57 protein-coding genes and 1 pseudogene (1 of these 58 running past the window's edge) are annotated in these 56162 nt (G+C 61.9%); 18 read left to right on the top strand and 40 right to left on the bottom strand.

Annotation, left to right across the window (positions count from 1 at the left end; genetic code table 11):
• Positions 1-420, top strand: the 3' portion of a protein-coding gene (locus tag ACZYOF_RS08180) for a P-loop nucleotide/nucleoside kinase family protein (RefSeq protein ID WP_463715422.1). 99 nt of this gene lie to the left of the window's left edge; only the last 420 of its 519 coding nucleotides appear in the window; its start codon lies beyond the left edge, outside the window; the stop codon is at positions 418-420.
• A gap of 398 nt (positions 421-818) precedes the next feature.
• On the opposite strand, the gene ACZYOF_RS08175 is transcribed toward ACZYOF_RS08180, so the two are convergent.
• Positions 819-1553, bottom strand: a complete 735-nt coding sequence (locus tag ACZYOF_RS08175; protein WP_463715421.1) for a class I SAM-dependent methyltransferase — start codon at positions 1551-1553, stop codon at positions 819-821.
• Positions 1554-1970: 417 nt separating this feature from the next.
• Here ACZYOF_RS08175 and ACZYOF_RS08170 point away from each other — a divergent pair, with 417 nt between their 5' ends.
• On the top strand, positions 1971-2852 hold the full coding sequence (locus ACZYOF_RS08170; protein ID WP_463715420.1) for an FkbM family methyltransferase: 882 nt from the start codon (positions 1971-1973) through the stop codon (positions 2850-2852).
• Between the two features lie 76 nt (positions 2853-2928).
• Here the strand turns inward: ACZYOF_RS08170 and ACZYOF_RS08165 are convergent, their stop codons facing one another.
• The 9 genes from ACZYOF_RS08165 to ACZYOF_RS08125 all read right to left on the bottom strand — a co-directional run bounded on the left by ACZYOF_RS08165 (position 2929) and on the right by ACZYOF_RS08125 (position 10322).
• Positions 2929-3420, bottom strand: a complete 492-nt coding sequence (locus ACZYOF_RS08165; protein ID WP_282529917.1) for a cupin domain-containing protein — start codon at positions 3418-3420, stop codon at positions 2929-2931.
• 308 nt (positions 3421-3728) lie between these two features.
• Entirely contained in the window at positions 3729-5492 is a 1764-nt protein-coding gene (locus tag ACZYOF_RS08160; RefSeq protein ID WP_463715419.1) for an MOSC domain-containing protein, read from the bottom strand.
• Positions 5493-5527: 35 nt separating this feature from the next.
• Entirely contained in the window at positions 5528-6445 is a 918-nt protein-coding gene (locus tag ACZYOF_RS08155; protein ID WP_463715418.1) for a DUF427 domain-containing protein, read from the bottom strand.
• Between the two features lie 102 nt (positions 6446-6547).
• Positions 6548-6880 (bottom strand): cupredoxin domain-containing protein, encoded by a 333-nt coding sequence (locus ACZYOF_RS08150; protein WP_463715417.1) that lies wholly within the window; start codon positions 6878-6880, stop codon positions 6548-6550.
• A 22-nt stretch (positions 6881-6902) separates the two neighbouring features.
• Entirely contained in the window at positions 6903-7421 is a 519-nt protein-coding gene (locus tag ACZYOF_RS08145) for a DUF4142 domain-containing protein (protein ID WP_463715416.1), read from the bottom strand.
• A gap of 95 nt (positions 7422-7516) precedes the next feature.
• Entirely contained in the window at positions 7517-8206 is a 690-nt protein-coding gene (locus ACZYOF_RS08140) for an RNA polymerase sigma factor (RefSeq protein WP_463715415.1), read from the bottom strand.
• 78 nt (positions 8207-8284) lie between these two features.
• Positions 8285-8650 carry an ArsC family reductase gene (locus ACZYOF_RS08135; RefSeq protein WP_463715414.1) on the bottom strand — a complete coding sequence of 122 codons (366 nt, stop codon included), beginning with the start codon at positions 8648-8650 and terminating at the stop codon, positions 8285-8287.
• 95 nt (positions 8651-8745) lie between these two features.
• Positions 8746-9249 carry a cytochrome P460 family protein gene (locus ACZYOF_RS08130; RefSeq protein WP_463715413.1) on the bottom strand — a complete coding sequence of 168 codons (504 nt, stop codon included), beginning with the start codon at positions 9247-9249 and terminating at the stop codon, positions 8746-8748.
• A 26-nt stretch (positions 9250-9275) separates the two neighbouring features.
• Positions 9276-10322 carry an alpha/beta fold hydrolase gene (locus ACZYOF_RS08125; protein ID WP_130581327.1) on the bottom strand — a complete coding sequence of 349 codons (1047 nt, stop codon included), beginning with the start codon at positions 10320-10322 and terminating at the stop codon, positions 9276-9278.
• A gap of 158 nt (positions 10323-10480) precedes the next feature.
• Between ACZYOF_RS08125 and ACZYOF_RS08120 the strand changes: the two genes are divergently transcribed.
• Positions 10481-12022: a winged helix-turn-helix domain-containing protein gene (locus ACZYOF_RS08120; RefSeq protein ID WP_463715412.1), complete on the top strand. Its 1542-nt coding sequence runs from the start codon at positions 10481-10483 to the stop codon at positions 12020-12022.
• Between the two features lie 18 nt (positions 12023-12040).
• On the opposite strand, the gene ACZYOF_RS08115 is transcribed toward ACZYOF_RS08120, so the two are convergent.
• The 4 genes from ACZYOF_RS08115 to ACZYOF_RS08100 all read right to left on the bottom strand — a co-directional run bounded on the left by ACZYOF_RS08115 (position 12041) and on the right by ACZYOF_RS08100 (position 14783).
• On the bottom strand, positions 12041-12451 hold the full coding sequence (locus ACZYOF_RS08115) for a DUF1801 domain-containing protein (RefSeq protein ID WP_282529940.1): 411 nt from the start codon (positions 12449-12451) through the stop codon (positions 12041-12043).
• Between the two features lie 58 nt (positions 12452-12509).
• The gene (locus ACZYOF_RS08110) at positions 12510-12941 is read right to left on the bottom strand and encodes an SRPBCC family protein (RefSeq protein WP_282529910.1); all 432 of its coding nucleotides are present in this window, start codon (positions 12939-12941) and stop codon (positions 12510-12512) included.
• The gene (locus tag ACZYOF_RS08105) at positions 12938-13261 is read right to left on the bottom strand and encodes an ArsR/SmtB family transcription factor (protein WP_282529909.1); all 324 of its coding nucleotides are present in this window, start codon (positions 13259-13261) and stop codon (positions 12938-12940) included. The genes ACZYOF_RS08110 and ACZYOF_RS08105 overlap by 4 nt, the downstream gene beginning before the upstream one ends.
• A gap of 199 nt (positions 13262-13460) precedes the next feature.
• Positions 13461-14783 (bottom strand): dicarboxylate/amino acid:cation symporter, encoded by a 1323-nt coding sequence (locus ACZYOF_RS08100; protein ID WP_130581330.1) that lies wholly within the window; start codon positions 14781-14783, stop codon positions 13461-13463.
• Between the two features lie 572 nt (positions 14784-15355).
• Here ACZYOF_RS08100 and ACZYOF_RS08095 point away from each other — a divergent pair.
• On the top strand, positions 15356-16030 hold the full coding sequence (locus ACZYOF_RS08095; protein ID WP_463715411.1) for a GntR family transcriptional regulator: 675 nt from the start codon (positions 15356-15358) through the stop codon (positions 16028-16030).
• 60 nt (positions 16031-16090) lie between these two features.
• On the opposite strand, the gene ACZYOF_RS08090 is transcribed toward ACZYOF_RS08095, so the two are convergent.
• Together ACZYOF_RS08090 and ACZYOF_RS08085 are read right to left on the bottom strand one after the other, a co-directional pair.
• Entirely contained in the window at positions 16091-17200 is a 1110-nt protein-coding gene (locus ACZYOF_RS08090; RefSeq protein WP_463715410.1) for a Zn-dependent alcohol dehydrogenase, read from the bottom strand.
• A gap of 26 nt (positions 17201-17226) precedes the next feature.
• Positions 17227-17550 (bottom strand): DUF6166 domain-containing protein, encoded by a 324-nt coding sequence (locus tag ACZYOF_RS08085; protein ID WP_463715436.1) that lies wholly within the window; start codon positions 17548-17550, stop codon positions 17227-17229.
• Positions 17551-17714: 164 nt separating this feature from the next.
• On the opposite strand from ACZYOF_RS08085, the gene ACZYOF_RS08080 reads away from it, so the two are divergent.
• The 3 genes from ACZYOF_RS08080 to ACZYOF_RS08070 are packed head-to-tail and all read left to right on the top strand — an operon-like array spanning position 17715 to position 19087.
• Entirely contained in the window at positions 17715-18506 is a 792-nt protein-coding gene (locus ACZYOF_RS08080; protein WP_463715409.1) for a sterol desaturase family protein, read from the top strand.
• Between the two features lie 5 nt (positions 18507-18511).
• The gene (locus ACZYOF_RS08075) at positions 18512-18904 is read left to right on the top strand and encodes a hypothetical protein (protein ID WP_282529904.1); all 393 of its coding nucleotides are present in this window, start codon (positions 18512-18514) and stop codon (positions 18902-18904) included.
• Positions 18905-18916: 12 nt separating this feature from the next.
• On the top strand, positions 18917-19087 hold the full coding sequence (locus tag ACZYOF_RS08070) for a hypothetical protein (RefSeq protein WP_165421325.1): 171 nt from the start codon (positions 18917-18919) through the stop codon (positions 19085-19087).
• Positions 19088-19112: 25 nt separating this feature from the next.
• Here the strand turns inward: ACZYOF_RS08070 and ACZYOF_RS08065 are convergent, their stop codons facing one another.
• Positions 19113-19778, bottom strand: coding sequence for a DUF429 domain-containing protein (locus ACZYOF_RS08065; RefSeq protein WP_463715408.1), 666 nt, complete (start codon positions 19776-19778; stop codon positions 19113-19115).
• 146 nt (positions 19779-19924) lie between these two features.
• Here ACZYOF_RS08065 and ACZYOF_RS08060 point away from each other — a divergent pair, with 146 nt between their 5' ends.
• The 3 genes from ACZYOF_RS08060 (at position 19925) to ACZYOF_RS08050 (ending at position 22873) form a co-directional block, all read left to right on the top strand.
• Positions 19925-20305: a tautomerase family protein gene (locus tag ACZYOF_RS08060; RefSeq protein ID WP_130581336.1), complete on the top strand. Its 381-nt coding sequence runs from the start codon at positions 19925-19927 to the stop codon at positions 20303-20305.
• A 97-nt stretch (positions 20306-20402) separates the two neighbouring features.
• The gene (locus tag ACZYOF_RS08055) at positions 20403-21290 is read left to right on the top strand and encodes a LysR family transcriptional regulator (protein ID WP_463715407.1); all 888 of its coding nucleotides are present in this window, start codon (positions 20403-20405) and stop codon (positions 21288-21290) included.
• Between the two features lie 137 nt (positions 21291-21427).
• Complete coding sequence (locus ACZYOF_RS08050; RefSeq protein ID WP_463715406.1) at positions 21428-22873, top strand: FAD-binding protein; 1446 nt, start codon at positions 21428-21430, stop codon at positions 22871-22873.
• A gap of 21 nt (positions 22874-22894) precedes the next feature.
• On the opposite strand, the gene ACZYOF_RS08045 is transcribed toward ACZYOF_RS08050, so the two are convergent.
• From ACZYOF_RS08045 to ACZYOF_RS08015, 7 genes are all read right to left on the bottom strand, one after another.
• Positions 22895-26221, bottom strand: a complete 3327-nt coding sequence (locus ACZYOF_RS08045; RefSeq protein ID WP_463715405.1) for a DEAD/DEAH box helicase — start codon at positions 26219-26221, stop codon at positions 22895-22897.
• Positions 26222-26474: 253 nt separating this feature from the next.
• Complete coding sequence (locus ACZYOF_RS08040) at positions 26475-27152, bottom strand: hypothetical protein (RefSeq protein WP_130581756.1); 678 nt, start codon at positions 27150-27152, stop codon at positions 26475-26477.
• A gap of 354 nt (positions 27153-27506) precedes the next feature.
• Positions 27507-28067 (bottom strand): MOSC domain-containing protein, encoded by a 561-nt coding sequence (locus tag ACZYOF_RS08035; protein ID WP_130581755.1) that lies wholly within the window; start codon positions 28065-28067, stop codon positions 27507-27509.
• Between the two features lie 135 nt (positions 28068-28202).
• Entirely contained in the window at positions 28203-28553 is a 351-nt protein-coding gene (locus tag ACZYOF_RS08030) for a Lin0512 family protein (protein ID WP_130581754.1), read from the bottom strand.
• A gap of 159 nt (positions 28554-28712) precedes the next feature.
• Positions 28713-31199, bottom strand: coding sequence for a DEAD/DEAH box helicase (locus tag ACZYOF_RS08025; protein ID WP_463715404.1), 2487 nt, complete (start codon positions 31197-31199; stop codon positions 28713-28715).
• A 331-nt stretch (positions 31200-31530) separates the two neighbouring features.
• Positions 31531-32199: a methyltransferase family protein gene (locus ACZYOF_RS08020; protein ID WP_463715403.1), complete on the bottom strand. Its 669-nt coding sequence runs from the start codon at positions 32197-32199 to the stop codon at positions 31531-31533.
• A gap of 28 nt (positions 32200-32227) precedes the next feature.
• Positions 32228-32668, bottom strand: coding sequence for a hypothetical protein (locus tag ACZYOF_RS08015; protein WP_394568829.1), 441 nt, complete (start codon positions 32666-32668; stop codon positions 32228-32230).
• Between the two features lie 72 nt (positions 32669-32740).
• Here ACZYOF_RS08015 and ACZYOF_RS08010 point away from each other — a divergent pair, with 72 nt between their 5' ends.
• Positions 32741-33202: a GbsR/MarR family transcriptional regulator gene (locus ACZYOF_RS08010; RefSeq protein WP_463715402.1), complete on the top strand. Its 462-nt coding sequence runs from the start codon at positions 32741-32743 to the stop codon at positions 33200-33202.
• Positions 33203-33230: 28 nt separating this feature from the next.
• Here the strand turns inward: ACZYOF_RS08010 and ACZYOF_RS08005 are convergent, their stop codons facing one another.
• Together ACZYOF_RS08005 and ACZYOF_RS08000 are read right to left on the bottom strand one after the other, a co-directional pair.
• Positions 33231-34451: an MFS transporter gene (locus tag ACZYOF_RS08005; protein ID WP_463715401.1), complete on the bottom strand. Its 1221-nt coding sequence runs from the start codon at positions 34449-34451 to the stop codon at positions 33231-33233.
• Positions 34452-34547: 96 nt separating this feature from the next.
• Complete coding sequence (locus ACZYOF_RS08000) at positions 34548-35396, bottom strand: helix-turn-helix transcriptional regulator (RefSeq protein ID WP_463715400.1); 849 nt, start codon at positions 35394-35396, stop codon at positions 34548-34550.
• 93 nt (positions 35397-35489) lie between these two features.
• Here ACZYOF_RS08000 and ACZYOF_RS07995 point away from each other — a divergent pair, with 93 nt between their 5' ends.
• A complete protein-coding gene (locus ACZYOF_RS07995; protein ID WP_463715399.1) occupies positions 35490-36374 on the top strand; it encodes an SDR family oxidoreductase in 885 nt (294 codons plus the stop codon).
• A 110-nt stretch (positions 36375-36484) separates the two neighbouring features.
• On the opposite strand, the gene ACZYOF_RS07990 is transcribed toward ACZYOF_RS07995, so the two are convergent.
• Positions 36485-36949 carry an RrF2 family transcriptional regulator gene (locus ACZYOF_RS07990; RefSeq protein WP_463715398.1) on the bottom strand — a complete coding sequence of 155 codons (465 nt, stop codon included), beginning with the start codon at positions 36947-36949 and terminating at the stop codon, positions 36485-36487.
• A gap of 48 nt (positions 36950-36997) precedes the next feature.
• Positions 36998-37573: a TetR/AcrR family transcriptional regulator gene (locus tag ACZYOF_RS07985; protein WP_463715397.1), complete on the bottom strand. Its 576-nt coding sequence runs from the start codon at positions 37571-37573 to the stop codon at positions 36998-37000.
• Positions 37574-37746: 173 nt separating this feature from the next.
• On the opposite strand from ACZYOF_RS07985, the gene ACZYOF_RS07980 reads away from it, so the two are divergent.
• Positions 37747-38511: a DUF3313 domain-containing protein gene (locus ACZYOF_RS07980; RefSeq protein ID WP_463715396.1), complete on the top strand. Its 765-nt coding sequence runs from the start codon at positions 37747-37749 to the stop codon at positions 38509-38511.
• Positions 38512-39322: 811 nt separating this feature from the next.
• On the opposite strand, the gene ACZYOF_RS07975 is transcribed toward ACZYOF_RS07980, so the two are convergent.
• Genes ACZYOF_RS07975 through ACZYOF_RS07965 form a run of 3 tightly spaced genes read right to left on the bottom strand, consistent with a single transcriptional unit; the run spans position 39323 to position 42043 of the window.
• Positions 39323-40687, bottom strand: coding sequence for an MFS transporter (locus ACZYOF_RS07975; RefSeq protein WP_463715395.1), 1365 nt, complete (start codon positions 40685-40687; stop codon positions 39323-39325).
• On the bottom strand, positions 40677-41201 hold the full coding sequence (locus tag ACZYOF_RS07970) for a hypothetical protein (protein WP_130582016.1): 525 nt from the start codon (positions 41199-41201) through the stop codon (positions 40677-40679). Before ACZYOF_RS07970 ends, ACZYOF_RS07975 begins: the two co-directional genes overlap by 11 nt.
• 11 nt (positions 41202-41212) lie before the next feature.
• Positions 41213-42043 carry a class I SAM-dependent methyltransferase gene (locus ACZYOF_RS07965; protein ID WP_463715394.1) on the bottom strand — a complete coding sequence of 277 codons (831 nt, stop codon included), beginning with the start codon at positions 42041-42043 and terminating at the stop codon, positions 41213-41215.
• A gap of 86 nt (positions 42044-42129) precedes the next feature.
• Here ACZYOF_RS07965 and ACZYOF_RS07960 point away from each other — a divergent pair, with 86 nt between their 5' ends.
• Entirely contained in the window at positions 42130-43104 is a 975-nt protein-coding gene (locus ACZYOF_RS07960) for a LysR family transcriptional regulator (protein ID WP_463715393.1), read from the top strand.
• Between the two features lie 237 nt (positions 43105-43341).
• On the opposite strand, the gene ACZYOF_RS07955 is transcribed toward ACZYOF_RS07960, so the two are convergent.
• From ACZYOF_RS07955 to ACZYOF_RS07945, 3 genes are all read right to left on the bottom strand, one after another.
• Positions 43342-43785: a YciI family protein gene (locus ACZYOF_RS07955; protein ID WP_463715392.1), complete on the bottom strand. Its 444-nt coding sequence runs from the start codon at positions 43783-43785 to the stop codon at positions 43342-43344.
• A gap of 503 nt (positions 43786-44288) precedes the next feature.
• Positions 44289-45161: an NmrA family NAD(P)-binding protein gene (locus ACZYOF_RS07950; protein WP_463715391.1), complete on the bottom strand. Its 873-nt coding sequence runs from the start codon at positions 45159-45161 to the stop codon at positions 44289-44291.
• A 40-nt stretch (positions 45162-45201) separates the two neighbouring features.
• On the bottom strand, positions 45202-45624 hold the full coding sequence (locus tag ACZYOF_RS07945; protein ID WP_463715390.1) for a DoxX family protein: 423 nt from the start codon (positions 45622-45624) through the stop codon (positions 45202-45204).
• A gap of 126 nt (positions 45625-45750) precedes the next feature.
• Between ACZYOF_RS07945 and ACZYOF_RS07940 the strand changes: the two genes are divergently transcribed.
• Positions 45751-46656, top strand: coding sequence for a LysR family transcriptional regulator (locus ACZYOF_RS07940; protein ID WP_463715389.1), 906 nt, complete (start codon positions 45751-45753; stop codon positions 46654-46656).
• 297 nt (positions 46657-46953) lie between these two features.
• On the opposite strand, the gene ACZYOF_RS07935 is transcribed toward ACZYOF_RS07940, so the two are convergent.
• Positions 46954-47850: a LysR family transcriptional regulator gene (locus ACZYOF_RS07935; protein ID WP_463715388.1), complete on the bottom strand. Its 897-nt coding sequence runs from the start codon at positions 47848-47850 to the stop codon at positions 46954-46956.
• A 287-nt stretch (positions 47851-48137) separates the two neighbouring features.
• Between ACZYOF_RS07935 and ACZYOF_RS07930 the strand changes: the two genes are divergently transcribed.
• From ACZYOF_RS07930 to ACZYOF_RS07920, 3 genes are all read left to right on the top strand, one after another.
• Positions 48138-48872: an SDR family NAD(P)-dependent oxidoreductase gene (locus tag ACZYOF_RS07930; RefSeq protein WP_463715387.1), complete on the top strand. Its 735-nt coding sequence runs from the start codon at positions 48138-48140 to the stop codon at positions 48870-48872.
• A gap of 40 nt (positions 48873-48912) precedes the next feature.
• Positions 48913-49512, top strand: a complete 600-nt coding sequence (locus ACZYOF_RS07925; RefSeq protein WP_463715386.1) for an NADPH-dependent F420 reductase — start codon at positions 48913-48915, stop codon at positions 49510-49512.
• Between the two features lie 586 nt (positions 49513-50098).
• Positions 50099-51256, top strand: coding sequence for a DUF6551 family protein (locus ACZYOF_RS07920; protein WP_463715385.1), 1158 nt, complete (start codon positions 50099-50101; stop codon positions 51254-51256).
• Between the two features lie 188 nt (positions 51257-51444).
• Here the strand turns inward: ACZYOF_RS07920 and ACZYOF_RS07915 are convergent, their stop codons facing one another.
• From ACZYOF_RS07915 to guaA, 5 genes and pseudogenes are all read right to left on the bottom strand, one after another.
• Positions 51445-51690: a hypothetical protein gene (locus ACZYOF_RS07915; protein WP_463715384.1), complete on the bottom strand. Its 246-nt coding sequence runs from the start codon at positions 51688-51690 to the stop codon at positions 51445-51447.
• A complete protein-coding gene (locus ACZYOF_RS07910; RefSeq protein WP_463715383.1) occupies positions 51674-52750 on the bottom strand; it encodes a hypothetical protein in 1077 nt (358 codons plus the stop codon). The genes ACZYOF_RS07915 and ACZYOF_RS07910 overlap by 17 nt, the downstream gene beginning before the upstream one ends.
• Before the next feature lie 44 nt (positions 52751-52794).
• Positions 52795-53052 (bottom strand): annotated as a pseudogene (locus ACZYOF_RS07905) (GMP synthase (glutamine-hydrolyzing)); the annotation flags it as partial.
• A gap of 19 nt (positions 53053-53071) precedes the next feature.
• Positions 53072-54340 carry an Hsp70 family protein gene (locus ACZYOF_RS07900; RefSeq protein ID WP_282532731.1) on the bottom strand — a complete coding sequence of 423 codons (1269 nt, stop codon included), beginning with the start codon at positions 54338-54340 and terminating at the stop codon, positions 53072-53074.
• Positions 54340-55938, bottom strand: coding sequence for a glutamine-hydrolyzing GMP synthase (gene guaA, locus ACZYOF_RS07895; protein WP_463715435.1), 1599 nt, complete (start codon positions 55936-55938; stop codon positions 54340-54342). The genes ACZYOF_RS07900 and guaA overlap by 1 nt, the downstream gene beginning before the upstream one ends.
• Positions 55939-56162 lie beyond the last annotated feature (224 nt).

Below are 56162 nucleotides of genomic sequence, written 5' to 3'. Positions count from 1 at the left end.
TATCTTCGTATCGACGCTATCGAGCAGACCTTGCAGGAGGCAGGCCAAACGGTCGGCACGATGGGTTATGTCGTAGCCAACGCACTGGCGGCTGAAAATCTTGAGCTCGGCCGCATCGTTATAGCAGACTGCGTAAATCCAGTCCTCGCAAGCCGCGTCGGATGGCGACAGACCGCCTTGCAAAGATCGGCACCCATCGCTGAGATCGAAGTAGTTTGCAGCGACTTGGTTTTGTACCGGCAACGGGTGGAAGGCCGCACCTCAGACATCAGTGGCCTCAGGTTGCCAACGTGGGACGAAATAGTGAACCGGCACTATGAACCGTGGGATCGAGACCATCTGGTGCTCGATACCGCCGATGGTTCATTCGATCATTTGCTCGAACGGGCGGAGTCGTATGTTCGCGCCAAGATCGGCTAGTCCGCTTGTGGCACAACGCAGCGGTCCCGGATTGTCCGCTTCCGCGCCGCTGCCGGGAGCTAAGCAGATGTGAGCCCGAGAGGTCTCGTTGCTTTTTGAGTACACGCCCTACTGCCCGCCGGCCGATTGCCCCAGGTGCCCGTCTACGCGGCGCAGGAACAGTTTCACCATCAGTACTTGTCATTGCCCCGAGGACTTATCTGGCTCACTTCTGTGAAGCCGATCTGCCTTGGTCGCCATAGCATTTCCTTGTTGGTCGTAATACTTCGGCATCTCGTTAGGATCGATCGCGTCCTCACTTCTCTGTCCGAGAAAGTAGAATCCGCTCGCCGCGTCGGCGACGGTGCGTCCCCGGCTAACGTTGTCGAGAAATCGAATCCAGAAGAATGGCAGCGAGATCAATCGAGACAACTTATCTCCTGCACCGAGCGCACGGGAGAAGTACCGGATCGACCAGACGAGTGCACACCCGCACCGCTGGTCGGTCCGGCGCTGATCTCCGAAAACCGCCTGAACAGCCAACGATGTCCGCTCTGCGTAAACCGTGAAAAATCGTAGGCGCGTTCGTGCACTTGCTGCATGAATGGTGTTTCCGCGTAGACTAAGCCGTCAGGCCGAAGCACGCGATGAATTTCAGCAACGACCGTTGCGGGCTCCAGGACATGCTCGAGCACTGCCTGAATCCAAACGCCGTCGAATACCCCATCATCGAAGGGCAGCTTATGGGCATCGGCAACCAAGCTGGTGTAAGGAGATGCGAAGACATCAGTTCCGAGCAGCTCGATGGAAGTGGCGTTGTAGAGCTCGTCTGCACCCGAGCCGATCGTTCCGCCGCCGACGACCAGGACGTTGGCCCGGTCGCGACGTTGCTTCAGAAGTTCCACGAACTTTGCGCAATTTGACGCGGCGACTGGGTTCTTGCCAAAGCCGAACCGATGAAGCCGCGAGCCAAGCGAGCGGCGGGTCAGGTCGCGAGCGAGCGCAGATCCGTTCTCGGCGCGATACATCTTGCGATCGAAAATACTCGTCGCAAAATCGATTAAGACCGGCTGCCCTCCTGCGACCGGAAAACCTGCCGCGCTGTATTCGCAGGCTGCGTTCGAGCACGCTGGGTCAGTGTCCAGATTTCGCAATTTCGACGAGCACCGAGGACAGCGAACGTGGTGTTTCCAGCGCGCAGTGTCTGTAGGCTCCCTGGCACCTTCGGTTATAGTGGAATGCAACGAAACCCTCTCGAGTTTAGCCAAACGTCAGCATGTAGCTCAGTTGCTTCGACCTATCTGCTAACACCTGAGCTCAATTTCGGCAAAACGAGTATTGCTGTTTATCGCGGCCATGTCCGGCACGCGACAAATTCTTCGGCCGGAAAGTGCTGAAGCCTCAAAACATGTTCCATGACGAAGGCCGATCGCGTTCTGGTGCAAGTTGCTCGGACGAGCTACGACCGCAATCTTGCCCAACAACAGGACCTTGTTTAGGCATATTCTTGGCGGAGATTTGCCATCTGGAATAGCGATTTTTAAATGGGGGCATTAAATGGGTCGACGATTATGATTGCTCCGAAGAGTTTTCGCTTCTTCCTGAAATACGCATTAACTGATCCGTCGCGGCTGACCGACATGATCCGGCGTAGGGCGCTCGAGCAGATCAAAGCAGCGCCAACTGGTATCGCAAGAACGCATTTTAATGGCGTGCAGTATGAAATAGACATGTCGCTGCATCGCTTGATGGCGAAGTATTTTTTTCAGACCCATGAGATGTTTCTTGAACGGATCTTCAGGCACTTCTTGAGTCCTGGAACGACCTTCATTGATATCGGCGCTAACTGCGGTTACTGGTCTGCTTATGCACTGTCGCTAGTGGGTCAGACCGGGGAAGTGCACGCATTTGAGCCGGTACCTCAGTATTTCGCCTTTATCCAACGTCTCGCCGAACTCAATCCGGACTATCAGATTATCGCCAATCAGACCGCTTGCGGCGCTCTCCGCGGAAACTCCATGATGGCCGTCGTTGCGCCGCGCCCGGAGAATTTCGACAACTATGATACGAACATCGGATCGAGTTCACTTGCCGCCGGTTTTCTCGATCACGCGCAGGAGCTCACCGAGAACATCAGCGTCGGTGTCATCGCTCTGGATGATTATGTGCGCGAACGGAAGATTGATCTCGATCGAGTAAGTCTGATCAAGATCGACGTCGAAGGGTTTGAATCGGCGGTATTTGACGGGATGCAGGCGGTCCTGGCAAAGGACGGCCGCAAAGTCCCGCTTCTCTGTGAAATTCTCACAGACCTAAACCGTTCCCAGCCGCTCGATGGTAGGCTGATCATCGAGCGGCTCGAAGATTACGGATACCGCTGCCTTGATGCGACGCATTTGCGGCGGATCAACCGTCACGCCCTCGGCTTTGAAGAGAACATTCTTTGTGTGTAATGCTCACCATGGAGAATGTGCCGCAGCTAGACTGCGCTGTAGAGCCGCCCCCGCTGTACTGCGGTGATTGATCCCGCTACTGCGTCTTCTGACGCGGATCGTCCTTTGGATTGATGTAGTTGATGCTCCACGGACCGGTGCTGTTGAGCTGAATGACCGTGTCTTCGTCGGCGAAGAAAGAGTGCGCCGAACCAGGGGACAGCGCAAAGAAACTGCCCGCGGGAAGAACCTGAGCCTTGTCGTGATCGGCCGCGGTTCCCATCCCCAAGCGCGCTGTCCCTGAGACCACGGTAACGATCTCCGGCTTGGGATGGGTGTGCGGAGCAACATGATAACCCCTCGGCACCTTCAGCCGAAACGCAAACAGGCCTTCCTTGCTCGGGTCGCCGTAAAGCACCGCCGCCTGCGCTCCGGCTGGAACGGAGGGAGGCGCCGGTCCCCACTTGATGTCCTGGGGCGAGACCACATTGTGCTCGCCCGTCTCCTGACCAACGGCGCTGCCAGCCACCAGCGCTCCTAGTCCGATCGCCGTCATCGCTGCAATGTTGAGAAGGATATGCCTGCTCATTGTGACTCCTCCATTAGCTTGATCACCTCCGCGCGCGAATCCGCGCGTTATGGATGGTAGAAATCAGCGGCAAGATGGTTTGCTGAGATGGCGGTGCGCGCTTACGGCAGTGTCCCTGCCCATTCGCCCCAAACAGAATTTCGGCGCGGTCCGTCTCCAGCGCAGCCGCTTACAATCTACTCTATCTTGCGGCCGTGAGAGAGAGCTTTTGTTGACGCAGGCCAAGCGAACGACAATGTCGGGTTCGGGTCATTTTCGACCGTTTCAGCGAACTCGCGGATTATGACTGGGCCGCGATCGGCCGGGATTCACAAATCGACAACGACATCACCAAGCGGCCGTGAGCAGCAAACCAGAACGTTGCCGTCGGCAGGCTGATCGAGTGGCTCCGGTCCATAGGCGACCGCGCCCGAAACCAAACCGCTTTCACAGTTATGACAAACACCGGTCCGACACGACCAACGAACCGGCACATCGCACGCCTCGGCCAGCTCCAAAATGCTCTGATAGGCTGACGCTTTCCAGTGTGCGGCGACGCCGCTTCGCGCGAACGATACCAGCGGACCGGTGTTGGCATCGTCTCCCGGCGGATGAGGCGCTCGCGTTGCTGCGCCGACGATACCGGGAGTCATCGACTCGCTGCCGTTGAAAATTTCGACATGAACCCGCTCCCGCGGCACGCCAAATGCCGCGAGCGCGGCTTTCATGTCCGCCATGAAGCGGGTCGGCCCACAGAGATAGACATCCGCCTCTCGCGGGATGCCGACCTCGTCGAAGACCGATTGCGACAGATGACCGGTCGCGTCGAAGTCCTCGCCGATCTTATCGCCCGAGCCCGGCCTGCTATAGCAAACATAGCTGCGGCCGCGGGTGAGCCCGAGCATGAGGCGGCGGACCTCGGCGGCAAATGGATGATGCTGCCGGTCGCGAGCCGTATGCAGCCACAAGACCTGCCGTGTCGAGCGGGCCTCGGCCAGCGCCTGCAGCATCGCCAGGACAGGCGTCGCTCCGATTCCCGCGCTGAGCAGCACCACCGGCCGCTCCCCGGACTGCAGAATGAAGCTTCCACGCGGCGAGCTGACGTCGAGAACATCGCCCACCTGGAGATGCTCCCGCAGGTAGGTTCCGGCCGTCCCGTTTGGCTCGATCTTCACGCTGATCCGATAGCGCTCCGTCGAGGGGGGACCCGAGAGGGAGTAGCTGCGAAACAGCGGCGGGCCGCCGCCGGTCGGTCGAAGACGCAAGACTATGTACTGACCTGGCAAAGACGGCCGCAGCGGCTGACCATCCGGATCCTGCATCGACAGGGAGAGGACGTCCGCGGACTCCTGATCAATCGCCGCGACCACGAGCGGCTGAAATCCCGGTGCAACCGGGTGCGCGGCTGCTGTCGGCGCGAGCCCCGCGTTGCCACTCCCCGCGGCAGTCGTCTGGCTCTGCAGCAACGCCTCAAACGACGAGCGCCATCCAGGCGAAAGCGCCTCGATCCGCAAGGCGCGCTCCAATCGGTCACGCGGATGATTTGGCGAATAGAGAAGCGCGTTGATCTCTGCGACGGTCATTCGCTCATTCGCCTCTCCGACCTTTACGATTTCATCGCCGGCGCCCACCTCGCCTTCCCTTAGGACGCGGAAGTAAAACCCCGGCCGTCCGCTGGATGTCAGCAATGCCGGCATCCGTGGCTCGTTCATCCGAATGCCAACGCGATAACAGGTCACGCGAGGCTGAGTGACCTCGAACAGCGCAGTGCCGATTTGATAATGGTCGCCGATGCACACGGCATCATCGGACAATCCTTCGATCGTGAAATTTTCGCCGAACTGTCCGTGGACGAAGTCGGTCCTGTTTAGCTGATCCTGCCAATGACGATACGATTCGATCTGGTAGACGAAGACGGCTCGCTGCTCACCTCCGTGGCCGCCCAGGTCCCCTTGACCGTCTCCGTCGAGATTCAGCCGCCCTGCCCGACAGCGGCCACGCACCGGACTTTTCCAGATCCCGGTGTGTACAGTGCGCCCCTTCCACTCGATATCGCGCGGAAGCCCGACGTTGACCGACAGTAATCGCGCCATGTCCCGCTCCGCTTTGATGGGGACCGGAAGTTTTCCTAGCCACTCGCAGCCGCTGGGGGACCGCCATCGGATGACCGCTCATGCCCGTTTGCAGGGCGGTCCACCTCGGCGACGTCGAGGTTGCGATCGGGACCATGCGGGACCACCGTCTGACCAGGCTCAAGATGGAGCTGAGTGCCATCGAGAAGGACCGTGACGATATCAGGTTCGAACGACACCAGGTTGGAGATGCGGCGCACCTCGGGATAGGCATCAGGATAGGACCAGGCCGCCTGGCGTGCGTCACCGATACTGTAGTAGCTGCACAGTCCTTTGTACGGGCAGAAGGTCTGGAGTTTCACGGGAGTGAGGGCCGACTCATCGATGTCAGCGCGTGGAACGTACCAGCGCGGCGCGAAGCCGGACTCGTAGAGGACCAACGGCCGCTTGGTGTCGGCGATGATCCGATCACCATGGCGGACCACGAGGCTACGAGACGCCTGGCGAATGTCGATGCGGTGGTAGGGGTCAGCGGCATGGCCCAGGATTCGCTCGTCTTCTTCGTAGAAAGCATCCATGGCACGCCAGGCGAACGCGACGCGTGCCTGCAATGCGCTGGCATGGGCGGGCAGACCGGTGTGCTGCCACGCCCCGCGCGGCGCGATGTGTTGCTCGTCCGCCCGGACGCTGTACCAGGACGTGAGTCCGAGATCGGGGTGCTGCGTAGTATGCTCGGTGCGTTCCAGGACGTGTGGAGAGACATCGGTCTCCGGGAAGTAGGCTACCGGATAACGCCCTGGTTCGAAGAGCAGGAGGACATGCTCGCTATCGGCGATCCAGATTTCCCCGAAACGCACGCGCATGCGCCGGCGCAAACGCTCTACGTATAACAATCGCTTGGGCAGCGGTTCGGGCACGAGGAACCGGCCAAATGCTCCCGTTGAGAGCGGGCCTTGTTGCCAGGACAGTCCCACTGCTCTCTCCCTCTAGGTTGATGATCGAGGCCGGCAGACGTCCGGAAGTATATCTACCCTGGAACGGAGACCAGCAGCAAGGTTCCATGAGCCTCCTGCCGATCAAGGCGACGCCTCGCTGTCGATCTTGAGCATCGCCTTCATGTTGGGATGGAAGCGGCAGTAGTAGTCGACGGTGCCCGCTTTCTTCAGGACGTAAGTCACGGTCTTCTTAGGCGGTATCATCACGTCGAAATTGCCGTTCTTGGCGGTCGCGGTGTGCGCGACCACGTCCTTGTTCACCCACTCGATGGTATCGCCGGCCTTGGCCGTCGCCTCGGCCGGCGAGACCACCAGATTTTCCATCACGATCGTGATCGTCGCCGCATGTGCCGGGACCGCCATCGCCGCAAGGGAAAGCACGCCGGCAATCAGAGGAAGGCGTCCGGGCTGCATGGGGAGCCCCTCTCCTTCAAGGTTACTTCAGCTCTGCGGCGACATGCTCGGCATGCTGCTCGTGGCCTTGAAAGATCTTCAGGCCGGTCTGCAGCAAGCCCTTCAGTTCGGCGTTGCTGGCCGACGGGATCAACTTCGTTTCCAGCGCGCTGTCGACGGTCTTGTGATAGGCGACCTCGTTGGCGATGTAGGCCTTGTCGAAGGCGGCGCCGTGGAGCTCGCCGAGCTCGGCGAGCTTGTCGGCCGCCTGCTTCGAGAGTGCCTTGCTGGTGTCGTTATCCTCGGGCGTGACATTGAGTTTCTTGACGAGGTCAAGCGCCTGCTTGTTTACGGCCTCATGGTCGCGCACCATGTCTTCCGCGAACGCCTTGACGTCCTTGTTGCTGGCCTTCGTCAGCGCCTGCTTGGCCGCCGCGATATCGATACTGCCGGCGGTGTATGCGATGTGGGCGATCTGTGGATCGGTGAGCTTGCTTTCGGCAAGCGCTGGGCTGCTCAGCAACACCACCGCGGCGATCACCGCTCCCAATTGAGCGAACATATCTGGTCCTCCTGTGGCGCCGCGGGGTTCCCGACGGCGCATTTCGTTTGCACAGGAGTTGGATGGCGATGGGCCCTCGAGGTTCCCAAAATTCTTCAGATATAGCCGAGCCGTTTCAGCACGGCTTCGGTCAGGCGGTCGCAGCGGCGGCCGGCAAACGGGAACACCTCCATGATCACGGGACCGATCTTCTTCTCGACATTGTCGCGCAGCATGGCGCGGGCGCGGTGCAGCCGCGTCTTCACCGTCTCGGGCTTGAGGTCGAGAAGTTCCGCGGTCTCCTCGACATTCATGCCCTCGACCACGCGCGTGATGAAGACGAGGCGAAATGCCTCCGGCAGTTCGTCGATGGCGGCCTCGACAACTCTGTGGATTTCGCGCTGGGCCATGGATTTTTCGGGATCGGCTGCAGTGGACATCAGAGGGAACTGAATGATCTGGGCGTCCAGCGCGCCTTGCGGCAGTGACGAAATCTCGACACCGCGTCGCTCGCGACGCAGCCGTCCCAGCGCCTCGTTCATCGCGATCCGCGACAACCAGGTTGAAAGGCTGGACTCGCCGCGAAAATCGGCAAGATGCGTGAAGGCCCGGACATAGGTTTCCTGGACGACATCCTCGGCCTCGCTGTCGTTGCGCAGGATGCCGCGCGCCAGCCGATAGAGCCTGCGGTTGTTGGCTTTAAGGATGGCGCGAACGGCGGCCTCGTCGCGGATCAATGCGCGCTTGACGAGTTCGATGTCGCCGGCCGCAGCCAGCGCAGACTTGGGTGTGGTGGCCGATTGCATGGCGTTCTCGCCTCTATTCCAGCGGATACCGGATTAGATGCGGCCGAGGCGCAGAGGTTCCCGGAAATCGTCCCCGCCCTACCCTTTGCGGCCGCGCGATTTCACCTCCTTGGCGTAGACCTCGTCCTTGAAGCCGACCAGCAGTTTGCCGCCGAGATCGAGCACCGGCCGCTTGATCATCGACGGCTGCGCCGCCATCAGTGCCAGGGCCTTGCGCTCGTTCAGGCCTTCCTTGTCGGCATCAGGCAATTTCTTGAACGTGGTGCCGGCCCGGTTGAGCAGCGTTTCCCAGCCGACCTCGTCGCTCCATTGCTTCAGCTTGTCCTTGGCGATGCCGGCCGTCTTGTAGTCGTGGAAATCATAGGCGACGCCATGGCCGTCGAGCCAGGCGCGCGCCTTCTTCATGGTGTCGCAGTTCTTGATGCCGTAGATGGTGATGCTCAAAGCCGTTCCTCGCGTGCGTTGCCACGCGAAAGTAGCTTCGCAACGGCTGTTGCGCCAGATTGGGCACCACGCCTCCTGTGAATTCCCCGGAGTTCTCAGCGTCCGTAGCGCGTGAAGACGAAATCGTGATCTTTCGCGTGGGCTTCATGGCATGCGAAGCAGGTCCGGTGCTGGGCCTCGTCCACGGGCTTGCCGTCGATGAACCGGCCAAAACCCCAGCCGCCGGTGGAGGCGTATCTGGCGGAATCCTTGACCATGATCTGGACGGTGGTGGGCGAGCCCGTGATGAAGGCGCCGTCGAGGCCTTCGACCGGGACATGCTTCCAGGCGAGCTTGACGAAAGTGGTGCCGTCCGGAAACGGCAGCGCGCCGTCCTGACTGGCCTTGACCGCCGCGGCATTGCCGAGGACGCCCCGGAGTTCATCGAGGCCGACCTCCTGCCCGACAGCGATCAGCTTCCAGTCGCGATAGCCATCGGGAATCCTGACGCCGAAGATCGGCGACGCCCCATCATCGGCAAGGCTCGCGGCGAAGGGCGCTGCCGTCGCGGCGCAGGTCACCATGAGGGCAGCCAAGGCCCATTTCAGATTCTGTCGCATATCTCGAGACCCGTGCTGCTTTTCGATCAGGCGTTATCGACATCGATGACGGCCTGCGCAAAGGCCTGCGGGGCCTCCTGCGGCAGATTGTGGCCGATGCCGCCGGTGATGAGGCGGTGCTCGTACTTGCCGGAGAATTTCTTGGCGTAGGCGCTCGGTTCCGGATGCGGCGCGCCGTTGGCGTCGCCTTCCATGGTGATGGTCGGCACCGTGATGACAGGGAATGTCGCGAGCTTCTTCTCTAGATCATCGTATTTCGCTTCGCCCTCGGCGAGGTCGAGCCGCCAGCGGTAGTTATGGATGACGATGCGGACGTGATCGGAGTTGTCGAAGGCGCTCGCACTGCGCTCGAAGGTGGCGTCGTCGAAATGCCACTTCGGCGAAGCGAGTTGCCAGATCAGCCTGGCGAAGTCGTGCCGGTACTTGTCATAGCCTTGCTGCCCGCGCTCGGTGGCGAAATAGAACTGGTACCACCATTGCAGTTCGGCCTTCGGCGGCAGCGGCATCTTGCCGGCCTCCTGGCTGCCGATCAGGTAACCGCTGACGGAGACCATCGACTTGCAGCGCTCCGGCCAGAGCGCGGCGATGATGTTGGCCGTGCGCGCGCCCCAGTCGTAGCCGGCAAGCGTCGCCTTCTCGATCTTGAGCGCATCCATCAGCGCGACGATGTCGACGGCGAGCGCGGCCGGCTGGCCGTTCCGGAACGTCGCATCGGAAAGGAAACGCGTGGGGCCGTAGCCGCGCAGGTAAGGGATGATCACGCGATAGCCGGCGGATGCCAACAGCGGAGCGACGTCGACATAGCTGTAGATGTCGTAGGGCCAGCCGTGCAGCAGGATCACCACCGGACCATCAGCGGGTCCCGCCGCGGCATAGCTGACATTGAGAAGGCCGGCGTCGATCTGCTTCAACGGTCCGAACGAGGTATTCGTGCCCGACCGTGCCGCGGGCAGCGTGGCCTTCTTGGCGCCCTGCGCATGGCTGTGCCCGATCAGGCCGAACTGGGCGGCGGCGAAGGTTCCGGCGGCTACGCCGAAGAAGCGGCGACGGCTCTGGTTGATATTCTGGGACATGGCGATCTCCATTTCGAACTGGCGACCTTTTGCCCCCTCCCGCCTATCAGCGCTTGGAGACTATCTGGATTTATCCTTCAGATGGCTTTGATTTTTGCGACAGGCGCCTTGTGCTAGGTTCGCTGCGACTCCCGTCACAGCCGGCAGGCCATAGAAATTTGCTCTATCATTTCAATAACTTCGTTCTGGATCCCGACCGCCGCGAGCTGCGCCGCGGCGACAGCCTCGTTGCCGTCGAGCCGCAGGTGTTCGATCTCCTGGAATTCCTGATCCGCTCGCGCGACCATGTTGTCAGCCGCGACGACCTGTTGGCCGCCGTCTGGCGCGGGCGCATCGTGTCGGAAGCGACGCTGAGCAGTCGGCTGAATGCCGCACGCGCGGCCATCGGCGACAATGGCGACGAGCAGCGGCTGATCCGCACGCTCCCGCGCAAGGGCATTCGTTTCGTCGGCGAGGTCCGCGAGCAAGCGGCCGATGAGAGCGCAGGGCCGCCCGTTGCCGCCTTCGAAGGCCCATCAATCGCGGTGCTGCCGTTCACCAATATGAGCGGCGATCCCGAGCAGGAGTATTTTGCCGACGGGGTTGCCGAGGACATCATCACGGCGCTGTCGCGCTGCAGCGGACTGTCCGTGATCGCGCGAAACTCCTCCTTCACCTACAAGGGCAAGGCGGTCGATATCCGCCAGGTCGGCCGCGAGCTCGGCGTCGGCTATGTGCTGGAAGGCAGCGTTCGCCGCGGCGGCGATCGGTTGCGGATCACTGGCCAGCTCATCGACGCAAGCTCGGCCGTCCATCTCTGGGCCGACCGCTTCGACGGCGATGCGAGCGAGGTGTTCGACCTGCAGGACCGCATCACCGAAAGCGTGGTGGCCGCAATCGAGCCGACGCTGCACCTTGCCGAAGCCGAGCGCCGCCGGTCTTCTCCGCCGAGCCAGCTCGACGCCTACGACCTGCTGCTGCGCGCCTACGGTCTGCGTTACGAGTTCACCACTGAGAGCATTGCGGCGGCGATCGACTGCCTCGACCAGGCGCTGGCGATCGATCACGCCTACGCGCCGGCCATGGCAGCATCCGCCTATTGCCATGCGCTGCGCCATTTCCAAGGGTGGATCGGGCCGGACGAGGACTATCGCGGCAAGGCCGTCGCGCAGGCCTGGCGCGCGGTCGAGCTCGCGCCGAACGATGCGCAGGTGTTGTGGATGGCGGCATTCGCGATCTGGAACATGGCCGACGAAATCGAGCCGGCGCGCGAATTGTTCAGCCGCTCGCTCGCGATCAATCCGAATTCCGCGATGGCGTTGACGCTTGGCGGCTGGATCGAGGCGATGCGCGGCAATCAGGGCGCCGGCCGCGCCATGATCGAGCGAGCGCAGCGGCTCAATCCCCGCGACCCGCGCGGCTGGTTCGCCTCCGGCGCGCTCGCGATCTGCGCCATCCTGGACGAGAATTTCCCCGAAGCGATCGTTTGGGCGGAGAAGGCGCTGGCGCAGAACCGCCGCTTCGCGGTGGCGCTGCGCGTCCTCACCGTGGCGCTGGTGAAAACCGGCGAGCGCGACCGCGCAGTACAGGTTGCGCGAGAATTGCTGAAGGTCGAGCCGGAATTTTCGATCGCAGGCTTCCTGTCGCGAATCCCCTTCCCGGTCGAGCCCATGGCGCGGACCTATGCCGAAGCGCTGCGGGCCGCCGGCGTGCCGGAATGAGTCGTCTTCGCTGACTCCTCAAGCGCTCTTTGGTTTCTTAGAGAGGTTCAGTGCCACGGCCTCGCGAATGAGCGCCTTCAACGCCGCTTCATCGATCTTGCCGCCCTCATGGAAATCGATCGCACGCCTGGTGTTGCCTTCGAGGCTGGAGTTGAAGAGGCCTGAAGGGTCCTCCAAGGAGGCGCCCTTAGCGAAAGTCATCTTCACGACGTTCTTGTACGTCTCACCGGTGCAGATAATTCCGGCGTGCTCCCACACCGGAACGCCCCTCCACTTCCACTCCTCGACCACTTCGGGGTCGGCCTGCTTGATGAGATCGCGGACTCGAGCGAGCGTCTCGCCCCGCCAATCACCGAGTTCCTCGATTCTCGCATCGATCAGTTGAGAGGGCGCGCCTACTTCCTTCGAGCCACTCTTGCTCTTGACCATGATGGTTGTCGCTTTCTTTACGGAAGTTTTGCTCGCCATTGCATTCACCCGCAGATGCTCAATCTGTCCGCCCCAGCACCTGTTCGAGATTCGCAAAGAACTGCTGCCACCCGGCGTGGGCGCCGCCGTAGGCCTGCTTCTGATCCGGCCGGAAGCCCGACTGCTCCATGCGCAAATGGGTTCCCGTGCTCGTTGGCGTGAGCGTAAAGGTCACTACGCTCTTCAGGTTGAAGGCGGCATCGTCGTGCGCAAAATTCCAGGTGTAGGACAGCGCCTTGTTCGGCTCGATCGCGAGGACCTCGCAGTCCAGCACGCCGCCCCATTCGCCGCGAAGGTTGAAACGGTGACCTACGACGGGCTTGAAGTCGCTCTTCATGAGCCATTCCTCGATCAGGTGTGGTTGCGTGAGCGCACGCCAGATCTTTTCCGGCGGATAGGGTATCTCACGTTCGACAATGACGGAGCGCGTTTCGGTCGCAATGGTGGTCATTGGTCCATCCTTTTGAGCAGATCTTCGAGGTGGTCGAACCGGCTTTGCCAGAAGCCGGCCATTTGGCTGGTCCAGTCGATCAGCGGGGCCAAGGCGCCGAGCTGCGCGCTGTAGTGCGTCTGGCGACCTTCGTGGCGGTCGCGCACGAGTCCCGCCTGTTTCAGAACACCAAGGTGCTTCGAGACGGCCGGCTGCGAGACCCCGGCCAGAGCCGTCAGAGCCCCGACCGTCTGCTCTCCTTCGCGACACAATCGCTCGAAGATGGCCCGCCGGGTCGGATCGGCGAGCGCCCTGAAGAGGTCATCGTGTGCGTTCGGCATTTGAGATCGATAACCCGCTGGCTATTGATTGACGTATAACCGGACAGATATATGTCAGTCAAGGGGCACGTGGAGCGGCATAATTGCTGTCAGCTTAGCCGCAAGCCATATGGAGGGCGCCTCGCACCGCTGCCTGAAATATCCCGTTGGTTATGCATCATGAATTGTCGTTATCGACCAGACGTGGCCGCGGCGTCGCCTAGGAGCCCCCGCCCGGCTCGAGCGCCTCGCCGAGTTCGAGCGGGTTTGCCATGGTCTCGTGCAGCTTTGCCTTGTCGAGCTCGCCCTCTGAAAGACTGATGACGACGCAGGCGACGCCGTTGCCGATCAGGTTGGTCAGCGCGCGGCATTCGCTCATGAACTTGTCGATGCCGACGAGGATGGCGAGCGACTGGATCGGGATGTCAGGCACGATGGACAACGTTGCGGCCAGCGTGATGAAGCCGGCCCCAGTAACGCCGGACGCCCCCTTCGAGGTGATCATGGCGATGCCCAGAATGCCAAGCTCCTGCCAGATCGTCAGAGGCGTGTTGGTCGCCTGTGCCAGGAACAGCGTGGCCAGCGTCATGTAGATGTTGGTGCCGTCGAGATTGAAGCTGTAGCCGGTCGGGATGACGAGGCCGACCACCGAGCGCGAGGCGCCGAGATGCTCCATCTTCTGGATCATCTGCGGCAGCACCGTCTCCGACGACGAGGTGCCGAGCACGATCAACAATTCGTCCTTGATGTAGCCGATGAAGCGGATGATCGAGAATCCCGAGAGCCGCGCGATAGAGCCAAGCACGATCAGGACGAACAGCGCGCTGGTCAAATAGAAGGTGCCGATCAGCGCCACGAGATTCCACAGCGAACCCAGCCCGTAAGCGCCGACGGTGAACGCCATCGCACCGAAGGCGCCGAGCGGCGCGACACGCACGATGATGCGGATCACGCCAAAGAACACTTTGGCCGCCTGGTCGATCGCATATGCAATCGGCTCGCCCGCCTTGCCCATGAAGGCGATGGCAAAGCCTGATAGAATCGAGATCAAGAGCACCTGCAGAAGGTCGCCGCGCGCCAGTGCGCCGAAGAAGCTGTCGGGGATGATCGCCATCAAATGGGCGATGATCCCCTCCTCTTTCGCCTTGGTCACGTAGGTCGCGACCGAACTGGGATCGATTGACGTCGGATCGATGTTGAAGCCCCGCCCCGGCTGCAGCGTCCTGCCGACGATCAGGCCGACCGCCAGCGCCACCGTCGACACGACCTCGAAATAGATCAACGCCTTCAGGCCGACGCGGCCGACGCGCTTGAGGTCGCCCATCGAGGAGATGCCATGTACGACAGTGCAGAAGATCACCGGCGCGATCATCATCTTGATCAGCGCGATGAAGCCGTCGCCGAGCGGCTTCATCTCCTTGCCGAGACCGGGATAGAAATGGCCGAGCAGGATGCCAAGCGCGATCGCGATCAGGACCTGGATGTAGAGGACCTTGTACCAGGGGTGGTGATGGGCGGCGGGGCGGATCGCTTCTGCTGTCATGGAGGCTCCGCGGATGGAGGGATCAGGATGGCGCCATCATGGAATGAGGTAGCGCCGCGAACAATGCACGTTCCCGTTCATGGTGCTTTGCGGAATAGTCGACCCTAACGCTGCAACCGTAGCACGTCGTCCGAGCATAATCTTTCGAGAAAACCCGACCCTCATCCTGAGGAGCTTGCATAGCAAGCGTCTCGAAGGAATGTGGCCCCGCCTGTGGCCCCGGCCTTCGAGACGGCCGCGGAGCGGCCTCCTCAGGCCGAGGGGAAAGATCTGAGTGCGCCGCTCCTCCCTGAGGCCGCGACATCGACCGCACAGACATCCGCGCGCCCTTGTCGTGCTCACAATGGGTGAGGAAACCAAAGGTCGAACGCTCGAAAGCATCTCGCATTGATCGAGAGCATTGCGGCTACGCAGGCCGCACCGACGCCCGATTGACCCTCCTCGTCACGCGTGAAATATCGTCGTGACGAGCAAAGGGAGAATCACGGCAGATGGCCGCGGACAGGCGAACCCCACGAGCCCGCACCAGCAAGACTGCCAGGTCCAGGAAAAGCCAGCCGGGCTCGCGCGACGTGCCGCGCAGCGTCGACCTCGAACGCGACGAGCGCGATCAGGAGACGTTGACGGACCGCGCCTATCGGCAACTGGAGGAACTGATCGTCACCCTCGCCTTGCCGCCTGAAACCATCCTGTCGGAACAGTCGCTGGCGGCGAAACTGGGCATCGGCCGCACCCCGATCCGCGAGGCGCTGCAGCGTCTGGCCCGCGACGGCCTCGTCGTCATCCTGCCGCGACGGGGCATCCTGGTGTCGCAGATCAACCTCAGGACACAGATGCGCCTGCTCGAAGTGCGCCGCGAGCTCGAGCGGCTGATGGCGCGCGGCGCGGCCGAGCGCGCGACGCCGGAGGAAATCGCTCAATTTACGACCATCGCCCGGGAGATGCGCCGCGCCTCCGATGAATCCGACGACATGACCTTCATGCGGCTCGATCGCGCCTTCAACGAACTGGTCAGCCAGGCCGCGAGAAACGAGTTCGCCTCCCGCGCGATGGGCCTGATGCACGGCCTGTCCCGACGCTTCTGGTACCAGCACTACCGGGAAGTCGGCGACCTGCCGCTGTCGGCGCGCCTGCACGCCGACGTCGCCGAGCGGATCGCCGCGCGCGATCCGGAAGCCGCGGCGAAAGCGTCCGATCGCCTGCTCGACTACATCGAAAGCTTCACCCGCAAGACCATCGAGACGTGATCCAGAGCGTTTTCGAGCGAAGTGGGTACCGGTTCGCGTGAAGAAAACGCGTCAAAGAATCTAGAGCACCACGACGCTGCGGATGGCCGTACCGCGCCTCAATGCCTCGAACCCCTCGTTGACTTGTTCGAGCGAGATACGCGCGGTGATCAACTGATCCAGCTTGAGCCGGCCGTCGAGCGCGGCCCGCGCCAGCATCGGAAAGTCGCGCAGCGGCCGCGCGCCGCCATAGCTGGAGCGTCGGATGCGCTTTTCCTGCATCAGCGAACCCCATCGAAACGCGACGTCCTGCGCGACATCGACCTTGCCGAGCCAGATGACCTCGCCGCCCGGCCGCACCGCCTCGCTCGTCATCCGAAACGCACGCGCGCTGCCCGCCGACTCCAGAACGACGTCGACGCCGCGGCCATCGGTCAATTGACGCGAAAGATCGATCACATCCTCCTTGGCGGCGTTGATCGCGTGCGTCGCCCCAAGCTGCTTGGCCAGATCGAGCTTGTTGTCATCGAGATCGACGGCGATGACAACGCCAGCGCCGGCCATGCGCGCGCCCTGCATCGCCGCAAGACCCACCGCGCCGCATCCGATCACCATCACGCTGTCGCCGTAGTGGATGGACGCGACGTTGAGCGCGGCACCCACGCCGGTCATGACGCCGCAACCGATCAGGCAGGCTTGATCGAAGGCAAGCTCCTTCGGCACCACGATCGCCTGCTGCGCCGGCACGATGCAGTATTCGGCGAGCGTGCCGAGATACATCAGATGCTTGAGCTCGCGCCCGTCGCTCAATCGGGCGCGGCTGCGACCGTCGAATTGCACCGCGAGCGGCGCCTGTCCCAGATAGGATTCGCAGAGGATCGGCAGGTCGCGATCGCAATAGAAGCAATGCCCGCAATGCGGATTCCAGGAGAGGACGACGTGGTCGCCGACCGCGACGCTACGGGCGTTCGGCCCGACCTGCTCGACGATGCCGGACGCTTCATGACCGAGCAGGATCGGCATCGGATTGCGCAGGCTGCCTTCGATCACCTCGAGGTCGGTATGGCAAAGCCCCACCGCCTTGATGCGGACGAGCACGTCGTCGGCCGCGAGTTCGCCCGCCTCGACCGTCTCGATGACGAGCGGCGATTTCGGCGCGTGCAGTACCGCCGCCTTGTATTTGAGCCCCACTTCGAGATCTCCCGCCCTGCCCTGTTTCAGGATGCGGCCCGAACAGCACCACTGTCTTTCCGCAGCGCCGCCAGCGCCGCGTCGATGTCGGCGGAACTCATTTCCCACTCATTGCCGAAATTGGCAACCACCGCCTTCATGAACAGCTCGACCAGCGCCTTTGCCGCGGCGGCATCGTTCAGGTGCTCGGCTAGGATCGCCAGCGACAGTTGTCGCGGCTCCTCCCCCTCATAGCTCCATTCAAAACCGTTCGCGGTGTAGCGGTGCAAGTCCGGCCTCTGATCGAGCGGCCGGCCATCCACCGTGACCACGACTCCGTCGATGGTGCGGTCTCCGCAAAACCTTTTCATGCGTGGTTCCTCCCGACACCTTAGAAATTTGAGCATGAAAAACCGGTTTCCACTTTTCCGGATCATGCTCCAGGCGTTAGCCGCCATCTTGCCGCGTTGATAGATTAGTGATATATCACACGCGAATTCGAATGTCATCCAAGTTCGACGTCGGGAGGTCGGCCATGGAACTCACATCAACCGCCATGTCGGATCGGCAGCGCCGTTACCGCGAAACCTATCGGGAGCGGGTCGCCGGCTGGTACAATGGCTGGCTGCACGTCTTCATCATCTACGTGATCGGCTTCACCGCGCTCTACATCTATCTCGCCAATGTTCGCGACCTGCGCGCATGGGAATTGCTGATCGTCCCCGTGACTTTTCTGGGTGCGAATTTCTTCGAGTGGTGGATCCACCGCTACGTGATGCACCGCCCCTCGCAGATCAAGGCGTTCCGCGCGATCTATAACCGTCACACCTTGATGCATCACCAGTTCTTCACCGATCATGAGATGCGCTTCGCCGATCATCACGACTGGCGCGTGACTTTCTTCCCGCCTTACGCGCTCGCCACCTTCACCCTGATGTCGATCCCGCTTGCGATCGTGGCCGGCACTATCATCTCGGCCAATGTCGGATGGCTCCTGATCGCGACGACGACGTCGATGTACCTGATCTACGAGTTCATGCATTTCTGCTGCCATGTCGAGGAGAACTGGTTCGTCCGCAACGTGCCGATGGTGAATACGATCCGCCGTCACCACACCGCCCATCACGATCAATCGATCATGATGGAGCGGAACATGAACCTCACCTTCCCGATCATGGACTGGCTGCTCGGTACGTCGGATCTCGACCGCGGCCTGCTCGGTCATCTCTTCAACGGCTACGATACACGCTTCGTCAAGCGCAACATGCGCAAGACCGCGCGCACCCCGCGGATCGATCCGGCTGTAAGCTCCGTGCCGGCGGAGTGACAGCCATGGCCGGCATCGAGCCGAACGGCCTCGCGCTGGCGCTGTTCGCAGCAGCCTTCGCAGCCTGCTGCCTGAGCTTCTTCACGCTGGTCGGCATGTTTCCGCGAAGCGCAAGGCCGCAATCGATCGCGGGCGCGTCCGGCGGGGTGCTCGTGCTCGCCAATCTCGCGTTACTCATGATTCTGCTCGCGGGTGTGGCCTCGTTTGCGCACCAGACGCTGCGCTGGACCTCCGTCGTGGTGTTCGGCGGCCTGATCTTCCTGTTCATTCCCGCGGTGTTTCAGGTCATTCCGGGCGCGTGGCGCGACAGCCGCAGCGGGCTCGCCGTCCTTGGCCTTGTCCAGCTCGCAGCGCTCGCGCTGATGCTCTCCCCGCTGCAGGGATTTACCGCCTCATAGAGGAGTGTGCCGATGCCCTTCCCGATCAAGACAGCTCTATCGATCATCGTGCTGCTCGTCGCTTGTGCGGCCTATTTCTACCAGGACTCGATCGGGCAGCACGGTCCGAAGATCGCGATCATGGTGCTCGCTCCGTTCATGGTGATCGCGATGTGGATATTCCCGGAGGTTACGCGGAAGTGAGAGGGTGACGCCTCCCGTTGGTCTCTCAGTAATTGATCTCCATCCGCAAGCCGCGAACGTCGACCTCCTCGCCGCCGAGACGCGCATTGCTGTCCCGCGCGGCCACCGCGCAGGCGCAGGCATCGATCAAATCGTCGCGTCCGATCCCGGTGCCGTAACGTTGCGCCAGCCAGCGTGAAAGTTTGACAAAGCCGCGCTCGGCCAACAGTCTCAAGCGCTGCTCGCGGCCTCGCTCCGACTTCTTGCCTTCCAGGCGGATCTGCTTGCCGAGATTTCGGAAGATCAGTTCCGGATGCGCCTCGCCGATGGTTGCCTGACGCTCCGGCGTGATGAAATCGTCGACCTCCCTGATCTTGTCCCTGATATTCCAGAGCTGGCAGGACACGCCCATGCCCGGCCCCTCGTGATGCCAATAGTAACGATTCGCCGAAGCCTGGTCCGCGAACTCCCAAAGATTGCGCCGCGCGCCGAGAAACACGGAAGCGCCGACCCATTCGCGGGCACGCAGATCGCACGTCCGGTGCCCCTTCATCGTCAGGCCGATCGGCATATCGATCATGGCGCGCTTGTGCGCAGCCGCGAGAAGCCGATCCAGGTGCGGCGAATAGTCGAAGCCGTGGTTACCCTGATCGTCGATCCAGGCCACTACCCAGCCGCCGCGAAAGCCGTCGAGACCGAGATAGCAGGACACATCCGCTCCTTGTTTGTTACGGTTACATTCTACGATGCAACTCTTGACCTTCAATACCAGCATATGCAGCTAGTGTAATTGCGAGCATCTGCAGACGATCGCCGCGGCGGGCGCGACGAAGTCGCATCGGACAACAGGAGACGGACATGCCCCTCGTTCGCATCGATCTTCGCAAGGGTAAGGACGCGGCCTTCCGGCAGGAGATTGGCCGCATCGTGTATGACGCACTCATCAGTGTGGGCGTGCCTGAGAAGGACCGGTTCCAGCTCATCAGCGAGCACGAGGCCGATGGCTTCCTGTTCGATGCCGACTATCTCGGCATCCACCGCACCAACGATCTCGTGATCATCCAGATCACCTGGAACGAGGGCCGCACCTCCGCGCAGAAGCAGGCGCTCTACAAGGCGATCGCCGACGGCCTGCACACCGCGCTCGGGCTACGCCGCGAGGACATCTTCATCAACCTCGTCGAGGTCAAGAAGGAGAACTGGTCGTTCGGCAACGGCATCGCCCAGTACGCGAGCTAACCGGGCCCGTTCTCAGGGCGCTCCGCCTGCCCTTGCCATCATCCATCGACTTCAGCACTATCCTCTCGCATTTCGAGAAAATGCGGAGGCGGGTTCGATGGAGGAAATCGAGGCCTTTCTGGCTGTTATCGAAACCGGCAGCCAGACGGCGGCGGCGCGCCGGCTCGGCCGGTCCGTGCAGGCCGTCAATCGCTCACTGCTGGCGCTGGAGCATAGTGTCGGCGTCGAACTCATCAGGCGCACCACGCGAAAATCCTTCGCCACCGAAGCTGGCCTTGCGTTCTATCGGCGCGTCAAGCCGGCGTTCTCCGAAATCAGCGAGGCGCGCCTGGAAGCGGCGCGCCGGCGCGCCGAGCCATCGGGACTGCTCCGCGTTACCGCGCCGGTCCTGTTCGGCTCGACTTTTGTCGCGCCCGCGCTTGCGGACTTCATCGCGCGCTATCCGCGCATCAAGGCCGACCTGCAAGGATCAGACCGCCCGATCGATGTCGTCGGCGGCGGTTTCGATCTTGCTATCAGAATAAGAGACCTGCCGGACTCCTCGCTGAAAGCACGCCGTCTCGGCGAGCTTCGCACCGTCGTCTACGCCGCGCCCGGCTATCTCGATCGCCATGGCCATCCACGCCATCCCGACGACCTCGTCCGCCACCAATGCATCCTGCACGGCACAGCCGAAGCCGAGACGCAAGCGTGGCGGTTCCAGGTGCGCGGCCGCCTCAGGAATGTGCGTGCGAGCGGTTGCTTCCGCACCGACAATGTCGCTGCGGCGCACGCCGCCGCCTGCCATGGCCTTGGCATCGGATATGGTCCGTTCTGGCAGATCGCCGAACTGTTCGATCGCGGTGCGCTGGAGATCCTGCTCGAAGAGTTCGAGGCTCCGCGGATTCCGATCCAGGCGGTGTTCCCGCCGAGCGGCATGCCACCGGCGAAGACGCGGCTGTTCGCCGACCTGCTCGCGGAACGCCTGAAGCGCGCGCGCCTCTAACGCGGTCTGATTTTCCCGATTTTCGGAAAGGTCAATTCTGCGCAGCGTTGATTGTCTCTCAGGCTCCGCAAACTCAACTTAGACGCGGCTCAGCGCGGAATTCGCCCTTGCCAGGCTTTTCAAATCGAGGAGCAGGCATGTCTCCCGACAGACGCACCCTGCTGCGTGCAGGCCTTGGCCTTACCGCAGCATTCGCTTCCGGTACTCAGATGAACACGCTAGCACAAGCCAATTCGAACGACCGATCGCAGCTCAAGGGCGAACTCAGTCATGACGAGGCTGTTCGCGCCGCGGCGGCAAATGATTTCGGCCGGATCATTCGCAAAGAGCCGCGCGCGGTCTTGAAGCCAGCCGAGAGCGAAGACATCGCGACCGTGATGCGATGGGCAGCCGAGCGAGGATTGAAGGTCGCAGCGCGCGGTCAGGGCCATTCGACCTACGGCCGTTCGCTGACCGACGGCATCGTCGTCGATATGCGCGGGCTCAATTGCATTGGCGAGGTCGAGGCGGATAGCATCGTGGTCGAGGCCGGAGCGACATGGCAGAGCGTGCTCGATGCGACGCTGGCGCGGGGACTGACGCCGCCGGTGCTGACCAATTATCTCGGCCTGTCGGTCGGCGGCACGATCGCGATCGGCGGCATCGGCGGAACGTCGTCGCGATATGGCATGCAGGCTGATCATGTGCTCGAAATGAGCGTCGTCACGGGCGACGGCCGGGAGCTGACCTGTTCGGCGACCGAAAATCCCGATCTGTTCGATGGTGTCAGGGCCGGTCTCGGCCAATGCGGCATCATCACCCGCGCCAGCTTGCGCCTGGCGCGCGCGCCCGACCGGGTCCGCCGCTATCAGCTCTTTTATCGCGATCTGGCGTCCCTGACCGCGGATCAGCGGCGCATGTTAACGGCGGGGCGCTTCGACCAATTGCAGGGCGCGATCCTGCCCGACGGCAGCGGCGGCTGGCGCTACCAGCTCGACGGCGCGATCTTCTACAACCGCGATGCCGCGCCCGATGAAAGCACAGCGCTTGCAGACCTCGCGGACGATCGCGGCAAGGCTGTTATCACCGACCTCACCTATCGCGATGACGCGCTGGCCTTCGCCAAACTTGAAAACCTGCTGCGATCGAAGGGCCAGTGGTCCATTCCGCAGCCGTGGCTGTTCACATTCCTGCGTGGCAGCAATGCCGAACAGGTGGCGCGCGAGATCGTCGGCGGCCTGAGCAACGGGGACGTCGGGCCATTCGGACGGATCACCTATTATCCGATGCTGACCGATGCGTTGCGCGCCCCGCTGGTGCGGTTGCCGGACGAGAGTATCGTCGTTCCATTCAACCTGGTCCGCATCCCTTCCGATACCGACGCGGCCTCGATCGCGCGGACGGTCGCGGCGAACCGCGCGTTCTACGATCGCATTCGCAAAGCTGGCGGCTTCCTCTATCCCGTCAGCGCCTTTCCAATGTCGTCAGACGATTGGCGCGAGCATTTCGGCCCGAAATGGCCGCTGCTGCGCGACGCCAGACAGCGCTACGATCCGCACAATCTGCTGACGCCCGGCTACAATCTGTTCCACGGCCAAGCATGATCGGTTCGCAGCCACGCGTCACTATTCCTCGAACAGCGCGCGCACGTCCTCTTCGGTGAGTGCCGCGCCGACGCGTCCCTCGCGATCGAACAGGCTGTCGGCCAAGGTACGCTTCCGCGCCTTGAGCTCGTCCATCTTCTCCTCGATCGTACCCGATGCCACCAGCCGATAGATGAAGACCGGCTTGTCCTGGCCGATGCGATGGGCGCGATCGATCGCCTGCTCCTCGACGGCCGGATTCCACCAGGGATCGAAGATGACCACCGTATCGGCCGCCGTCAGGTTGAGCCCGACGCCTCCGGCCTTCAGGCTGATGAGGAAGACATCGCTGTTGCCGTCCTGAAACGCTTCGATCGCGCGCTTGCGATTGGTCGTTTCTCCAGTCAGGACGCTGTAGCGGATAGCCTCTGCATCGAACCTGACCTTGATCAGGTCGATCATCGAGGTGAACTGCGAGAAGACGATGATCTTCCGGCCCTCGCTCAAGAGTTCCACAACCATTTCCATCAGCCGGTCAAGCTTGGCAGATGGGCGCTTGACGCGATCGTCGAGCTTCAGCAGCGCCGGATCGCAGCAGGCCTGGCGCAGCCTGAGCAGCGCTTCGAGAACGACGATGTGGCTCTTGGCCAGGCCGCGCTCCTGGATCGCCTTGCGGACCTTGTCCGACATCGACAGGCGAATGGAATCGTAGAGGTCACGCTGACTGCCCTCCAATGCGATGCGCTCGACGATCTCGCTCTTGGCCGGCAGTTCCTTAACCACCTCCGCCTTGGTCCGGCGCAGCAGAAATGGTTTCACGCGCTGCGCCAGCGCTGCTGCGCGTCGCGTATCCGTGCGCTTCTCGATCGGGGTGCGCCAGCGCCGGCCAAAATCGGTCTTGTCGCCAAGAAATCCCGGATTGGCAAAGCTCATGATGGACCAGAGCTCGCCGAGATGATTTTCCACCGGCGTCCCCGTCAGGCAGAAGCGATGCCGCGCTTTGATGCCGCGCAACCAGCGGGTGGTCGCGGCATTGGGATTCTTGATCGTCTGCGCCTCGTCCAGCACGGCCATGTGCCAATCGCGAGACAGCAGGACTTCGTGATCCCGCGCAATCAGCGGATAGGTGGTCAGGACAAGATCATGTTCCGCGATGGCGGCGAAGCTTTGCTTGCGATCCGAGCCGTGAAGCACGAGGACCTTCAAATCCGGCGCGAATTTTTGCGCTTCGCTGAACCAGTTCGTCATCAGGCTGGTCGGAGCGACGACAAGGGCAGGCTCGCTAAGGTGACCGCGCGCCTTCTCCAGCGACAACAGCGCCAGGATCTGGACGGTCTTGCCGAGCCCCATGTCGTCGGCCAGCACACCGCCAAGGCCGCTCTCCCGCAGCAGATCGAGCCAGTCCACTCCCTGCGCCTGGTACGTCCGCAGTTCGGCGCGAAAATTTGCAGGCAACGCCGGATTTGACAATTCGCGATCCCGAAGCAGATTGGCGAGGCGCCGAAGATTGTCGGCGCCGCTGAAAGCAAAGTCGTCATTCTCGAGCGCCAGCAGCGGCACGACATCCGCGCGCGAAAGCCTGATCTTTCCGGATGCCTCACCGAAAAGCCCGCTCAGGCTGAGGCTATGGAGCGCCAGCACCAATGGCAGGAAGCGATCGGCAGCGAGCGACAGGTGGCGGCCGTCGGCAAGCGGAAGATAGAAGTGGTCACCCGCCTCGGCGAGCTGCTTGATCCGATCGGGCGTGAAACTCGGTGTCGCGACCAAGGCAGCCAGAACCGGCGCCAGATCGCGTCGCTCGCCGTCGATTTCGACGCCGAGCGCCAGTTCGAACCAGTCGATACCGCTGGATTCCAATTCGGCATCGAAGACGCCCTCGGACTGCGCCAGCCGATACGGAAAATCGTCATCGACCAGTACATCGAAGCCTTCCGCGCGCAACTCAGGAAGGCCGAACTCGAGAAAATCGAGCCAGGCATGAGGTTCCCCGAACGTCAGATCGTCCACATGGCCGCCATCGAGGAACCGGTGGGTCAATCTCGCTTCGCGGAAATCGAATTCCAGCAGCCGCTGGCGCGCGCCTTTCTCCTTCGACCGCCGCCGCGTGATCGTGTAGGCCTCGCCGGCCTGGAATGCTTCAAGCGGGTTTCCCTTTTCCTTGGGCTCGATCTCGACCGGGCCGTAGCGGAAACTGAGATGGGCAACCGCGATCCGGTCGGGCCTGTCGTGGAAATACTGGGCACTCAGGCCCTCGCGTCCTCGCTTGAGCCGCAAGATCGGAATCGGATCGTCGTCGATCTTCACCGCCGCTGCCGGCGTTCCCGGCAACAAGCCTCGATGAAGCTGCGGCAACCTTTCGCCGAGGCGGCGCGCCACTTCCGCGACTTGCGCGCGCGGGATGACGGGCGCCGACAAGAGCTGATAGGCAAGCCGAGGCGGCAGGCTCAGTTCGACCGGGCCGATCACGCCTGCGGCCTCGTCCATATAAACCGGCGGCTCGGCGTTAAGGCCCATCGCTCCCGGCACCGTCAGTTGCGGGGCAAGGCCCTGCTTGCTGGCCTGGCGCCAATCGATGCGTCCCTCGCGCGCCTCGCCCCACTGTAGCGGCCGCCCCTTGTGATCGCGCCAGAACGCACGTCCGGTCGCGATGATTTGCTGCAGGAGTTCGCGGGATTGCAACCGAGGTGGGTGATAGTACGCCCCTCGCTCTCTCGTGAGCTGCATCAGAATGTCGATGTCGGTATCGCGAAAATACTTCGGCGCACGTTCGGGCGAAAAGCCGGAGATGCCCGGACGCGTAGGGCTGCCCCCGAACGTCCCGTCCTTGCGCATCTGGATCGAGAGTAGCGACACCCCCAGCAACGGCATCTGCGCACCCGCTTCAGCGGGCTGCAGGCAGTAGAGCAACCGATGCGTCACATCGACGGGATAATCGTCTCCGCGCATGGCGGCGCCGATACTGTCGAGCCATGCGGTGACATCGTAAGGCAGAATCGGCACGGAGCGGACGGGAGTCTTGCCGATGTCCGTTTTCCGCTCGGACGGCAATGCACCGCTCAGCGCCTGGAGCATCGTCGCCACGACATGCTTGCAATTGACTCCGACTGGACAACTGCAAGTGCCGTCGAGGTCGACTAGACGCCCATGGTCGAATTCGAGCTCGATGTCGACACGATAGGGGCTGGGCTCACCTCCGCGCACCTTGCCGCGGATGCGCACGAGGTCGTCGCTGATTTCCAATCCCGTGACGCGCCCTTGGGCCTGGTAGGCGTAGCCCTTCTCAAATGCGGAACGGCTGAAGAAGCTGTAGATGTCCTTTGTCTTGACGACATCCGAGAGCCTCTGACCGAAATCCTCGACTGCAGACATTTGCTATGATCCGGCAATAACGGGCGGGACCCGTGATCTTTCGCGATCACGCCCGCCCGAACAGCTTGGTCATAGTAATGCGCCGAACTCGTGGTGCAAATTTGCCTGGCGCGGCCGAGCCCCATCGCGCCGGTTCATTGCGAAGGTCCGGTTCTTTTCAACAGAAATTTTGGTGAGTCGAGACTTGTTTGGAAAGGAGTACCACCGCGGCCAGTTCCCGCTCCCGCCGCTGTCGTGGGTAGCCGTGCGTTTCTCACGCCGTTCTCTGAACCGCGCTCCATGTCGCCGTGCTCGAGGCATCGGCTTCCATCGCCGAGATCTTGCCGGTGTTGAAATCGACGACGAACGTCACGATGCTGGATTTCACGGCTGCCGTGGCCTGCACCGCGCTTCCGCTCGCATTCTGCGCCGCGGTGGCCGACACAGCGGCGCTGTTCATGGCGAAGGTGAATATCTGGCGGTTGCCGACCTTCGCGCTCGATACCATCGTGTATTGTTTTCCCGCGCCACCACTGCCAACTCCAGCGGAGCCGCCGAACAGCGTTGACGATGCGCTGGAACCATCGGGGCCGTAAATCTGGACGTCGCTGTTGTTGGTCAGCGCGTTGCCCGTGGCGGTGACGTGGAAGCCATTGAAGGAGAGCGTCTCCGAGAAGCTACGCTTCGGGAGGATCGTGCCGGGCGGCGGCGCGTCGCCATTCGCGTCAGTCGAGGTCACGTTGCGGTTGCCGGCAATCACCGTCACTTCGGTGGTGCTGGTCAGCGAAATCCCTGCCAGTTCTTCGAAGCTGACCGGTTTGCCGCCTGAAGAGGACGCTTGTGCCTTGTCGGACGAAGAATGCAGCGGCTGGGGCTTGCCCGCCGCTCTCAGCGATTGGACCAGGGCCGACAGCCTGTCGGCCGCGACCTGATCTGTTTTTGCCTGAGCCAAAACCTGCTTCGCCCGATCGGAGAGATCGACAATGTCGGCCGGATCGCCCGGGATTTCGCGTCTGATGACGTGGCGCCGTCCGGCTGAAGATCGTCCGCCACGGACGAGGCAGCATCAGCGAGCAAGGATGCAACGGAGCCATAGGCCGACGAGCTGGTCGCGCTGATCACACTCATCTCTTGCTACCCCTCCTGGGCGCGATGCCGTGTCATGGCGAAAGCATGTCGGCTGCCAAACGGCCATTGCGATCACGCGACAGCTTTACCCGCGCCGATGAAGGAATGGTTAACGAAACATGAGCAGAGCGATAAACGCACCGACATCGTCGCGCAGGCGCGAAGGACGTGGCTACAGTCACACCACTTCGAGCGGCACGAACGGCCCGTCCGGCAACCGCACGACAATGGCATCGTCCGGCCGCACCTCGCCGCCTTCAACGACAATGCCCATCACGCCGCCCTTGCGAACCAGTTTGCCATCGACGCGCGCGATGATCTCGCGCAGCATCCCCGGCTGAAACGTATCGATCTGCACGCAACAACTGCGCAAGCCCATGATCTCCACGACCGCATCGCGCCCGATTTGCAGCCGCGTGCCCACGGGCAACGCCATCAGGTCGATCCCGCGCGTAGAGATGTTCTCGCCGAGGTCGCCGGGCCGTACGACGAAACCCTTGCGGGTCAGATCGTCGATGAGCTCCGCCTGGATGAGATGAACCTGCCGCAGGTTCGGCCGCGCCGGGTCTCGTTCCGCATCGAAGCGGTGCCTGACCAGCGGCCCACAATGCGCGTCGCCGTCGATGCCGAGCCCTTTGCGCAGCATGATGACATCTTGCGGATGTTTGGTGAAGCTGTGCGTGCCGCTGAGGAAAACACCGAGCACGAAAGCCGACTGAGTGTCGGTCAAACCAAGCATGGCACAAACTCCGTTGTGCGGATATGCGTTGGTTGACGGTAACGCCTACGCGGCAAGCTCGACGAGCAAACCGTCTGCTTGTTGTTTTTCACGCCGAAAACAGCTTGGCAAGCCTAACTATCAGGCACCAGATGCCTAGCCCGGCTTGCTGCCGTCGAGGCTGACGATGACGGCGGCGTTGGCGATGATGATGGTATCGCTGCCCTGCTCGGCCGGAATCTCGAGCCCGCCTTTGACCGCGGTGACGGTCACCGTGCCGTAGGGCAGTTCCTTCGCAACAACTGCCGTATCGACCGCATCGGGATTCGGCACGCCAATGGTGACATCGACGAACATGTCGTTGGCGGTCTTGCCGAGCATGCGGAAGAAGCCGAGGCTCGAATGGCGGATGGCGTCCGAGACCGCGCGCCTGGCTGCCTTGGTCGCGTCCTTGCCGTGAACATCGACGCCCATGCCCATCTCGGTGATACAGCGAACGCGTGCCATTGGATTTCCTGCTTGTCGTTGGGCGCAATGAAGCTGACGCAAGCCAAACCAGGCCCACCCCGCTCGATCATTCGCTTAAAGGATAGCGTACAATTCTGCGGCCGCAAATTCGAAAACGCCAACCGTCGGCCGCCTCATCAAAATCCGTCCGCGGCTCTGTCAAGTATTCCTGCTCCGCAAGCTTTCCGCGAGCGCGGAAAGCGCACTGGCAAGTTGTGTTGCAGCTTCCGGCGGAGGCAGCGGCACTTTGAGGTTTTGCACACCGGTGGTCGGATCACGCTCAATCCATGGATGACTCGGAGCGTCCGGATCGTTGGCAGCGGCTAGAGCGCCCATGAGTTGCACGCCAACCTGCACCAGCGCCTGCCACGGATCGGAGCCTCCGCCGTGCGGCGGCGCTCCGGAACCATCAGTCCGCACGATCGCCATCTTGCCGGCACCAACGTCCACAAATGCACCTGCATCTTCCACAGCTTCGGCATCATCGGTCGCAGGGATATTCCTCACTTCCTCGGCTGGCGTCACGGTCTCGCCGTCACCCATGTTTCCAGTGACGTTTTCCACCTCCTTCATGAAGCGAGTGAGACGCGATCCGCCGAGCGAAATCTCGCCGCTGCCGCCGTCGAGAATTCCCGCCGACAGCGAGCGCTTGAAGGCCAGCACCGACAGCATGCCCTCCTCAATGGTGCCCTTTGCCACGAAATTGATAACCCGCACCGGCCGGGCCTGGCCCAGGCGATGGACGCGCGCGATGCGCTGCTCAAGGATCGCCGGATTCCACGGCAAATCCACGTTCACCAGTGTCGAGGCATGCTGCAAATTGAGCCCGGTGCTGCCGGCGTCGGTGGACAGGAAGACGCGGCAGGCAGGATCGTCACGAAACTGCGCGACCAGCGCCGGCCGCTTGTCCGATGGCACGCCGCCGTGGAAACTGACGTAGCCCAGCCCGCGCGCCTCGAGGCGGCGGATGATGATGTCGTGGGTCCGCGTCCACTGCGAGAATACGACCGCCTTGGCGTCGGGCTCGGCGAACAATTGATCGAACAGCGCCGCCAACTCGTCGGCCTTGACTCCGTGGTCGGTCTCCTGGTCCAGCAGATAGGTGCTGTTGCACGACATGCGCATGTTCTGTAGCGCACAGGCCAGCCGCCGCTGATCCTTGTCCGACAGAAACCTGGTCTTGCGCCAGCGCTGGACGATCTTCGCCACCTGATCCGCGTTGTCCCGGTGGTGCAGCATTTGCATCTCGGTCATCGGCACCAGCAAGTTCTGATCGGTCCGGCTCGGCAGTTGCCGCAGCACCTCGGATTTGCGGCGGCGGATCATGACCGGTGCGAGCGTTTGGCCGATCTTCTCCAATCCGGTATAGCCGGTGACACGCCCGGCTTCGTCCCTGACCTGATGCTCGTGCAGCAGCTTCCAGGTCGGTCCAAGCCGGTGTTGATCGACGAACTGAACGATGGAGATCAACTCTTCCAACTTGTTTTCCAGAGGCGTCCCGGTGAGCACGATCGCATAGGAACTATCGATGCGCTTCAAGGCGCGCGCCGCAATGGTGTTCCAGTTCTTCACACGTTGCGCTTCATCGACGATGACCAGTTCGGGCGCCCAGGCGGCGATCAGGTCCAGATCGGGCTTGAGCTTCTCGTAATTCGTGATCTTGCAGAAATCGTCCAGGGCGTACTCCTTCTGCCGCTGCGCCCGGCCACCGCTGATGACGCGCGCCGCATTTTCGCCCTGTCGCCCCGAGAAACGCGTTACCTCGCTTTGCCACTGGTACTTGAGCGAAGTCGGGCAGATCACCAAGACTTTCGAGACGCCAAAATGCCGCGCCAATATCTCCGTCGCCGCGATCGCCTGGATGGTCTTGCCCAGTCCCATCTCGTCGCCGATCAGCGCCCGACCCGCCCGCACCGCGAACAGCGCGCCCTCAGCCTGGTAGGGATAGAGCGGCACCTTCAGAAGCGCCAGAAGCTTGGGATCCGCGGCACCACGGGGGAACAACTGCTCGAGTTTCGACGCCCGCCGATCCGCATCGCGCCTTCCTGCGACGAAATCGAGCGCATCGTCATAGGCGCGGAGTTCATGACCGTGTTTCGATGTCACGGCCATGAACGGTTCAAGTTCGCCGAAGCGCTCCTCTGGCAGGATTCCGTTGCGTGCGACGTCGAACAACTCGCCGGCGGCCTTGCTCACCGCCGGCGGACAATCCGTTCCGGCGCGAAAATACACGCTGCGTTTGCCCTCATTGCGCAAATACAGTTCGGAAAATGCAGGTTGGTAGCCGCGCGCAAACGCCGCCCTGGCGCCGCGCTTTTTCTCAAGCCGGGCAAGCGTGAATTCGATGTGCTTGCATGTTCCCAACTCGCTGGTGGCATAGTCGGGGCATGAACAGAAATTGCCACCGGGTCCCAACCCTCGAATCGCAACGCGATAGCTGGATTCCGATGCGGGATTGCTGACCCGAAACTCGGAGAAGTACGGTTCGCTGCCCAGATTCTCGAGCCCGAAGGCCTGCTCCCGGCCAAACTGGCGTCGCAAGCCGCGCTGCCAGTCCACCGGGGACAAATCTCCAGGTGCTTGCGTGCGCGAGAGCTTGGGTTCTTTGCCCGGCTTGGTTGCCGGTTTCAGGCGCGTGGATCTCATCGAATTACGTCCATCTGGAAGGTTTCGCGTGACACATTGATTTGGCCTCTCAGCATTCCGCTCTTATCACATAAGATCATGATCCGATTGGACGCAATGTGATCATGATCTCATCTCTTTGTTTGAGCATGATCTCCGCGCAAACGCTTCGCGTTTGTCGCGACGGAAAACTGGTTTCACTTTTCCGGACCAAGTTCCAGCGGCACTGATGGCTGCTTCCGTTCCAATTTCTTTCGGCGCGTCATGAGACGACAGCTAGCCGCCGGCTTCACAAAACGGGCGGCCCTGCCCCGGTTTTCGCGGCTGTTTGCGCCATCGTCAATGACCGAGGCTACCAGACCGAGGGGATGAACCGATAGCGCACGCGCGCGGCGTACTCATCGTAACCTTTGAGCTCCGCCCTCAATGCGCCCTCCTCATGCAGGGTTCGCCATGCGATGCCGAGAATGAACACCACCGACATCGCAAGACCGATCCAGGAGCCGAGCAGCAGCGGCAGACCGACGATAAGGAGCAAAGCGCTCGCATACATCGGGTGCCGGACGATGGCGTACGGGCCGGTATCGATCACCCGCTGATCCTCCTGGATCTTCACCACGGGGGCGGCAAAGGTATTTTCCCGAAAGGTCCACCACACGCCGAGCAGATAGAGCACGGTCAGGACGCCGCCAACCACCTGCAGCCAGACCGGCACCGCGGTAAATCCCGTGCGCGCGGCATCCCATGACATGAACATCATCCAGGCGCAGAACAGCACGATGAAGAGCGTCAGCCAGATCCGGTCCCACGGCTTCTGGTCACGCTGCACCGGCGAACTCATGCGCTCGCGCAACAGGCGCGGATTGCGCTTGGCGAGCCACAGGGTGATCGCAAGGCCGCCGATCGCGAATACGGCGAGGAACGCCCAGCCTCCGGGATAAGCCAGGGTGCCGGCCGGCCACAGGATCATGGCGGCCACGATCGCGGTCCAGACCACGATCTGAAGGGTGACTTTCACCATGACATGGCTCCCGATGATTGGCGCCCGTTCATGGGCCGTTGATCGCGGCCGATGCGACGGGTTTGGCCATCCAGCCGACGTAAGTGAGATAGAGACCGATCGCGACGAGCGCGCCGAATCCGAACCGCACCAGCGGCAGCAGGTTCACCGACGCAGCCGCGCCGCGCTCGATCAGTTGCGGCGCCGCCATCAGCACGACGCCACGAAGCGCCAGGATCCAGCCGAAAAGCGAAATGATCACCGCCGGCGCGCTCGACCAATATGGGTGAAGGGCGATGATCAGGAGTCCGAGGAATAGCAGCTGTGCGCCAGCAAACCAGGGAAACAACTGGTTCTCGAAGAACGTGGCGGCAAACGTGCCCATCTCCGGTGCGCGCAGGAGGATGATTCCGGGAACGATGACGAACCAGGGGCCCATGACGCGCGCGAAGGCGCGGGTTCGGGCGCAAGACTCAGGCGTGGCGACCATGGCAGCTCTCCGCTCTGTCGCCCCATCTTTGGACAAATCCGCAATATTCAGTATATTCGGGAAATGCCGAATATGTCAAACAAAGGTCCGACCGGCGCCGAACGGCGCTTCATCGAAGATGTGGCGCGGCTGCTGGTGCCGTGGGGCGTTCCGCAGGCGGCCGCCCGCCTCTACGGCTACCTGCTGCTGTTCCCGGAGCCGGTCAGCCTCGATCGCATGGCGGCCGATCTCGAGATGAGCAAGAGCACCGCCAGCGTCGCCGCCCGGCTGTTGGAGAAATACACGCTGGCGCGCCGCCACGGCCAACGCGGCAGCAAACGTGTGCTCTATGAAGTGTCCGACAATTACGAGGGTATGCTGACCGAGCAGAATCGCCTGCTCGATGCGCTCGCCGAACTCCTGAAGCAGGGCGCGGGCATCGCTGCCCGCGGAAAGACGCGCAGTCGCATGGAAGAGATGGCCGAATTCCACATGACGATCCGCCAGTCGATGGAAGCTGCGCTGAAGCGCTGGCGCACAAGGAAGACGCGGTAGATCGCCGACGCATCCATCGAGTTCCTCCTCACGCCGGCACTGGCGCGGGCTCGGCCTTGACCTTGGCAAACGGCCTGAACGTCAACGCGATCAGGAAGGCGCCAAGTCCAACGGCCCAGGAGCCGATGTAAAGCCATGCGTAATTGGCGAAGGTGTCGTAGATCAAACCTCCCGCCACCGGCCCCGTTGCCATGCCCAGGCTGCCTGCCATCGCCGTTCCGCCGATCACGGTGCCCATCATCCGCAACGGAAAATTCTCCCGCGCAAGCACGGCATAGAGCGGCATGGTGCCGGCATAGATGAAGCCGAACATCGCCGCCACGGCGTAGAATGCGGCAAGCTCGCGCACGAAGGCGTAGGCGAGCGCGCCAAATGCCTGGGCGAACAGCCCCGAGACCAGCACGCGCTTGGCGCCAAAGCGGTCGCCGAGCAGGCCGAACGCGATACGGCCGCCCATCCCCGCGAGCCCCTCCACACTGTAGATCGTGACGGCGGCGATCATCGGTATCCCGCAGCTTATCGCATAGCTCACGGTATGGATGATCGGCCCCGAATGGGTGGCGCAACAGAAGAAATTCGTCGCGAGCAGAACGATGAACTGCGGCGAGCGCAGTGCTTGCGCGAGCGACATCGACGGTTGCGGCTCACCCTCACCGGCCGCAGGCGCATGTTCGCGTTCGAGCGCCGGCGGGCGGCGCACCAGCAACGATATGGGAATCATGATGCAGGCGACGACGACGGCCAGAATCTGAAGCGAGGTCCGCCAATCATGGATCGAGACGAGCCAGGCGGCGAGCGGCGACATGGTCATGGGCGCCATCCCCATTCCTGCTGAAACCAGCGACACGGCAAGGCTGCGATGGGTATCGAACCACCCGGTGACGCAGGCCATCATCGGCGCGAAGATCGCGGCAGCCGCGCCGCCCACCATCAGGCCGAAGATGAATTGAAACGCGACCAGCGATGAGGCAAGGCTGGCCAGCGCCAGGCTTGTTGCAAGCACGATCGACCCGGTCAGCACCACCGGCAGCGGTCCGAGCCGATCGGACAGGGTTCCCCAGATCATGCTCGTGAACGCCATCGCGAGAAAGCCGATGGTCATGGCGCTGGACACGCCGGTGACCGACCAGCCGGTGTCCCGCGTGATCGGCAGCAGAAAAACCGGCAGCGAGAACATCCCGCCGATGGCAACGCAGCCCAGAAGCCCGCCGGCTCCGACAATCACCCAGCGATAGTGAGCATCCTTCATTCCCTGTCTCCACAGCAGCTATCCCTGGCTCCAAGACGAACGCGAGGCGCCAAAGTCGACATGCGGAGGCTCGCTCCAGCTCACTTTTTTGCGAACTCATTCCCGGCTATCAGCCGATCTCGATTCGATCAGCAACCTGACGCGTTCGGCGTCCGCCGGCGTCGCCGGATTGTAGACCACCATGCCGAGATCGGGCCGGCCGTCCACGGCGAAGGCCGAATATTCGAAACTGATCGGCCCAAGGATCGGATGCCGCAGGCGTTTGACGCCCTCGCCGTAACCGTGGACGTCGTTGGCGCGCCACAGCGCCTCGAATTCGGGGCTCAGCCGGCAGAGCTCTTCCACGAGCGCACCGACCTTCTCGGTGGCGCCGGCGCGCGCCGCATCGACCCGGAATGCACCAACCACGAACCGCGCGACGCTTTCCCAATCGAACTGCGCAGCACGGACGCGCGGATCGCAGAAGATCATGCGCAGGATGTTGCGTTGCTCCGGCGGCAGCGATCCGTAATCGGTCAGCACCACGGCCGCTGCGCAATTCCAGGCGACGACGTCCCAGGTCGCGGTCTTCACCAGCGCCGGACTGACCTCGAGCGCATCGAGCACGCGTTGCAGCCGCGGCGTCACGCCTTCGGTCGCCTGGTAACGAACTTCGGGCGGACGGCCGAGGCCGAGCAGGAAGAGATGCTCGCGCTCGACCTCCGTCAGCATCAGCGCGCGGGCGATGCGATTGAGCACGTCGGCCGATGGCGCGCCCCCTCGCCCCTGTTCCAGCCATGTGTACCAGGTCGCGCTGATGTTGGCGCGCTGGGCCACCTCCTCGCGCCTGAGCCCGGGGGTGCGCCGCCGTGTCCCGGACAAGCCGAACGCAGCGGGATCGAGCTTGGTGCGGCGGTCTTTCAAGTACGCCCCGAGCAGGTTCTCGTTCGCGGCTGAAATGCTCATCCTGTTAGCCATTATACCCTGATAACGTCACTACTTTACCAGGATATCGCTCACGCAGACAGTGCGCTCCGGCTTAACTCTGGAGACTTCCTCATGCGTGTCTTTGTCACCGGCGCCACTGGATTTGTTGGCTCCGCCGTGGTCCACGAACTGATCGCCGCCGGCCACCGGGTGATCGGCCTCACCCGCTCGGATACGGGAGCAGCGGCCCTCACCGCTGCCGGCGCGGAAGTGCATCGCGGATCGCTCGAAGATCTCGAGAGCCTGCGCAGCGGCGCGGCGGCTGCTGATAGCGTGATCCATCTGGCCTTCAACCATGACTTCTCGAAGTTCATCGAGAACTGCGAGATGGACCGGCGCGCCATTGAGGCGATCGGCGCCGTGCTCGAGGGCCCCGAACGTCCCCTGCTCGTCACCGGCGGTGTCGCGCTGCTGGCGCCGGGGCGCCTTGCGACCGAGGAAGATCCGCACGCCGCCAACTTCCCGCGCAAGTCGGAAGTTGCGGCCGCCGCACTGGCGGCGCGCAGCGTGCGCGCCTCCGTCGTCCGTCTTCCGCCATCGACCCACGGCCAGGGCGATCACGGCTTCGTTCCGATCCTGATCCGCATCGCCCGAGAGAAAGGCGTCTCGGCCTATGTCGGTGACGGCCTCAACCGCTGGCCGGCCGCGCATCGGTTCGACGCCGCCCGTGTCTACCGCCTCGCGATCGAGCGCGGTGCAGCCGGAGGTCCGTTTCACGCGATCGCCGAAGAAGGCGTGCCGTTCAAGGAGATCGCCGCGGTGATCGGCCGCCGCCTGAACGTGCCCGTCGTCAGCAAATCCCCCGAAGAGGCGGCCGGGCATTTCGGCTGGTTCGCACAGTTCGCAGGCGCCGACGTCCCCACCTCCAGCGCGCGAACCCGCGCATTGCTTGGCTGGGAGCCGAAGCAGCCGGGGCTGATCGCCGATCTCGACCAACCCTGTTATTTCGAGGGCTGAGCCGGACTCCATTTCATCCCCAACGCCAGTGCTGCGCGCTGCCAGATCGAGCATCTGTTCGGACGGCTCGCGGATCAGAGAAGGCGCTCAGAAAGAACTTCGCGCCGTCTTCAGTGGACATGATCGATATCCGTTCGGCGCGAGCCTTTGCGGGCAGTAAGACGCGCGTGGAAGTCGGCGCTCAGCATCGCCAGCGAAACTTCGCCGAGACGCGCGAGCAGGAGCGCCTCCGCATCGTGAAACGCCTTGTCGAGCGCGGCATTGACGGCCTGTTCGACCAGGCAGTCCGGCGCATCGGTCCGATTGCCCATCGCAAGCAATGACGGGCAGCCCAGCGCGTCATAGACATCGCGCAACGTCACCTCTTCGAGATTTCGCGCGAGCACCCATCCGCCGCCATGGCCCTTTTCAGATCGGACGTAGCCGCAGTCGCGCAGCCCCGCCATGATCCGCCGGATCACCACCGGATTGGTGCACATCGCTTTCGCCAGCACCTCTGATGTCACCGGGCCACCGTGCTCGGCCATGTGCAGCAGCACGTGAAGCACCCCAGATAATCGGCTATCTCGTCTCATGTAACATCAAATAGTACATGGCCGCTTATCGATCAAGCACCGCCTCGCCTACCTGACCTGGACCAACGGCAGGAACACGGTGTCGACCCAGGCTTTCCGCAGGGACGGCGGCGGCGCCGAAAAGTTCATGATGACGTGGTACCGAAAGAGGTCGCCGAGCAGAGAAGCCACCGGAGGCGTCAGCTTTGCTGCATCGATCTCACCGCGCTTCACGGCGCGTTCCAGAATCACCGAAAAAGGTCGTGCTCCACCTTCGATGAGGGCGGCGTGCAGATCCTTCGGTGTCGACCAGTTCTCCGAGAAATAATTGCTCGAAAACAGGGTGAAGGCCGCCGCCGTTCCGGCGGCGCGATCAGCCGCCCGCTTCAGAAACTCCAGCAGCTCCGTTCGCACATCGCCCCGATCCGGCACCTCCAGTGGGTGCTTCGCCATTTGCCGCCGAATGGCCGCGATGGCGAGCGGCGCCTTTCCGTCCCATCGGCGCGCAAGCACGGGACGGCTCGTCCCTGCCCTTTCCGCGACCGCCTCCATCGTCAGCCCGGCATAACCGCGCTCGGCCAGTTCGAGCCACGCGGCCTCCAGGATTGCCTCTTCCAACTCCGCGCCCCGACGTCGCTCGGCCATAATTATACTCACTCCAAATAAGATACATTAATGCATCTTGACTCCAAGTTGCGGTTACGACTAGATGCATCAATGCATCTTATGCCCGGAGCCGCACTGTGACAAGAACGCCCCATTCGTGGCTGCGAACTGTATCTCTGCCTTTCGCTCTGACGGTCGCCGGATGCGCTTCCATGCCTCAGAAAACGGCGGGCACGCTGGCAACGTACAACAATCTGGGACAGCAGAAGGGCATGCTCTCGAAGTCGAGAAATTACGTCGATGCCAACGCACTGGCGTCCGTGAAGACTGTGCGCATCGTTCCGACGACTTTTGCCCATAGTGCGTTGGCGCAGGTGAAGACGGCGCAAGATCGCGCGCTGGTCGCAAACGCGCTCGATCGCGAGGTCTGTGTCGCGCTGAGCGACAAGTTTCAAATCGTCTCACCACGTGAACCTGCCGACCTGACCGTTCGAACTGTCGTCACCGACGTGTTGCCGACCGACAAGGCCGCAGCCGGCGTGTCGACCGCGGTGACCTTGGGCACCGGCGCAGCCTTGCCGGTCAGCGTTCCGCGTCTTCCCATTGGCCTGGGTGGCCTTGCCGTCGAGGCAGAAGCCATCGACAGGAGCGGCGTGCAGCGCGCTGCGATGGTATGGGCCCGTGGCGCAAATTCGATCATGGACAACCCTCGCGTTTCCGAAGTCGGCGACGCCTATGGCTTGGCAACCAAGTTCGGCAACGAGTTCTCGCGGATGCTCGCCACCGGCAAGGAGCCGGGCGCCCTGGATATCTCGCTGCCCTCCGGTCAGCGCGTGCAATCGTGGCTGGGCGGCGAACCGAAATATGCCACATGCGACAACTTTGGTCGTGCGCCCGGCCTCATGGGACTTGTCGCCGGCAAGATCGGCGCCCCTCCGGAGTGGACCGACAAGACCCCGCAGGTCGCCCGCGATTGAGATACCTGCACCGTCACGGCAGGCCGTAGGATGGGTAGAGCACAGCGAAACCCATCGCGATGGAGCAAGCCGTGCGAATTGATGGGTTTCGCTGCGCTCTACCGATCCTACGACTGTTGTCCCTGCGGCGTCGCCTGATTCAAATTTCAAACAGCTCTCCGCTGTCATCGTCCGGCTTGACCGGACGATCCAGTATTCCAGAGGCAGTCGTGCTTGAGCCGAGAGGCCGCCGGTTACTGGATGCCCGCCTTCGCGGGCATGACGGTGGAGTTGTTGAGGATATGAGTCCACATTCTCGCGGCGTGTTGCGCCCGAGGTTTGCTTCACTTTCCACCCTCCTCGAGATCAGAGGGCGCAGGGAAAGCCGGGTGCTGGTTGCACCCATGGGTCCCGTGCAACAAAAAGCACGGGGGTAGGACCACAGGTTCAACCGAAGCATTCCGGCTTTCCCTGCGCGATGGTTTACGGCTTACTTCGTGCTCTCCCCGGTGACCGGGCTCTTTTGCCACCGTCACCCGCGGCAGCTCTTGCTGCTCGCGAGCTTAGCGCCAGCGTCGGGGCGCCAGGACCACACGACTTCGCCGTCCGCGAGTGCCACGCTCGTCAGTCGCGACACTCCCGTCCACCGCATCTCACCGCAACGTTCGTGACGATCGCGAGCCGCCCCTCATCTGGGTGAGACGCGCGGAGTTAAATCACTGATTTGCCCGACGGCGAAAGCGGAATGTTTTTTGTGTGAGGGCTGGACAGACTTTTGGTGATTTGCCCGTCGGGTTGATTTGTCGCACGCCGCGCGCCAAATCCACGCTTGTCATTCCGGGGTGATGCCACGGGGTCCGCGCAAAGCGCGGCCCGGTGACAGGCTCCGCATCGAGCCCGGAATCCATTTCTCCGCCTGCGCATGCGTGAGCGGCTGGACCGGTCTCGACCACCATTCCACCTCGCGCTCGGGATTTGCGAACGCGATGGCGATGACGCCACCCACCAGCATGATGACCCCGCACATGAAGAAGCCGGTGTTGAACCCGTCGAGCGGTGTCGTGGCGCTCTCAATAACACTGCCCATGACATAGGGTGCGAGCAGACCGGCTGAACTCGCAACTGCGGTGCCGATCGCGAGCAGTGCGCCCCGTTGCGCTACCGGAGTGATTTCACCGACGACGGCATTGCTGATGATGTAGATCGCCGAAGGCAGCGCCACCCCGAGTGTTGTCAGGGCAACCTTAATGGGGATTCCCGGAACGTACGGCAGCAGCGCCAGCGCAGCGCCGCCAAGGACGACACTCAATCCACCGAGGATGCCGCGCGCCATTCTGCTCGATACGCCGCGTGACAGCAGGCGTTGCGAATACCAGCCGGTCGCAAGCATCGCGCCCGCGCTGCCACCAGCGGGCAGCGCTCCCAGGAAACCGATCGAGCTTTGCGCAAGGCCAAGACCCTTGACCAGATAAGCGCCTTGCCACGAGAGCGCCAGCGACAGGGCCCAGTTGGCCCCGAACGACGCCGCCCAGCACGCCAAGATCGTGGGGCTCAGCAGCAATTGCGCGTAGCCGACCCGTAGGGACGATTGCGCTGCTTCCTTTGGCTTTGCGCTCTCGGTGTCCAACGCCCCTTCGCGACCGAAGACAAGCCACAACGCGCACCAAACGAGGCCGACCAGGCCGAGCGAGCCGAACGCCCAATGCCAGGTCCAACGCACAATGATCCAGTTCAGCAGCGGCAATGCCACCAGGACGCCGATCGCCCCGCCTTGCAGAATGACAGCAGTCGGAAGGGTGCGCACTTCGTTGGGGAACCATTTGTAGGCGGAATGCAGCGCCACCGGTGCTGTCGGACCTTCACCGATCCCGAGTGCGATGCGACATGCCACCAGGGTTTCCAACCCAACCGAGCCGATCATCGGAAACTGCGTCAGCGCCCAGATGAAGCTCATCGCCAATAGCACCCAGCGCGTCTGTACCCGGTTGACGAGAAAGCCGGTCGCGACTGACGAGACTGCGAACAGCAAGTAGAAGCTGGAACCGACCAACCCGAACTGGCGCGGGCCGAGTTGCAGTTCCTGCATGATTGGCACTGCGGCGATCCCGATCACCGCCTTGTCGGCGAAATTGATCACCATGAACATGAAGAGCAGCACCACCACGATCCAGGCGCGGCTGCGGTCGCTAGCGCGCATTGGACCAGCTCGGGAGAGTGCGAGCCGCCCGGACTTGACCACGCGCCAACAAATAGAATGCAGCGACGTGCGTGATCATCAGCACAGGCACGTAGATGATCGGGATCGCGTAAGTGGCGCCCAACTCCCCCGCCAGCGCCGCCAGGCCGACCGCGTTGCCGTGGTAGTAGTCGACGATGATGTCGGCCGCGCCGACGAGATTGAAGGCGACGACGAACAGCCAAAACAGCGGACGTATGTTGACCGTGACAAGCGCCATGATTGCCAGCACCCCGGTTGCGAGGTCACCGTAGGCGGCGAAGGTGGCGAAGCCAGCCGGCAGATTGGGGCCGACGACGCCGGGAACGAGGAAGACGAGGCCGAAGAAGCGGAAGCTGTGCAGGGTTGCGATGGCGCGTTGCGCCTCGACCTGGTCCATCGCCTTGAGCTTGGGCCACACATACGCGCCGAAGCAAAGCAGCCACGGGACGTAGCCCATCACGAGATGTATCTGGAAAACGGTTGCCGGAGACATTGGACCTCCTATCAGGTGTTGACCGACGCGGCCTCGAACACTGCGCTCAGGATGCCGACCCGGCCCTCCATCAAGTTTCGTCCCAAGTTGGCTGCAAGCTGCGCGAAGTCCGGCCCCATCACCACGCCGAGATTGGGCGAAGGCGGCGGACCCGACGCACGCAACTCAGCGATCCAGGCTTTGGCGGCCTCTGTGTCGTCTCGCCATGCGACGTTGCGGAAACCGGCTGGTTCAATCGCCTCGCGCGTCGCGGCGGCGGTCAGAAGAAAACTTGTAGCCGGCGTTCGTGCCCAGGGAACGGGATAGTGCGGCTCGCCGTCGTTCAGCACGACATCGTAGATTGCAAACCTGCCGCCTGCCTTCAGCACGCGCCGGATCTCGCGGTAGAGCCGCGCCCGATCAGAGATGTTCATTGCCACATGCTGCAACAGCACGACGTCGAAATGGCCGTCGTCGAACGGGAGATCCAGCGCGCTGGCTGTCTCAAACGACACCCGCTCACCCTGCCCCGTTCGCTCGGTCAGATAGCGCGCCGCATCCACGAATGGCTCGCTGAGATCGACGCCCGTCACCCGGCAGCCATAGGTCGCGGCCAAAAAGCGCGCCGGCCCGCCGACGCCCGAACCGACGTCCAGAACCGACATGTCGGCGGTTATTCCAGCCAACTTGGCAAGCTCGGCGGTGGCTGCGAGCCCGCGGGTGTGAAAATGGTCGAGCGCGGCCAGCTGCTGCGGCATCAGCCGCTGTTTCTCCGGCCCGAACGCCACGAGCGCCGTCTCCAGCCGCTCGGTCAGGCCGGTCGCGCGATAGTGATCGCGCACGCCATCGAGGATATCGGTCATCGCAACACTCTCCTAAAGCATCAGATCTCACCGCATAAATACGACCGCTTCCGGCGAGCGACTATCCGCGATAATGTCGATGAGCCATGAAGCACAACTTCACAGTCAGGCACGGCGCGCTCGACGGCGTGGAGGCGTTCCTGAGTGTTGCGCAGCACCGCAACTTCCGCAAAGCGGCCGCGGAACTCGGGGTCACTCCATCGGCGATCAGCCAGGCCGTGCGCGCCTTGGAGGCGCGCGTCGGTGCGGCGCTGTTCGTCCGCACCACGCGCAGCGTCGGTCTGACCGAAGCCGGTGAGCGATTCATCTCGCGCGCGAAGCCCGCCTTCGCCGAGCTCGTCGCCGCAAGCGAGGTCGCACGTGAGCTGGGGCAGCGCCCGGCCGGACTATTGCGCCTCTCGGTGCCGCGCGCGGTGGTGCCGTTTCTGTTGGAGCCGCTGATCGCATCCTTCTGCCGGACCTACCCCGAAGTCGAAGTGGAGATCGCCGCAAGCGCGGAGCTGGTCGACCTTGCGGCCGAAGGCTTTGATGCAGGCATCCGGCTGGGCCAGTTCATCGCCGCCGACATGGTCGCGGTGCGGCTGACGCCGCCGTTCCCATGGGTGGTCGTCGGCAGCCCCGACTATCTGCGGCGACGGAAACGGCCGGAGCGCATCGACGATCTGCGAGACCACACCTGCCTGCGCATGCGCCGCTCGAACGGGTCGATTGCGCCCTGGCCCTTTGTTGACGGCAACAGGACGGTGGAGGCGATCGTCTCGGGACCGCTGATTGCCCACGACTACCCCACACTCCTCGAAGCGGCGATACAAGGCTTGGGCCTCGCGCAACTGCCCGGTCCGCTTGCCAGAGCGCCGATGGCTGAAGGCCAATTGCAAGCGCTACTGACGCCGTTCGCCGTCACCGTGCCGGGGGTCTTTCTGTACTATCCAGGGAAACGTCAGGTCCTGCCCAAACTGCGTGCATTCATCGAGCACGTGAAAAGCGAGAGCGCTGATGTGCCGCGCGTCGGTACAATTGCCAGGAGGGTCCGCAAGCTTCGCGGCCCAAACGGTTCTTGATTTGAAAGCAACGACGTGCAGGTGGTCAAAGGGAATTCAGCCGAAAATTATGCTCGTGTCTTCATTCACATTCGCCAACAATCGGCGGCCTGCTGCCGGTGCGTCTCGCCTGCAGTCATGCCGCCTTGTCGGCCAATGCCACACGGGAGGCAAGTAGGCTGCGGCCGGCAGTCTCAGTTGCCGCTGAGCTTCTCGCGCGTCCGGTCATGGATTTCCGTGACCTCCGGTGTCAGAGTCTCATCGCAAATCGGCCATCTCGTACAGCGGCCGGATTTCGATCTCACTCGGTCCCGGCATGGGATTGGGGCAGCGCTTCACCCAGGCGACCGCCTCGTCCATGTCCTTGACTTCCCACAGCCAGAAGCCGGCGACCAGCTCGCGGGTCTGTGCGAAAGGCCCGTCGATGACCGTGCGGCCAGGACCATCGAATGCAATACGCTTGCCCTGCGAAGACGGTTTGAGGCCGTCGGCGGCGCGCATGATGCCGGCCTTACGCAGCTCATCATTGAATCTGCCCATCGCCTCGAGCATCTCAGTCGTTTCGGGCGTGAGGAAAAATCCCTTTTCGCTGTCTTCGGTCGCCTTCACGAGCACCATCACACGCATCGCCTGTCTCCTTGCTTTAGGCAGCCTCATCGGCTTGACATCGGAACGACGAACGGGATTTTCGGAGGCCGACATCGTCCTGCCAATTTTTTCGACGGTTGAGGCGCAGGGCGCGAATGAGGCGTCGCGATGGCGTGATGATCAAGATTCGGCGCCTAACGGACGTTCTCTAGGGAGCCTTGGATGCGACGCCAGCTTGAAAATCGGCGCTAACGAAACCAATGACCTACAACTCGATACCGTCGGGCATACGCCACTACGCTATTCCCCTACTCCCACTCGATTATTTTAAGTGATCGTAACGCGTTGAATTCGGGGCACAAATTTTTTCTGCGCACGACGAAGAACCGTCTCACCGATCCGTCAGAAATTTGCACTCTTGAATTCAAAGGAAAATTTCGGCGATTCAAAATCTGCTCGGTTTCAGCGACTATCGGCATCGATTGGTCAATTTTCGACATTCTTTAGCTGTGCCTTCACGATCAGCTCCGTCGGCAAAAAGACCGTCAGGGCTAGCAAGAGCCTGAACGATACACAGAAGCGGGCTGTCTCTGTCTCATGCCTGATCCGTCCCGAACTTACGCCTTGGCGGCGTTCTGCGCGGCCTCGAATACATCGCGTGCGGACGTCGTACCCGCTACGTGCTCCGTACCCTCGACTCCGAGGTCCATCCATCCTGCATTCACGGCCTCAAACATTTCTTCGGCAGGTCCGGTGTGGCCCTTCGGGATTCCGAATCGCTCGAACGCTTCCGCCCATCCTGCACGCGGGACTGCAAAGGCCTTCACGTCGAGATTCAGGACTTCACCCAATTGCTCCGCGACTTCATCCGCGCTGACCATCGAACCAAGCTCGAGGACGCGCTGCCCTGACCATGCTGGCCCGGTTAAAAGGGTTGCAGCCTCCGCGCCGATGTCGTTCGTCGCGACCATGGTCGATTTCCGGTTTGTCGGATTGTAGTAGACCGGTAGCGTTCCGCCCCGGGCGACCTGCAAGCCGTAGAGAAAATTTTCAAAGAATCCACCTGCGCGCACAAACGCGGTTGGCGATGTCAGGTCGCGAAAACCTTGCTCCAGAAGCGACAAGGCCGTGATCATCCCGAGCCCGCTTGTTCTGTTCGCGCCCATCGACGAAAGCGCAACCACTCGCGGCGGCGCTGCCTTTGTGAGCGCCTCGACATAGTTTGCAATCACGCCCTTTGCTTCTTTGTAATCGGGCGAGGGCGCCCAGACGGCCGGCAACATGACAAACGCGCCTTCGACGCCTTTGAGCGCTTGCTCGATGGCTGCCGGATCATTCCAATCGCCGTCTACCATTTCCACGCCTTGGTTCACCCAGTTAGTCGCCTTCTCGCGATTGCGGACCAGCGCGCGTACCTCCTTGCCGTGCGCCAACAGATGTTCTGCCGTTGCGCCGCCAACTTTTCCCGTGATTCCCATTACTAAAAACATGTGTTTTCTCCTGATCTTGGGGGCAGAGCCCCCTGTTGGTTCAGCGGATGAGCGGCAAAAGGGCCCGGACACGGGCATCACGCGCGTAGAGGCCGCCCCATGTCAGCGCGCCCAGCAACAGGGAAATGAGTTCCGGTGGCGATCCCAACTCACCGATGCGGACATGGGCACAGATGGCGCCGCCCAGAAAGCCCGTCACCAAGATCGCGCCGAGGACGGCGGTGGCCGGGACGGCGTAAAGGATGGCACAGGCGAGGATGATCGGACCTACGACACGGGTCAGGTCCATCGCAAACCCGGTTTCCTGCAACATGCTCGCGATCTGTGCCGGGGCGAAAAGCTGAATAGTGCCGTCTGCCACCAGAGCGACAACGACAGCTGCGGTCATTATCCGGCCGGCCCACAGGGCGCGATGCAAGTTCATGACTTCCGGCGCCTGATGAAGGTTCATAGTTTCAGACACTTGGCGTTCTCCGAGAGGGTCACCTGTCTTCGAGGCCCCCTACTTACTGTGTCTCCTGCGTGTGATAAATGCCGGAGGAAATGAACTCACTGTTCCTCACGCGGTGAACAATGCGAAGGCTCGAAAATGCAGAATCTCGAACCCATCCTCATTTTCATAACGGTCGCGGAAATGGGGAGCTTCACCCACGCGGCCGATAGGCTGGGCATCCAAAAGGGGAGAGCCTCAACGGCGGTCCGGAAGCTGGAAGAAGATGTCGGTGTCAGGCTCCTGCACCGGACGACGCGCAGCGTGCAGTTGACGGAGGACGGACGCGCATTTCATGCCCGCGCCCGCGATCTTCTTGCTGAAGTTGATGATCTGCACTCAATGTTCGCGAGCGATCGAGTGGTACTTCGCGGGCGCTTACGGGTCGATCTTCCGACCGAGGTGGCGCGCACAACGATCGTGCCGGCCTTGCCGGATTTCATGGCGACTCACCCCGAGTTGGAGTTGGAGGTGTCGAGTACGGATCGGCAAGTTGATTTGGTTCAAGAGGGATTTGACTGCGTATTGCGGCTTGGTCCCATCAGGGACGAGACGCTGATTGCCCGCCCGCTGGGCCTGTTGCGTATGGTCAACGCTGCCAGTCCCGCCTATCTGGCGCGCTATGGCGTTCCTCGATCGCTAGAAGATCTCCAGCGTCAGGAACATCGGACAATTCATTTTTCGACGATGCTGGGCGCAAGACCCTATGGATGGGAATATCCGGACGGCGACAGCTACGCGACGCTTCAGTTGCCAGGTGCGCTACACGTCAACAGCGCGCAGACCTACGAAGCCGCTGCCCTCGCCGGCCTTGGCCTGATTCAGGCGCCACTCTTGGGGGTTGGCCGATACTTAGAGAGTGGAGCGCTTGTGGAGATCATACCCGATTTTCGTCGCCGGCCGCTCGCCGTGTCCCTCGTCGTAGCACATCGGAGCAATCTGTCGCGCCGAGTCCGCGCATTCATGAAATGGATCGAAGATGTGCTGGCGCCGTATCTGGAATAGCGAGCCGAACATCTTCGTCCGGCCCTCGATGTCAACGGCGGAGTAATTTCAGGCCACTGAGCCGAGCCTCCGACGCGCAATAGATATCCGGGAAGACCACTTGCTGCCGTGCCGCTTTCAGCGACTATCAATATCGATCGGTCCACTTTTCTCGAATCCACTGGCAACGCCGCAGCGCCGACATAGCCGAAGACTACCGTCAGCAGCGCGAGGGATTGACCGCGATTTTCGCTTGGAGCGATCGCAGCTCGGCTTCCGACTGGATTATGGCAAGCGTCGCCGGCGACCCACCGCGCGTCAGTCGCGCGATAGGGACAGCCCGGCGAGAAGCGGAGCGTACGCGGCGAGCCTGCGGGATACGAACTCCGCGAAGAGCCGCACGCGCTTCGTCTTGCGTGTCTCCCCCTGTGTGAGAAGCCAGACTGTTCCGTACATGTGCAGGTCGGTGCCCGGCACCCTCACCAGCAGCGGGTCGGCATCGCCGACGAAGCACGGCAGTGTCGTGATCCCGAGCCCTTGCCGTACAGCAACGATCTGCGCCCCGGCGTCACTGGTCCTGAATGGAACCCCCGTGGTACGAACCTCACCCTCGCTGGCCCAATCCGGAATTCCATGAATGCTGATGACGATCCAGCGGATGGGATCAGGCGCGCCCGCACGCCACGCGGCCAGTCGATCGCGGGACATGTAGACGCCGCCGAACAGTTCCGGTCCCTTCAGGCCGTGAAGATTGAGCGGCAGGGTTTTGCGGTCGTAGACGACGCGGATCGCCACGTCGGCCTCCCGGTTGGTCAGATTTGCCAGCTCGCCGAACGACAGGATTTCCATCTCGATGTCCGGATGCAGACGCGCGAAATCCGCGAAGTCCGGCATGAGCAGGTGTGTCGCGAGCGGCGGCGCCAGCGTCACCCGCAGACGCCCGCGCACGCTCTGGTCGCGCCCGAAGACGCGCGTCTCCAGCAGGTGCGACGACGCTTCCATCTGGTCCGCGAACTCGAGGACCTCCTCGCCTGCAGCCGTCAGGCGGTAGCCCGAAGGCAGCTTTTCGAACATGTGGACCCCGAGGCGTTCCTCGAGCTGGGCGATGCGTCGCAGCACTGTCGCGTGGTTCACACCGAGGCGCTCGGCGGCAGCCCGCACCGAGCCTCCGCGCGCGACGGCGAGAAAGTAGCGAACGTCATCCCAGTCGATCATGGTGCAATCCCGCACCGCGGGGTGCGCCTTCCAAAACCCGTGTCCAATACCATCGAATAACGTCTCGTCCTCGGACAGGTGGGGCGGCGACTTTGGCGCCTGGGGCGTCGCTCACCGCGCACACCGCATGCCGTGGCTGAAGTTACTAGCTCGCCTGGTTCGATTTTGCACCACCGATGTGCGAACTTCCGCACTGAACGCCTGACGCGGCCGGACCCATTTTCAGCCTCGACACCGTCCCCGGACGAATGCTTGGGGGCAACTGAGGAAAGCCGAAAGGAGAAGTCATGGGAAAGCTTGAGGGCAAGGTTGCAGTCATCACGGGTGGATCGAGCGGCATGGCGCTGGCGAGCGCCAAGCGGTTCGTTGAAGAAGGCGCTTATGTTTTCATCACAGGCCGGAGGCAGGAGGCGCTCGATGAGGCCGTCAAGCTGATTGGCCGGAACGTGACCGGCGTGCGCGGCGACGCGGCCAATCTCGACGACCTCGACGGTTTGTTCGACACGGTCAAGCGGGAAAAGGGCAGGATCGACGTGCTGTACGCGAGCGCCGGCACGGGCGAAGCCGTCCCACTGGGCGAGATTACCGAGCAGCATTTCGATGCGACCTTCGGCCTGAATACGCGCGGCACGCTGTTTGCGGTTCAGAAGGCGTTGCCGCTGTTCAACGATGGCGGATCGATCTTCATGACCGGGTCAGTTGCCTCGGTGAAAGGTTTTCCCGGTTACGGCGTGTATGCGGCGAGCAAGGCGGCGTTGCGCTCATTCGCACGCACTTGGCTCAACGAACTGAAGGGCAGGAATATCCGGGTGAACGTGCTGAGCCCGGGGCCGATCGCCACACCGATGCAGGACCAAGTTCTCACCGAGGAGGCGAAGCGGATGTTCGAATCCCTGATCCCGCGGGGAAAGATGGGTCGTCCAGAGGAAATTGCGGCGGTCGCGCTGTTTCTTGCTTCGGACGATTCGAGCTTCGTGAATGGGGTGGAGTTGTCTGTCGACGGCGGCTTCTCGGCCATCTGAAAGGCCGGGGAATCAATACAACACGGATCGGAGAAGCATTATGAGCTATGCAATTGTAGGATTCGGTAAGATAGGCCAGGCCCTCGCCCGCGCCTTCGCCCGTAAAAATATCGACGTGACCGTCGCGAGCCGCCGACCGCCCGAGGCATTGGCGCCGCAGGCTCGGGCGATTGGACCCATGGTCGTCGCCAAGTCGCTGCAAGATGCGCTCGAGGCCGACACAATCATCCTGGCGGTCCCGTTCGGGGAGCATCGCGAGGTTGCGAAGGCCCTGTCGAGCTGGAAGGGCAAGACGGTCATCGACGCGATGAATGCGTTAGTTCCCCTTGAAGAGCTGGACGGTCTCCCGTCCTCCGCCTTCGTCGCGAAGGCGTTCACCGGCGCCAAGTTCGTGAAAGGTTTCAATCACCTGATTGCGGCCACCCTGGCTGCCGATCCGATCGTCGAGGGCGGCCACCGGGTCGTCTTTCTGTCGAGCGACGACGAGGACGCGACCGCTCCCGTGGCGGCCTTGGCCAAACAACTCGGGTTCGCACCCGTCAAGCTGGGAAAGCTCAACGAGGGTGGCGCGCTGGTGCACGCACGCGGCCGCGTTTGGGGCCAGCTCATCTTCCAGGATTTGTTCAAGAAGGAGCAGTAATCGATCTACGACCGTGTGATCGACGCCGAGAACTGGTCGCGCGCGCTAACTTCTTCGAGCAGCGCGCGACCGAATATTTGAAGGCCACAAAGTCGCGAAGGTTGGGGTGGGCCTGACGGCGTATGGGCGCCGTTCGAAGAGCGGGGAGACGCCCGACAGAGCGGCAGATCGACGCGTGCTTCCGGTCGTGTCAGGCCAGCTTGAAGAAGCGTCGCCACGGACACGATGGCGTGCGTGGGCCCCGGGGGTAAACTGCCCTATTTGCGTGCTACGATAATTAGCCGAATACCCGCCTGCGTCGATTCAGCGCGCGAACGAAGAAGGCGTAACTCAGCATCGTTGGCGCGAGAAATGGCGGATTACCTTTCCGTCTCCGCTCTCCGAGTCGGGACTAATCCACCCTGCGCTCGGTAATCCGATCTGCGTGATGCATCAAGTACCGATGCAAGAACAGCGCGATATTAATTCTGTCGATAACCGTTCCGATTAGTCAACGCGTCTATCGAACCTTCATAGTGGGTTTGATTGACGCCTGCTTCGTTTCCAGAGCCGGCCAATTTCGGCCGGCGAATTTGGGAGATGCACAGTGACACACGATCCACGTCCGTTGGCCAGCCTGCTCGCAGACAAAATCCGGATTTGGAAGCACGGGCAACTACCGATGCCGGATTGGATACCGCCGCATATGGCCGGCGGCATAGAAGCGAACGGCACATTTACTCTAGAAACCGAGCTCGGTCGAGCTCGTGTCCATATTGGTAACGTTGTCATAGAGCGTTGCGGTACGGTATGGGTCCGCACGATAGACGAGGCTCCCGACTTCATTGAAGGACTCAGATCACGCTCTGAGCCGACGATAACAAGTGTCGGGCCGGGAAAAGTACGACAGTTCGGTACCAGCACAAAGAACAGAACCGCCGGACCACGGAGCAAACTCACAGACAAGCGCCCACACTATCTGCCGCCGATAGGCTCGCAGCCATCCATAGAATGGATACACTTGGGTCGACTTTCGATCGACGGAGCCTATCAAAGATCGACCGAGAATGCGGCCTCTCAACGGCTCATCGCTAGCATCGCCGCCAAGTTCGATTGGCGTTTATGCGCGCCGCTGGTCGTTTCCCGACGCTCCGACGAGACGCTCACGATTATCGATGGACAGCATCGATGGATGGCCGCTTGCAAGAGGGACGACATTCCTCAACTCCCTTGCTGTGTCTTCAGATACGAAAACATCCAGGAGGAGGCCCGCATGTTCATTGTTGCTAACCGAGCGAGAAAGCCAATGAACCGGCTCGACGACTATTTTGCGGCTCTTGCGGCTGCAGATGAGGATGCACTTGAAATCCAGCAGCTTGTTTCAGATGCTGGACTGCGGATTGCGCGCAACACGTCGTCAACCGCATGGCGTCCGGGCGAAGTTGCCTTCACTTCGTCGATAGCAAGCTCAATTCGCCGATTCGGCCCTGCGATAACCTCGGCCGTTCTGACAAACATGGCGGTGGCATTTCCGGGTCAAAAGCTAAGTCACGGTGGCGCTATCTTTGGCGGGTTAGCTCGGATTATGTCGCGGCCGCCAGCCGATTTCGACCCGGATCGACTGCTAGGCGCTCTCCAAACGCGAACAGCTGATGAATGGGGCGCGTGCGTGGCCGGGCTCAAGGGTGGAGATACGCGTGCGTCAGCGCTATCCGATGCGATTATGGGGGCGTATGAGAAACAAGAGTTGAGCCGCGAAGTCTGAGAAAACAGCCCGTAGGGCGGGTTAGCGAAAGCATAACCCGCCGCTTCACCAATCGGAATGCGGTGGATTGCGCCTTCGGCTATTCCACTCTACCAATCATTGCTTGAAGCAATGCGCCCGGTGCCATTTCAGGAAATGCGGATGCGGTTTCCGCCACCCCACGACATCAAGATTGCGGTGGCGAGCGCTCACTGTGCCACCTTGTCGATTTGCTTCTGCACGATCTCGGCGGCTTGTTTAACCCACGGCGCACCCGCACGAACTGCCGCCGGGCCTATCCCAGATGCGCTCATCAGGGCTATCCCGAGCAAAGCAACAATAACTTTCGAAGCGGTCGCGGCCCCCGCCTCAACCGTCTTTTCTGCTGTTTTGCTAAAGAAGTTCACACTATGTCGCAGAATGCTGGAAACGAGATTTTCAATCGTTCGGATCATAGCGAAAGCTGCACGCCTGGAAGACGCACCGGGGAAACGACATAAACTGCCGAACAAATGCAATTGTTTTCGGGACTTCCGGATCGGCCAACGCAGGATTCTCTGTCAAGACCGCGACAATCTCGCCGGCAGCGATATCAACTTCGGCGATATCGTCTTCGTCGAGTGCAATGGCTGCAGCCTTTTGGGTAAACTGGTCCCACTCTGGAAACTGCGCCACATATAGCGAAATGCTCGCGCTATACGAATTGAACATCGCCACGATTGCATCGGGGAGTTCAGACTGGAATTGCGTGCTCATCACGCCGCAAGCCATGTTCGTCAAACCAATTTTCACGATGTTTCCATCGGATACTAGCTGAGACTGAAGCTCCTTAACGCTATCGAGCAAGCGCTTATCACAATTGGAATTCTCAAGATTTTTTACCAGCTGTTCGCCGCTACCTTTTATGTGCTCCAAGGCTGACTGGATATTAGCCCTATCCACTTCGGCAGTCTTAGGCGAACGACCGGCGACTACGATACGATCGCCAACAATGTCAAATTGAACCGGCGCGACCTGCTGTCGAGGGACTATACGATCCAAATCCTCAAACGATAGAGAGCCTTGTGCTGCAGAAAATTCAACACCGTATTCGCTAAGGTAAGATTGAAATCTAACCAATGCGTCCGAGACCCGAATTGGGGTTTTCCCGTTCGACAAAATTTGACGCATGAATGGAGTCGGATTATCGCGATCACGACTCATCAACGGGGCAATAATGAACCGCCGGTCGAACACAACCGGATCTACACCACCGGCATGCACAAACTTCTTGATAAAAGAGAAGAGCTCTTCTCGAGCAACTTGCCACTCATCAAATGTCGGCTCTTCTCGATATCGAGTGTAGGTACTAAAGCGGATGCGCGCCTCTTCAACCATCATCATGGTCCGCATGAAACGCTCACGCTCCGCGCCATTGGCAGGAGGTCTTTCACGAAAGGGACGATCAATCGATTGTCGCAACGATGTTAGAAATAGGAGAATATCTCTTCTAACTTCATTAAAGCCCTCAGCCACCCTTCCCCTCCCCGACGTAAATATTTAGTCGTAAGACTGCCGTCTCGCACGCCGACGACGTATTCGTACGTCCGGCCGTCGCCCATCACGCCGACCGTCTTCACCGGCAAGAGCACCGCGAACGCCTGCCAGATCGCGTCGTAGAGGCCGGCTTTGCGAATCTGGTCGATGTAGATTGCGTCGGCCTCGCGGAGGATGTCGAGCTTTTCTTTCGTGATGTCGCCGGGGCAGCGGATGGCGAGGCCGGGGCCTGGGAACGGGTGGCGGCCGACGAAGGCTTCGGGGAGGTCCAGCTCGCGGCCGGCATGAACGCCCCTGAAATTAAGACGTCCCGTAACGCCGTGCGGCCTCGATGGTCAGTCCCTTGCCGACAGCCCCGAACGTATCTCCATCAATCGCCCGCGCCGCTGGCAGTTTCGCCGTGATTGCCTTGCGGACATGGGCCAGTTGAACCGACCCTCCGGTCAGAAACACCGCGTCGATGTCGGCTCCCGCAAGGCCGGCCTGCTTCAGGCAAATGTCTATCCGCGCCTCGATGCGGTCGGCAAGACGCTGGGTGTAACTGACCAGATCCCTGCGTCGTACCTCGGCTTCCAGGCCCTTCTCAATCCACTCCAACGCGATGTTGGATTTCGGCGTCTCCGAGAGCCCTATCTTGACGCCTTCGACATCCATCGCAAGCGTGTGTCCGCGCTGCTCGTCGAGCACCCGCACCAGACGATCGAGCAATTCCGGCTGCTTCGCCTCATAACGCACCTGACGTATTTCGCTGATGACTTTTGAGTCATACATGCGGTTGATGCTCGACCACGTCGCGAGGTCGTGGAAATAGCTCGACGGGACTTCCAGATCCTCCCGCTTCATAGCCGAGCGATAGCCGAGCAACGGCATCACGACACCAAGGCTGAGATACCGATCGAAATCGGTGCCGCCGATGCGGACGCCGTCGTTGGCCAGGATATCGTCCTTGCGCTCGGCGTGGCGATGCCGCTCCGGCGACAACCGAACAACTGAAAAGTCCGACGTTCCCCCGCCGATATCGGCGATCAGCGCGATTTCCTCGGTCCCGATTTGACGTTCGTAGTCAAGCGCCGCTGCGATCGGCTCGAACTGAAATGAGATGTCACCAAAGCCGACTTGCTTGGCTATATCGCGCAAAGTCGCCTCCGCCTTGGCATCGCCAGTCGGATTGTCATCGACGAAGTGTACCGGGCGGCCATGTACGACGTGACACAAAGGGTGTCCGATGACCTCTTCCGCGCGCCGCTTCACCGCACCAATATAGTAAGCGATGACATCACGGAAGCTAACGCGCGCGCGGCCGACGCGGGTGGTCTCGTCGATCAGCGTCGTGCCGAGCACCGATTTGAGGCTGCGCATCAGTCGCCCGGCGTCACCCTCTACATAAGCTTCGATGGCACGACGGCCAATATGGGTGCCGGCGTCGGCTTTGTAGAAGATTGCGCTTGGAACCGTGACGTGAGCGCCCTCAAGCGCAGCCAGCACCGGGCTATTGCCAATGATTGTGCCAAGCGTAGTGTTCGATGTCCCAAAATCCAGACCGCAAATCGCCCCCGGGCGGGCGTGAATTATTCCCACTCAATCGTCCCCGGCGGCTTGCTCGTCACGTCGTACACCACGCGGTTCACGCCCTTCACCTCGTTGATGATCCGCGTGGCCGTCGCCCCCAGGAACGACATGTCGAACTGATAGAAGTCCGCCGTCATGCCGTCAGTCGACGTAACCGCTCGCAGGCCGACGACGTATTCATACGTCCGCCCATCGCCCATCACGCCGACTGTCTTCACCGGCAGCAGCACCGCGAACGCCTGCCAGATCGCATCGTAGAGGCCGGCTTTGCGGATCTGGTCGATGTAGACGGCGTCGGCCTGGCGGAGGATGTCGAGCTTTTCGCATGTGATGTCGCCGGGACAGCGGATGGCGAGGCCGGGGCCTGGGAAGGGGTGGCGGCCGACGAAGGCTTCGGGGAGGCCGAGCTCGCGGCCGAGCACGCGGACTTCGTCCTTGAACAGTTCGCGCAACGGTTCGACCAGCTTCATGTTCATGCGTTCGGGCAGGCCGCCGACATTGTGGTGCGACTTGATCGTCACCGACGGGCCGCCGGTGAAGGAGACGCTTTCGATCACGTCGGGATAGAGCGTGCCCTGCGCCAGGAATTCGGCGCCGCCGATCTTTTTGGCCTCCTGCTCGAACACGTCGATGAAGAGGCGGCCGATGGTCTTGCGCTTCTGCTCGGGGTCGGTGACCCCTGCGAGCTCGCCGAGGAATTGCTTCGACGCATCAACGTGAACGAGCGGGATGTTGTAGTGATGGCGGAACAGGTCGACGACGGTCTCGGCCTCGTTCAGCCGGAGCAAGCCATGGTCGACGAAGACGCAGGTGAGCTGGTCGCCGATCGCTTCATGGATCAGCACCGCCGCGACCGCTGAATCGACGCCGCCGGAGAGGCCGCAGATCACCCTGCCTTTGCCGACCTGGGCGCGGATCTTCTCGATCGCCTCGTCGCGGAAGGCGCGCATGGTCCAGTCGCCGGTGAGGCCTGCGACCTTGCGGACGAAGTTGCGCAGGAGCTTGGCGCCGTCGGGCGTGTGCACCACCTCGGGGTGGAACATCAACCCGTAATACTTCCGCTTCTCGTCCTGGATCACCGCGAACGGCGCGTTGGCCGAGATGCCGGCCACCGTGAAGCCCGGGGGCATCTTCGTGATGCGGTCGCCATGGCTCATCCAGACCTGGTGGTGCTCGCCCATCGACCAGGTGTCGTCGAACAGTTTGCTCGCGGTCTTTACTTCCAGATCGGCGCGGCCGAACTCGCGGTGGTGACCGCCCTCGACCTCGCCGCCGAGCTGGGCGGCCATGGTCATCTGGCCGTAGCAGATGCCGAGCACGGGGACGCCGGAGTCGAAGATGAGCTGCGGCGCGCGCGGCGAGCCCTCCTCATGCACCGATTCCGGGCCGCCGGAGAGGATCACCGCCTTGGGCTTCATGTCCTTGAAGGCGGCCTCCGCCTTCTGGAATGGCACGATCTCGGAATAGACGCCCTCCTCGCGGACGCGGCGGGCGATCAATTGCGTCACCTGACTGCCGAAATCGACAATCAGAATCTTGTCATGCGCCGAGGCCACGGAGGGCGTCGACGGCGAGCGGTCGGGCTTGGCGGCTGTCATGGACAGCAGATACGCGACGGGGGGCGGCATCGCAACCCTCCCGGGGGCGGCGGGTGCGGGCTGGTGACGGCCATCCACGGGGTTTTGCCGACAGCTCGTAGATTCCATGGGGCGGTGAGCGCGCCCTTTCCGGTAGGTTTGGGTTTCCACACTCGAACCATCGGAGAGTCTGATGCAAGCATCGACCAAGAGCACGCCCACCGCCGGCCATTGTGGCACGATTT

The organism is Bradyrhizobium sp. LeoA1Lang (assembly GCF_055413685.1).
Note: the sequence above shows the minus strand (reverse complement) of the source record. Positions and strands in the feature narration are given on the sequence as shown.

Coding starts and splice junctions, on each gene's coding strand:
- ACZYOF_RS07995 (WP_463715399.1), top strand. CDS start 35,490: ATGCGTGTCTTTGTCACCGGCGCCACTGGATTTGTTGGCTCCGCCGTG.
- ACZYOF_RS07960 (WP_463715393.1), top strand. CDS start 42,130: ATGAAGCACAACTTCACAGTCAGGCACGGCGCGCTCGACGGCGTGGAG.
- ACZYOF_RS08165 (WP_282529917.1), bottom strand. CDS start 3,420: ATGAGCAGGCATATCCTTCTCAACATTGCAGCGATGACGGCGATCGGA.
- ACZYOF_RS07965 (WP_463715394.1), bottom strand. CDS start 42,043: ATGACCGATATCCTCGATGGCGTGCGCGATCACTATCGCGCGACCGGC.
- ACZYOF_RS07930 (WP_463715387.1), top strand. CDS start 48,138: ATGGGAAAGCTTGAGGGCAAGGTTGCAGTCATCACGGGTGGATCGAGC.
- ACZYOF_RS08125 (WP_130581327.1), bottom strand. CDS start 10,322: ATGTCCCAGAATATCAACCAGAGCCGTCGCCGCTTCTTCGGCGTAGCC.
- ACZYOF_RS07955 (WP_463715392.1), bottom strand. CDS start 43,785: ATGTCGGCCTCCGAAAATCCCGTTCGTCGTTCCGATGTCAAGCCGATG.
- ACZYOF_RS07925 (WP_463715386.1), top strand. CDS start 48,913: ATGAGCTATGCAATTGTAGGATTCGGTAAGATAGGCCAGGCCCTCGCC.
- ACZYOF_RS07940 (WP_463715389.1), top strand. CDS start 45,751: ATGCAGAATCTCGAACCCATCCTCATTTTCATAACGGTCGCGGAAATG.
- ACZYOF_RS08060 (WP_130581336.1), top strand. CDS start 19,925: ATGCCCCTCGTTCGCATCGATCTTCGCAAGGGTAAGGACGCGGCCTTC.
- ACZYOF_RS07970 (WP_130582016.1), bottom strand. CDS start 41,201: ATGTCTCCGGCAACCGTTTTCCAGATACATCTCGTGATGGGCTACGTC.
- ACZYOF_RS07990 (WP_463715398.1), bottom strand. CDS start 36,949: ATGAGACGAGATAGCCGATTATCTGGGGTGCTTCACGTGCTGCTGCAC.
- ACZYOF_RS08080 (WP_463715409.1), top strand. CDS start 17,715: ATGGAACTCACATCAACCGCCATGTCGGATCGGCAGCGCCGTTACCGC.
- ACZYOF_RS08160 (WP_463715419.1), bottom strand. CDS start 5,492: ATGGCGCGATTACTGTCGGTCAACGTCGGGCTTCCGCGCGATATCGAG.
- ACZYOF_RS08000 (WP_463715400.1), bottom strand. CDS start 35,396: ATGAGCATTTCAGCCGCGAACGAGAACCTGCTCGGGGCGTACTTGAAA.
- guaA (WP_463715435.1), bottom strand. CDS start 55,938: ATGACAGCCGCCAAGCCCGACCGCTCGCCGTCGACGCCCTCCGTGGCC.
- ACZYOF_RS07935 (WP_463715388.1), bottom strand. CDS start 47,850: ATGATCGACTGGGATGACGTTCGCTACTTTCTCGCCGTCGCGCGCGGA.
- ACZYOF_RS07915 (WP_463715384.1), bottom strand. CDS start 51,690: ATGATCCGAACGATTGAAAATCTCGTTTCCAGCATTCTGCGACATAGT.
- ACZYOF_RS07950 (WP_463715391.1), bottom strand. CDS start 45,161: ATGTTTTTAGTAATGGGAATCACGGGAAAAGTTGGCGGCGCAACGGCA.
- ACZYOF_RS08010 (WP_463715402.1), top strand. CDS start 32,741: ATGTCAAACAAAGGTCCGACCGGCGCCGAACGGCGCTTCATCGAAGAT.
- ACZYOF_RS08005 (WP_463715401.1), bottom strand. CDS start 34,451: ATGAAGGATGCTCACTATCGCTGGGTGATTGTCGGAGCCGGCGGGCTT.
- ACZYOF_RS07975 (WP_463715395.1), bottom strand. CDS start 40,687: ATGCGCGCTAGCGACCGCAGCCGCGCCTGGATCGTGGTGGTGCTGCTC.
- ACZYOF_RS08015 (WP_394568829.1), bottom strand. CDS start 32,668: ATGGTCGCCACGCCTGAGTCTTGCGCCCGAACCCGCGCCTTCGCGCGC.
- ACZYOF_RS08055 (WP_463715407.1), top strand. CDS start 20,403: ATGGAGGAAATCGAGGCCTTTCTGGCTGTTATCGAAACCGGCAGCCAG.
- ACZYOF_RS08130 (WP_463715413.1), bottom strand. CDS start 9,249: ATGCGACAGAATCTGAAATGGGCCTTGGCTGCCCTCATGGTGACCTGC.
- ACZYOF_RS08110 (WP_282529910.1), bottom strand. CDS start 12,941: ATGACCACCATTGCGACCGAAACGCGCTCCGTCATTGTCGAACGTGAG.
- ACZYOF_RS08100 (WP_130581330.1), bottom strand. CDS start 14,783: ATGACAGCAGAAGCGATCCGCCCCGCCGCCCATCACCACCCCTGGTAC.
- ACZYOF_RS08025 (WP_463715404.1), bottom strand. CDS start 31,199: ATGAGATCCACGCGCCTGAAACCGGCAACCAAGCCGGGCAAAGAACCC.
- ACZYOF_RS08115 (WP_282529940.1), bottom strand. CDS start 12,451: ATGGTCAAGAGCAAGAGTGGCTCGAAGGAAGTAGGCGCGCCCTCTCAA.
- ACZYOF_RS08045 (WP_463715405.1), bottom strand. CDS start 26,221: ATGTCTGCAGTCGAGGATTTCGGTCAGAGGCTCTCGGATGTCGTCAAG.
- ACZYOF_RS08085 (WP_463715436.1), bottom strand. CDS start 17,550: ATGAAAAGGTTTTGCGGAGACCGCACCATCGACGGAGTCGTGGTCACG.
- ACZYOF_RS08070 (WP_165421325.1), top strand. CDS start 18,917: ATGCCCTTCCCGATCAAGACAGCTCTATCGATCATCGTGCTGCTCGTC.
- ACZYOF_RS07980 (WP_463715396.1), top strand. CDS start 37,747: ATGCCTCAGAAAACGGCGGGCACGCTGGCAACGTACAACAATCTGGGA.
- ACZYOF_RS08030 (WP_130581754.1), bottom strand. CDS start 28,553: ATGGCACGCGTTCGCTGTATCACCGAGATGGGCATGGGCGTCGATGTT.
- ACZYOF_RS07985 (WP_463715397.1), bottom strand. CDS start 37,573: ATGGCCGAGCGACGTCGGGGCGCGGAGTTGGAAGAGGCAATCCTGGAG.
- ACZYOF_RS08050 (WP_463715406.1), top strand. CDS start 21,428: ATGTCTCCCGACAGACGCACCCTGCTGCGTGCAGGCCTTGGCCTTACC.
- ACZYOF_RS08020 (WP_463715403.1), bottom strand. CDS start 32,199: ATGGTGAAAGTCACCCTTCAGATCGTGGTCTGGACCGCGATCGTGGCC.
- ACZYOF_RS08145 (WP_463715416.1), bottom strand. CDS start 7,421: ATGTTCGCTCAATTGGGAGCGGTGATCGCCGCGGTGGTGTTGCTGAGC.
- ACZYOF_RS08035 (WP_130581755.1), bottom strand. CDS start 28,067: ATGCTTGGTTTGACCGACACTCAGTCGGCTTTCGTGCTCGGTGTTTTC.
- ACZYOF_RS08075 (WP_282529904.1), top strand. CDS start 18,512: ATGGCCGGCATCGAGCCGAACGGCCTCGCGCTGGCGCTGTTCGCAGCA.
- ACZYOF_RS08170 (WP_463715420.1), top strand. CDS start 1,971: ATGATTGCTCCGAAGAGTTTTCGCTTCTTCCTGAAATACGCATTAACT.
- ACZYOF_RS08105 (WP_282529909.1), bottom strand. CDS start 13,261: ATGCCGAACGCACACGATGACCTCTTCAGGGCGCTCGCCGATCCGACC.
- ACZYOF_RS08150 (WP_463715417.1), bottom strand. CDS start 6,880: ATGCAGCCCGGACGCCTTCCTCTGATTGCCGGCGTGCTTTCCCTTGCG.
- ACZYOF_RS08140 (WP_463715415.1), bottom strand. CDS start 8,206: ATGCAATCGGCCACCACACCCAAGTCTGCGCTGGCTGCGGCCGGCGAC.